This window comes from Comamonas sp. CAH-2 (genome assembly GCF_009668305.1).
GTDB lineage: Bacteria > Pseudomonadota > Gammaproteobacteria > Burkholderiales > Burkholderiaceae_C > Comamonas > Comamonas aquatica.
Genome location: NZ_VSWF01000018.1, coordinates 1 through 55561 on the forward strand (window position 1 = coordinate 1; position 55561 = coordinate 55561).

Annotated in this window: 56 protein-coding genes and 2 tRNA genes (1 of these 58 cut by a window edge); 22 read left to right on the forward strand and 36 right to left on the reverse strand. The window is 65.7% G+C overall.

Annotation, left to right across the window (positions count from 1 at the left end; all coding sequences use genetic code 11):
• The coding region (locus tag FYM52_RS11195; RefSeq protein WP_154164157.1) for a DUF3108 domain-containing protein at positions 1-754 on the forward strand (754 nt) is incomplete at its 5' end.
• Between the two features lie 98 nt (positions 755-852).
• Here the strand turns inward: FYM52_RS11195 and FYM52_RS11200 are convergent.
• Complete coding sequence (locus tag FYM52_RS11200) at positions 853-1875, reverse strand: fumarylacetoacetate hydrolase family protein (protein WP_154164158.1); 1023 nt, start codon at positions 1873-1875, stop codon at positions 853-855.
• Positions 1876-2045: 170 nt separating this feature from the next.
• On the opposite strand from FYM52_RS11200, the gene FYM52_RS11205 reads away from it, so the two are divergent.
• Together FYM52_RS11205 and FYM52_RS11210 are read left to right on the forward strand one after the other, a co-directional pair.
• On the forward strand, positions 2046-2864 hold the full coding sequence (locus FYM52_RS11205) for a DUF3108 domain-containing protein (RefSeq protein WP_154164159.1): 819 nt from the start codon (positions 2046-2048) through the stop codon (positions 2862-2864).
• A 164-nt stretch (positions 2865-3028) separates the two neighbouring features.
• The gene (locus FYM52_RS11210; RefSeq protein ID WP_154164160.1) at positions 3029-3325 is read left to right on the forward strand and encodes a DUF3567 domain-containing protein; all 297 of its coding nucleotides are present in this window, start codon (positions 3029-3031) and stop codon (positions 3323-3325) included.
• Positions 3326-3379: 54 nt separating this feature from the next.
• Here FYM52_RS11210 and FYM52_RS11215 read toward each other — a convergent pair whose 3' ends face one another.
• Positions 3380-5725, reverse strand: coding sequence for a bifunctional diguanylate cyclase/phosphodiesterase (locus FYM52_RS11215; RefSeq protein WP_154164161.1), 2346 nt, complete (start codon positions 5723-5725; stop codon positions 3380-3382).
• A gap of 54 nt (positions 5726-5779) precedes the next feature.
• Between FYM52_RS11215 and purU the strand changes: the two genes are divergently transcribed.
• From purU to FYM52_RS11260, 9 genes are all read left to right on the forward strand, one after another.
• Positions 5780-6628 carry a formyltetrahydrofolate deformylase gene (gene purU / locus FYM52_RS11220; RefSeq protein ID WP_042418682.1) on the forward strand — a complete coding sequence of 283 codons (849 nt, stop codon included), beginning with the start codon at positions 5780-5782 and terminating at the stop codon, positions 6626-6628.
• 115 nt (positions 6629-6743) lie between these two features.
• The gene (locus FYM52_RS11225) at positions 6744-7667 is read left to right on the forward strand and encodes a LysR substrate-binding domain-containing protein (protein ID WP_154164162.1); all 924 of its coding nucleotides are present in this window, start codon (positions 6744-6746) and stop codon (positions 7665-7667) included.
• Positions 7668-7831: 164 nt separating this feature from the next.
• Complete coding sequence (locus FYM52_RS11230; protein WP_154164163.1) at positions 7832-9316, forward strand: FAD-linked oxidase C-terminal domain-containing protein; 1485 nt, start codon at positions 7832-7834, stop codon at positions 9314-9316.
• A 334-nt stretch (positions 9317-9650) separates the two neighbouring features.
• Complete coding sequence (locus FYM52_RS11235) at positions 9651-10001, forward strand: ankyrin repeat domain-containing protein (RefSeq protein WP_238826183.1); 351 nt, start codon at positions 9651-9653, stop codon at positions 9999-10001.
• A gap of 306 nt (positions 10002-10307) precedes the next feature.
• Complete coding sequence (locus tag FYM52_RS11240) at positions 10308-11762, forward strand: efflux transporter outer membrane subunit (RefSeq protein ID WP_154164164.1); 1455 nt, start codon at positions 10308-10310, stop codon at positions 11760-11762.
• Positions 11763-11780: 18 nt separating this feature from the next.
• Complete coding sequence (locus FYM52_RS11245; RefSeq protein ID WP_154164165.1) at positions 11781-12860, forward strand: HlyD family secretion protein; 1080 nt, start codon at positions 11781-11783, stop codon at positions 12858-12860.
• A 6-nt stretch (positions 12861-12866) separates the two neighbouring features.
• Entirely contained in the window at positions 12867-15674 is a 2808-nt protein-coding gene (gene rbbA, locus FYM52_RS11250; RefSeq protein ID WP_154164166.1) for a ribosome-associated ATPase/putative transporter RbbA, read from the forward strand.
• Positions 15675-16070: 396 nt separating this feature from the next.
• The gene (locus FYM52_RS11255) at positions 16071-17198 is read left to right on the forward strand and encodes an ABC transporter permease (RefSeq protein WP_154164167.1); all 1128 of its coding nucleotides are present in this window, start codon (positions 16071-16073) and stop codon (positions 17196-17198) included.
• A 96-nt stretch (positions 17199-17294) separates the two neighbouring features.
• Complete coding sequence (locus FYM52_RS11260) at positions 17295-17717, forward strand: hypothetical protein (RefSeq protein WP_154164168.1); 423 nt, start codon at positions 17295-17297, stop codon at positions 17715-17717.
• A 120-nt stretch (positions 17718-17837) separates the two neighbouring features.
• Here the strand turns inward: FYM52_RS11260 and FYM52_RS11265 are convergent, their stop codons facing one another.
• Positions 17838-18785 carry a siderophore ABC transporter substrate-binding protein gene (locus FYM52_RS11265; RefSeq protein WP_238826184.1) on the reverse strand — a complete coding sequence of 316 codons (948 nt, stop codon included), beginning with the start codon at positions 18783-18785 and terminating at the stop codon, positions 17838-17840.
• Positions 18786-18946: 161 nt separating this feature from the next.
• Here FYM52_RS11265 and FYM52_RS11270 point away from each other — a divergent pair, with 161 nt between their 5' ends.
• Positions 18947-21154, forward strand: coding sequence for a FepA family TonB-dependent siderophore receptor (locus FYM52_RS11270; protein ID WP_154164169.1), 2208 nt, complete (start codon positions 18947-18949; stop codon positions 21152-21154).
• Positions 21155-21209: 55 nt separating this feature from the next.
• Positions 21210-22574: a methyltransferase regulatory domain-containing protein gene (locus FYM52_RS11275; protein WP_154164170.1), complete on the forward strand. Its 1365-nt coding sequence runs from the start codon at positions 21210-21212 to the stop codon at positions 22572-22574.
• Positions 22575-22597: 23 nt separating this feature from the next.
• Here the strand turns inward: FYM52_RS11275 and FYM52_RS11280 are convergent, their stop codons facing one another.
• On the reverse strand, positions 22598-23872 hold the full coding sequence (locus FYM52_RS11280; protein WP_154164171.1) for a DUF445 domain-containing protein: 1275 nt from the start codon (positions 23870-23872) through the stop codon (positions 22598-22600).
• 231 nt (positions 23873-24103) lie between these two features.
• On the opposite strand from FYM52_RS11280, the gene FYM52_RS11285 reads away from it, so the two are divergent.
• On the forward strand, positions 24104-26386 hold the full coding sequence (locus FYM52_RS11285; RefSeq protein ID WP_238826185.1) for a TonB-dependent receptor domain-containing protein: 2283 nt from the start codon (positions 24104-24106) through the stop codon (positions 26384-26386).
• A gap of 165 nt (positions 26387-26551) precedes the next feature.
• Here FYM52_RS11285 and FYM52_RS11290 read toward each other — a convergent pair whose 3' ends face one another.
• The 3 genes from FYM52_RS11290 to FYM52_RS11300 all read right to left on the reverse strand — a co-directional run bounded on the left by FYM52_RS11290 (position 26552) and on the right by FYM52_RS11300 (position 29023).
• Positions 26552-26956: an FKBP-type peptidyl-prolyl cis-trans isomerase gene (locus FYM52_RS11290; RefSeq protein ID WP_154164172.1), complete on the reverse strand. Its 405-nt coding sequence runs from the start codon at positions 26954-26956 to the stop codon at positions 26552-26554.
• A gap of 25 nt (positions 26957-26981) precedes the next feature.
• On the reverse strand, positions 26982-28133 hold the full coding sequence (locus FYM52_RS11295; protein WP_154164173.1) for an aminotransferase class V-fold PLP-dependent enzyme: 1152 nt from the start codon (positions 28131-28133) through the stop codon (positions 26982-26984).
• 170 nt (positions 28134-28303) lie between these two features.
• Positions 28304-29023 (reverse strand): YggS family pyridoxal phosphate-dependent enzyme, encoded by a 720-nt coding sequence (locus FYM52_RS11300; RefSeq protein WP_154164174.1) that lies wholly within the window; start codon positions 29021-29023, stop codon positions 28304-28306.
• Between the two features lie 89 nt (positions 29024-29112).
• Between FYM52_RS11300 and FYM52_RS11305 the strand changes: the two genes are divergently transcribed.
• Both FYM52_RS11305 and FYM52_RS11310 read left to right on the forward strand, forming a co-directional pair.
• Positions 29113-30156, forward strand: coding sequence for a type IV pilus twitching motility protein PilT (locus FYM52_RS11305; protein WP_043383872.1), 1044 nt, complete (start codon positions 29113-29115; stop codon positions 30154-30156).
• Positions 30157-30180: 24 nt separating this feature from the next.
• The gene (locus FYM52_RS11310; protein ID WP_154164176.1) at positions 30181-31317 is read left to right on the forward strand and encodes a PilT/PilU family type 4a pilus ATPase; all 1137 of its coding nucleotides are present in this window, start codon (positions 30181-30183) and stop codon (positions 31315-31317) included.
• 63 nt (positions 31318-31380) lie between these two features.
• Here FYM52_RS11310 and FYM52_RS11315 read toward each other — a convergent pair whose 3' ends face one another.
• The 3 genes from FYM52_RS11315 to FYM52_RS11325 all read right to left on the reverse strand — a co-directional run bounded on the left by FYM52_RS11315 (position 31381) and on the right by FYM52_RS11325 (position 33149).
• Positions 31381-32040, reverse strand: a complete 660-nt coding sequence (locus FYM52_RS11315; RefSeq protein WP_042417405.1) for a BON domain-containing protein — start codon at positions 32038-32040, stop codon at positions 31381-31383.
• Positions 32040-32636 (reverse strand): SIS domain-containing protein, encoded by a 597-nt coding sequence (locus FYM52_RS11320; RefSeq protein WP_154164177.1) that lies wholly within the window; start codon positions 32634-32636, stop codon positions 32040-32042. Before FYM52_RS11320 ends, FYM52_RS11315 begins: the two co-directional genes overlap by 1 nt.
• A gap of 114 nt (positions 32637-32750) precedes the next feature.
• On the reverse strand, positions 32751-33149 hold the full coding sequence (locus FYM52_RS11325) for a YraN family protein (RefSeq protein WP_042417409.1): 399 nt from the start codon (positions 33147-33149) through the stop codon (positions 32751-32753).
• On the opposite strand from FYM52_RS11325, the gene rsmI reads away from it, so the two are divergent.
• Positions 33149-34072, forward strand: coding sequence for a 16S rRNA (cytidine(1402)-2'-O)-methyltransferase (gene rsmI, locus FYM52_RS11330; RefSeq protein WP_154164178.1), 924 nt, complete (start codon positions 33149-33151; stop codon positions 34070-34072). The genes FYM52_RS11325 and rsmI overlap by 1 nt on opposite strands.
• Before the next feature lie 109 nt (positions 34073-34181).
• On the opposite strand, the gene FYM52_RS11335 is transcribed toward rsmI, so the two are convergent.
• The 21 genes from FYM52_RS11335 to FYM52_RS11435 form a co-directional block, all read right to left on the reverse strand.
• Positions 34182-35432 (reverse strand): Hsp70 family protein, encoded by a 1251-nt coding sequence (locus FYM52_RS11335; RefSeq protein ID WP_154164179.1) that lies wholly within the window; start codon positions 35430-35432, stop codon positions 34182-34184.
• A gap of 452 nt (positions 35433-35884) precedes the next feature.
• A tRNA-Met gene (locus tag FYM52_RS11340) sits at positions 35885-35961 on the reverse strand.
• 158 nt (positions 35962-36119) lie between these two features.
• Positions 36120-36196 (reverse strand) — tRNA-Met (locus FYM52_RS11345).
• A 24-nt stretch (positions 36197-36220) separates the two neighbouring features.
• Positions 36221-36601 carry a 50S ribosomal protein L17 gene (gene rplQ, locus FYM52_RS11350; protein WP_043383862.1) on the reverse strand — a complete coding sequence of 127 codons (381 nt, stop codon included), beginning with the start codon at positions 36599-36601 and terminating at the stop codon, positions 36221-36223.
• Positions 36602-36727: 126 nt separating this feature from the next.
• Entirely contained in the window at positions 36728-37726 is a 999-nt protein-coding gene (gene rpoA / locus FYM52_RS11355) for a DNA-directed RNA polymerase subunit alpha (protein WP_043383860.1), read from the reverse strand.
• Between the two features lie 117 nt (positions 37727-37843).
• Complete coding sequence (rpsD, locus tag FYM52_RS11360) at positions 37844-38467, reverse strand: 30S ribosomal protein S4 (RefSeq protein ID WP_042417422.1); 624 nt, start codon at positions 38465-38467, stop codon at positions 37844-37846.
• Between the two features lie 91 nt (positions 38468-38558).
• The gene (rpsK, locus tag FYM52_RS11365) at positions 38559-38960 is read right to left on the reverse strand and encodes a 30S ribosomal protein S11 (protein WP_042417426.1); all 402 of its coding nucleotides are present in this window, start codon (positions 38958-38960) and stop codon (positions 38559-38561) included.
• Between the two features lie 17 nt (positions 38961-38977).
• The gene (rpsM, locus tag FYM52_RS11370) at positions 38978-39343 is read right to left on the reverse strand and encodes a 30S ribosomal protein S13 (protein WP_042417430.1); all 366 of its coding nucleotides are present in this window, start codon (positions 39341-39343) and stop codon (positions 38978-38980) included.
• A 22-nt stretch (positions 39344-39365) separates the two neighbouring features.
• The gene (rpmJ, locus tag FYM52_RS11375; protein WP_003050535.1) at positions 39366-39479 is read right to left on the reverse strand and encodes a 50S ribosomal protein L36; all 114 of its coding nucleotides are present in this window, start codon (positions 39477-39479) and stop codon (positions 39366-39368) included.
• Between the two features lie 138 nt (positions 39480-39617).
• Positions 39618-40931, reverse strand: a complete 1314-nt coding sequence (secY, locus tag FYM52_RS11380; protein WP_042417440.1) for a preprotein translocase subunit SecY — start codon at positions 40929-40931, stop codon at positions 39618-39620.
• Positions 40932-40953: 22 nt separating this feature from the next.
• Entirely contained in the window at positions 40954-41385 is a 432-nt protein-coding gene (rplO, locus tag FYM52_RS11385; protein WP_042417579.1) for a 50S ribosomal protein L15, read from the reverse strand.
• 11 nt (positions 41386-41396) lie between these two features.
• Positions 41397-41579 carry a 50S ribosomal protein L30 gene (gene rpmD, locus FYM52_RS11390; RefSeq protein ID WP_042417443.1) on the reverse strand — a complete coding sequence of 61 codons (183 nt, stop codon included), beginning with the start codon at positions 41577-41579 and terminating at the stop codon, positions 41397-41399.
• 13 nt (positions 41580-41592) lie between these two features.
• Positions 41593-42111: a 30S ribosomal protein S5 gene (gene rpsE, locus FYM52_RS11395; RefSeq protein WP_042417446.1), complete on the reverse strand. Its 519-nt coding sequence runs from the start codon at positions 42109-42111 to the stop codon at positions 41593-41595.
• Positions 42112-42126: 15 nt separating this feature from the next.
• Positions 42127-42492, reverse strand: coding sequence for a 50S ribosomal protein L18 (gene rplR / locus FYM52_RS11400; protein WP_042417449.1), 366 nt, complete (start codon positions 42490-42492; stop codon positions 42127-42129).
• Positions 42493-42503: 11 nt separating this feature from the next.
• Positions 42504-43037 carry a 50S ribosomal protein L6 gene (gene rplF, locus FYM52_RS11405; protein WP_042417452.1) on the reverse strand — a complete coding sequence of 178 codons (534 nt, stop codon included), beginning with the start codon at positions 43035-43037 and terminating at the stop codon, positions 42504-42506.
• Between the two features lie 24 nt (positions 43038-43061).
• Entirely contained in the window at positions 43062-43457 is a 396-nt protein-coding gene (gene rpsH, locus FYM52_RS11410; protein ID WP_042417456.1) for a 30S ribosomal protein S8, read from the reverse strand.
• A gap of 20 nt (positions 43458-43477) precedes the next feature.
• Positions 43478-43783 (reverse strand): 30S ribosomal protein S14, encoded by a 306-nt coding sequence (gene rpsN / locus FYM52_RS11415; RefSeq protein WP_042417459.1) that lies wholly within the window; start codon positions 43781-43783, stop codon positions 43478-43480.
• 8 nt (positions 43784-43791) lie between these two features.
• Positions 43792-44331: a 50S ribosomal protein L5 gene (rplE, locus tag FYM52_RS11420; protein WP_042417462.1), complete on the reverse strand. Its 540-nt coding sequence runs from the start codon at positions 44329-44331 to the stop codon at positions 43792-43794.
• A gap of 10 nt (positions 44332-44341) precedes the next feature.
• Positions 44342-44659 (reverse strand): 50S ribosomal protein L24, encoded by a 318-nt coding sequence (gene rplX, locus FYM52_RS11425; RefSeq protein WP_042417467.1) that lies wholly within the window; start codon positions 44657-44659, stop codon positions 44342-44344.
• A 9-nt stretch (positions 44660-44668) separates the two neighbouring features.
• Positions 44669-45037: a 50S ribosomal protein L14 gene (gene rplN / locus FYM52_RS11430; RefSeq protein WP_042417471.1), complete on the reverse strand. Its 369-nt coding sequence runs from the start codon at positions 45035-45037 to the stop codon at positions 44669-44671.
• A gap of 392 nt (positions 45038-45429) precedes the next feature.
• Complete coding sequence (locus tag FYM52_RS11435; protein ID WP_154164181.1) at positions 45430-47025, reverse strand: glycerol-3-phosphate dehydrogenase/oxidase; 1596 nt, start codon at positions 47023-47025, stop codon at positions 45430-45432.
• Between the two features lie 212 nt (positions 47026-47237).
• Between FYM52_RS11435 and FYM52_RS11440 the strand changes: the two genes are divergently transcribed.
• From FYM52_RS11440 to proC, 4 genes are all read left to right on the forward strand, one after another.
• Complete coding sequence (locus FYM52_RS11440; protein ID WP_162858921.1) at positions 47238-48008, forward strand: DeoR/GlpR family DNA-binding transcription regulator; 771 nt, start codon at positions 47238-47240, stop codon at positions 48006-48008.
• Positions 48005-48469 (forward strand): GNAT family N-acetyltransferase, encoded by a 465-nt coding sequence (locus tag FYM52_RS11445; protein ID WP_154164183.1) that lies wholly within the window; start codon positions 48005-48007, stop codon positions 48467-48469. The genes FYM52_RS11440 and FYM52_RS11445 overlap by 4 nt, the downstream gene beginning before the upstream one ends.
• 15 nt (positions 48470-48484) lie before the next feature.
• Positions 48485-49981: a glycerol kinase GlpK gene (gene glpK / locus FYM52_RS11450; protein ID WP_154164184.1), complete on the forward strand. Its 1497-nt coding sequence runs from the start codon at positions 48485-48487 to the stop codon at positions 49979-49981.
• 132 nt (positions 49982-50113) lie between these two features.
• Entirely contained in the window at positions 50114-50938 is an 825-nt protein-coding gene (gene proC / locus FYM52_RS11455) for a pyrroline-5-carboxylate reductase (RefSeq protein WP_154164185.1), read from the forward strand.
• Between the two features lie 107 nt (positions 50939-51045).
• On the opposite strand, the gene ygiD is transcribed toward proC, so the two are convergent.
• The 5 genes from ygiD to recG all read right to left on the reverse strand — a co-directional run.
• Positions 51046-51915, reverse strand: a complete 870-nt coding sequence (gene ygiD / locus FYM52_RS11460; protein WP_154164204.1) for a 4,5-DOPA dioxygenase extradiol — start codon at positions 51913-51915, stop codon at positions 51046-51048.
• A gap of 190 nt (positions 51916-52105) precedes the next feature.
• Positions 52106-52999, reverse strand: a complete 894-nt coding sequence (gene ubiA / locus FYM52_RS11465) for a 4-hydroxybenzoate octaprenyltransferase (RefSeq protein WP_154164186.1) — start codon at positions 52997-52999, stop codon at positions 52106-52108.
• 85 nt (positions 53000-53084) lie between these two features.
• Complete coding sequence (locus FYM52_RS11470; protein ID WP_225890607.1) at positions 53085-53516, reverse strand: Dps family protein; 432 nt, start codon at positions 53514-53516, stop codon at positions 53085-53087.
• Between the two features lie 248 nt (positions 53517-53764).
• Positions 53765-54727: a LysR substrate-binding domain-containing protein gene (locus FYM52_RS11475; RefSeq protein WP_042417489.1), complete on the reverse strand. Its 963-nt coding sequence runs from the start codon at positions 54725-54727 to the stop codon at positions 53765-53767.
• 129 nt (positions 54728-54856) lie between these two features.
• Positions 54857-55561, reverse strand: partial view of an ATP-dependent DNA helicase RecG gene (gene recG / locus FYM52_RS11480; RefSeq protein WP_154164187.1) — the final stretch only. Its footprint extends 1419 nt past the window's final position; only the last 705 of its 2124 coding nucleotides appear in the window; the start codon falls outside the window, past its right edge — the gene reads right to left on this strand; the stop codon is at positions 54857-54859.

Below are 55561 nucleotides of genomic sequence, written 5' to 3' on the forward strand. Positions count from 1 at the left end.
CACCGAAGCCGCCCCCGCACAGGACCGCCGCCCTGCAGACACGCCCCCCGGCGCCCCGCACTGGCAGGTGCGCGGCGCCGACGGCCAGCCGCTGGCAGCGGCACTGCCCGCTGCCGCGACGGACACGCCCCAACACCAGGCCCTGCGCTACCGCGTGCACGGCTGGATCAAGGGGCTGGAATACCACGCCCAGGCCGAGCTGAGTTGGCACACCGAGGACGGCCGCTACCAGGCGCGCCAGTCCATCAGCGCCTTCCTGCTGGGTTCGCTGGAGCAGACCAGCCGCGGCCGCATCGGTGCAGAGGGCTTCCAGCCCGAGCGCTTTGACGACCGCCGGCTGACCCGGCTGCGCAGTGCCACGCTGGACTGGGAGGCCCAGCTGGCCCGCTTCGAGCCCGAGCGCCCACCGGCCGCCATCGGCCCCGGCACCCAGGACCGCCTGAGCGTGTTCCTGCAGCTGTCCGCCCTGCTGGAGCACCTGCCCGCGCTGCGCGCGCCCGGCACCCTGGTGGAGATCCCCACCCTGGGATCCCGCAGCCTGCAGAGGTGGCAGTTCCGCGTGCAGGACACCGACACCCTGGAGCTGCCCAGCGGCCCGCTGGCCACGCTGCGCCTGCAGCGCGCCCCCCAGTCCGGCGACCGCGAGCAGGCCCTGCTGTGGCTGGCGCCCGCGCTGGGCTACGCGCCGGTGCGCATCCAGATGCAGGAGTCCAACGGCGACCACCTGACGCTGACGCTGCGCGAGCTGCCCTGAGAAACACAAAAAAATAGCATCTGACGCTGATCCAGACTGCGTCAGATGCCAATTCGGTCATGCACTCGTGCCACGCGCCGTGGCCAGCCGGGCGGCCCTCAGCTGTCGCTGCCGTCCCCCTGCGGCGAGACCAGGGTCTGGTCGATGGCGCCAAACAGGCTCTGGCCATCCTTGCCCTTCATCTCGATGCGCACCGTGTCGCCAAACTGCAGAAAGCCGGTCGTGGCCTGCTCCTGCTGCTGCAGCTCCATGGCGCGCTTTTCCGCGATGCTGTGAAAGCCCTTGGACCATTCCGTGCGCCGTGCCGCGCCCCGGCCGCTGGTCACACCCTGGTTGCTGACCACGCCACAGCCCACCACCGTGCCGGCGCGCAGGCTGCGCGTCTTGCAGGCCTGGGCCAGCAGCTGGCCGAAGTGGAAGACCATGTCCTCGCCGGCCTCGCACATGCCCACCTTGCGCCCGTTCCAGCTGCTGTGCAGCGGCAGGTGCACACGGCCACCACGCCAGGCCTCGCCCAGCTCGTCCAGCGTCACCGCCACCGGGCTGCAGCCCAGGGACGGCCAAGCGTGCACCGGCCCCCAGCCCACCTCCGGCGGCGTGGGCATCAACTGGCGCAGGTTCCAGCTGTTGCACAGCATCAGCAGGCGGATGCCGAACAGCGCCTGCTCGGGCGTGCTGCCCATCGGCACATCGCCGGTGATCGCAGCCAGGCCGGCGCCAAAATCCACGCCCAGGGCTGCGCTGGGCACCACCACCTCCTCGCAGGCGCCGGACAGGCTGTCACCCGCGCCCTGGCGCAGCACGGGTTCGGTGCCGGGCAGCGCCCAGTCCGGCTGGGTCAGTGCCAGGTGCGAGGGGTAGGCCCCACCCTCCAGCCACTGGTAGGTGCGCGGCAGCGGTGCCATGCACTGCATCGGGTCAAAGGCAAAGGCATGCGGCGCGCGGCCGGTGTTCAGCTGGTGGTACAAGTCCTGCAGCTGGGGCGCCATGAAGCCCCAGTCGTCCAGCACCTGCTGCAGGCGCGAGGCAATGCCGGTGGCGTAATGGGCCAGCCGCAGGTCGCGCGAGACGACGACCAGTTGCCCGTCGCGGGAGCCGTCTTTGTAAGTGGCAAGTTTCATGTGCAATGCGGTGTAGACCGGAAGGCCATACAGCAGCACACGGCGTGGGCTGCTGCAAGAATGGAAGGGTGCGAGTGAGCCAACGCCCGTGGCGCCAGCCGCCCGGATGCGGCCCGCCACCGGCGGCTGCAGGCTCACACTGCGTAAGCTGCAAATTCTAAGGTTCGCCCATGCCACTGCACCCTTGCTTCCGTGCCGCGCCTGTCTGGCGCCTGGGTCTGCTGACCCTGCTGTCCACCGCCGCTGCCCTGGCCGGCACGGCCAGCCATGCCCAGCCGGCCTCCGCGCCGATCGAAGTGCGCAACGCCCAGGGCATGCTGCGCCCCGAGGCCAGCCTGGCCTGGCGTGCGCCGGCGGCGGCGCGCCTGCAGTTCACGGTGCAGGGCAAGTTCAAGGGCCTGCCCTACCAGACCCGGGCCCAGCTGGACTGGCTGCCCCAGGGCCAGCGCTACGAAGCCGCGCAGGAGGTGCAGATCCCCGTGCTGGGCAGCCGGCGCCAGTCCAGCGTCGGCAGCATCGGCCCCCAGGGCCTGCAACCCGAGATTTTCCTGGACCGCAGCCGCAAGGAGTACAGCACCACCTTCGATGCCGCCGCGGGCCAGATCCGTTTCAGCCGGGGCAGCGATCCGGCACCCTGGCAGCGTGGCACCCAGGACCGCATGAGCGTGTTCTTCCAGGTGGCCGGCATGCTGGCCGCCGCGCCGCAGCGCTACCCCGTGGGCACGCAGATCACGGTGCAGGCCGCCAGCAGCAGCCGGGTGGCGCCCTGGACCTTCACGGTGCGCGGCACCGAAGAACTGCAGCTGCCCGCCGGCCGCATGAGCGCCATCAAGCTGGAGCACAGCTCGGACAGCGGCGCGGCCGACGGCCTGCAGTCGGCGCTGTGGCTGGCGCCCGGCCTGCAGTACCTGCCGGTGCGCATCCGCATGCTTGAGGACGGCGGCCGCGACGAGCTGGACCTGAAGCTGCAGTCCCACAGCAAGCCCTGACCTGCGCCGACCGGGCCCGCCGTTGCGACCCGGCCATTCGTGGAATACTGGAGTTGCCCGGTCGCCGCCGGGCACCTTGAAACTGACCGTCTCGCCCGCAACTGGCTGGCAGGGCCACCGCCCACCCGGCATGGCCCGCGAAACGGCAAGAGAGGAGGACCACCATGCAAATGCTTTACGACTCCGACACTTTTGTGGTGCTCCACTTGCAACCCGATCTCGGGCTGCCCGCAGAAATCCTGCTGACCGATGGCCAGACCAGCGCCCCCGGCCTGCCCCGCCACGGCTTCGAGATCGTGGACAAGCGCTCGGGCAAGGAGGTCTACCTGGACGGGTCCTGGGCCGAGCTGTTCCAGCAGCAGATCCAGCAGTGGCAGCGCGAATCGCCCAGCGAGGAAGAGGTCGAGGACACGCTGGAGCGCTACGCCCAGCTGGCACAGAACCCCGTCGTGATGCACTGAGGGCCGTGCTTCGGGCGCACCGACCGCCCGGAGGGGGCGGCTCGGCGCCCGGGCCTAGATGCCCAGACCCAGGCTGTTGAGGCTTTCCTGGCGGCGGCGCTGGGCTTCGCCTTCCAGCAGCACGGTGAATTCGCCCACCGGCAGGGGGCGGCTGCAGAAATAGCCCTGGTAGAAATGGCAGCCGTGCTGGCGCAGGAACTCCAACTGCGCCGCGGTTTCCACGCCCTCGGCCAGCACTTCCATGCCCATGCTCTTGCCCATGGCGATCACCGCATGACTGATGGCCATGTCGTCGGCGCTTTGCGGGATGTCGCGGATGAAGCTCTGGTCGATCTTGAGCAGGTCAATGGGAAAGCGCTTGAGGTGGGCCAGCGACGAATAGCCGGTGCCGAAGTCGTCGATCGCCAGGCGCAGGCCCAGGTCCTTGAGCCCGCGCAGCACCGTGAGCGCCTCGTCGGGGCGCGCGGCGAGCGCACTTTCGGTGATTTCCAGCTCCAGGCGCCCGGCGGGCAGCCCCGAGCGCGCCAGCGCCTGGCGCGTGCAGCCAACGATGTCGGTCAGCAAGAACTGGTGCAGCGACAGGTTCACCGCGATCGAGATGTCGGGCAGCCCTTGACCGCTCCAGGCCTGGGCCTGGCGGCAGGCCTCGCCCAGCACCCACTCGCCCAGGGGGCCGATCAGCCCGGTGCTTTCCGCGACCGGGATGAAGCGTGCCGGGGAAATCATGCCGTCCACCGGGTCGAACCAGCGCACCAGGGCCTCGCAGCCGATCAGGCCCCCGGTGGCGATATCGATCTGCGGCTGGTAGAACAGTTGCAGGTGCCCCTGGGCCACGGCATTGCGCAGCCGCGACTCCAGCGCAATGCGCTCGCGCGCGGCCTGGGTCATGTCCTCGTTGAAGAAGCACCACTGGTTGCTGCCGCCCTTGCCATCCTTGGCGCCGTACACCGCGGCGTGAGCGCCCTGCACCAGCAGGGCCGCATCCTGGGCGTGCTCGGGGTAGCAGCAGATGCCGGCACTGCCGCTGACCACCACGGCAAAGCCATCAGGGGATTTCCAGGGCTGGGCGGCCGCGTGGATCAGGCGCTCGGCAATGTCCGAGGCCTCCTTGCGGTGCTTGAGGTGGCGCGTCAGCACCACGATCTCGTCGCCCGCCATGCGCGCGATCAGGTCCCCGGGTCGCAGCGCCGACTGCACCTGGCGCGCGATGTGGCGCAGCACCTCGTCGCCCACGGCGTGGCCGTAGCTGTCGTTCACGTCCTTGAAACGGTCCAGGTTCAGCAGGATGACCGCCATGCGCTCGCGCGTTTCGACCGCGTGGTGCACGCAGCGCGTCAGCTCCTGCACGAACCAGTTGCGGTTGGCCAGGCCGGTCAGGGCGTCGCGGTGGGCCAGGTGCTCCAGCTGCCGCTCACGCTGCTTCTCCTCGGAGATATCGGTGAACATGCACACGTAGTGCGAGACATGGCCTTGCGGGTCGCGCACCGCGTTCAGCGACATGCGCTCCGGGAAGATCTCGCCGTTCTTGCGCTTGTTCCAGATTTCCCCGCGCCAGTGGCCGCTGCGGTGCAGGCTGCTCCACATGTCGTCATAGAAGGCCTTGTCGTGCAGGCCGGACTTGAAGGTCGAGGGGCGCTTGCCGATCAGCTCCGCCGCCTCGTAGCCCAGCAGGCGCGAGAAGGCCGGGTTGACCGACAGAATGTGGCTGTTGGCATCGGTCACCACGATGCCTTCGGCGGTGTTTTCCACCACGCTGGCCGCCAGCCGCAGGCGGTCTTCCTCGGCGCGCTGCTGGGTCTTGTCGGTGATGATGCCGGAGAAGCGCACGGGCTGGCCGCGGTCGTCCAGGTGGCGGGTGCCGCGGGCCTCGAACCAGCGGTAGGCCCCGTCAAAGCACAGCACGCGGGCCGTCACCACAAACGGCACGCCCTGCTCCAGCGTGGCCTGGGCCGCCTGGCCCACCATGGCGCGGTCGTCCGGGTGGATGCGCGGCTTGAAGCGAAACTCCTCCGAAAAGTTGCAGCCCTCGTAGCGCATCAGCTTGGCCACGCCCTGCGAGAAGGTGTGGCGCCGCTGGGCCATGTCCCAGTCCCACATGCCGCTGCCGCTGCCATCCAGCGCCAGGCGCAGCTTTTCCTCGCTGGCCTCCAGGGCCTGGCGGTCGGCGCTGCGCCGTGCCTCGGCGCGCATGGTCCGCAGCACCAGCCAGGCCGCGTAGCAGCCCGACAACAGCACGAACACATAGTCCTGCCCTTGCTGCAGCAGCAGGTATAGCGCACGGTCCTGCACCAGCTGCGGCATGATCGCGTCCCCTGCGCCAAACCACAGCAGGCCGACCACCAGATACAGCACCAGCGCCCGCCAGGGTGCCAGATGCGGGACTGCGTCCTCGTGTTGCATGTATTCCCTCAATCCCCTCTTGACCCCGGCCATGCTGCGACAATTGCCCCCGCTATGACCCAAGCCTACATCCTTACTCTGTCCTGCCCCGACCGCCGTGGTCTGGTGCATGCCGTCTCCGGCTTCCTGCTGGAGCAAGGCGCCAACATCGAAGAAGCTTCCCAATTCAACGACAGCGCCACCGGTCTGTTCTTCATGCGCGTGCAGTTTGCCTGCGAGCACACCGACCTGGCCGGCCTGAAGGCGGCCACCGCCGTCATGGCCGACACCTACGAGATGAAGTGGAGCCTGCACGCCGAATCGGAGCGCATGAAGACCGTGCTGATGGTCAGCCGCCAGGGCCACTGCCTGAACGACCTGCTGTTCCGCTGGAAATCCGGCCTGCTGCCCATCGACATCAAGGCCATCATCAGCAACCACCGCGACTTCTACCAGTTGGCCGCCAGCTACAACATCCCGTTCCACCACATCCCGGTGACTGCCGCCACCAAAGCCCAGGCCGAAGCCAAGCAGTTCGAGATTATCGAGGCGGAAGGGGCCGAGCTGGTCGTTCTGGCCCGTTATATGCAGGTCCTGTCTAATGACTTGTGTCAAAAACTGTCCGGACGTGCGATCAACATCCACCACAGTTTCCTGCCCAGCTTCAAGGGTGCCAAGCCCTACTACCAGGCGCACGACCGTGGCGTGAAACTGATCGGCGCTACCGCCCACTACGTGACCGCGGATCTGGACGAAGGCCCGATCATCGAGCAGGACGTGGCCCGTGCCGACCACACCGACACTGTGGAAGACCTGACCGCCCGCGGCCAGGACACCGAAAGCCAGGTACTGGCGCGTGCCGTGAAGTGGCACAGCGAACACCGCGTGCTGGTCAACGGCCACAAGACCGTGGTGTTCCGCTGAGCGCAGCACATCGCAGCAGGTAGCGCTTGCCGTTGCTGGGTTCCCGGTTGTCGACCTGGAAACCCGCAACCGCAAGCGCTTCTTGCTTTTCCAACCGCAGCCACCACCCCGCGCCATGTCCACACCCCGCAGCAACGGCCAACGCCCCAGCCGCTTCTTTGACAGCCGCTCGGCCCGGCGCATCCCGCCCATCCAGTGCCTGCTGACTTTTGAAGCCCTGGCACGCCTGCGCAGCGTGACGCTGACGGCCGAGGAGCTCAGCGTCACGCCCAGCGCGGTCAGCCACCGCGTGCGTCAGCTGGAGCAGGTGCTGGGCACGCAGCTGTTCGGGCGCACGGACTTTTCGCTGACCACCGACGGCCAGAACTACCTGCAGCAGGTGCGCGAAGGCCTGGGGGCGCTGCAGTGCTTCCCCAACCACCCGGTAGCCAGCGGCCGCGCACGGCTGAAGATCGCGGTCACGCCCACCTTTGCGCGCTGCATGCTGATCCCGCGCCTGGCGCAGTTCACCGAGGCCTACCCCGAGATCGACCTGACGCTGCAGGTCGCCATCCCGCTGCTGGACGTGGTGGCCGAGGATGCCGACCTGATGGTGCGCTACGGCGTTGGCCATTACGCGGACGTGGAACACCTGGAGATTGCCCGCGACGTCTACACGCCCGTGGCCTCGCCCAGTTTTTTGCGCCAGCACGGCCCCATCACCAAGCCCGAGGACCTGCAGGAGCTGCCGCTGTTGCGCAGCCCGCTGGAGTCTTGGCGCCCCTGGTTCCAGGCCGCCGGCCTGGACTGGGCCGAGCCCAGCGAGGGCTCGCAGTTCAACGACGTGGGCCTGCTGTGCGACGCTGCCGCAGCCGGCATGGGCGTGGCGCCGGTGCGCCTCAAGCTCGGTGCCCCCTGGCTGGACCACGGCACCCTGGTGCGGCTGTTCGACCTGGACGTGGCCAGCCCCCATGCCCACTACCTGTGCTGGCGCACCGGCACCATGGACCGCTGGGAATGCCAGGCCTTCGCCGAGTGGCTGGCCAAGACCGTGGGCTGATGCTTTTTTGAGCCAAATTGGCACTTAACGCAAGCAAGACGAGCGTCAGCAGCTCCTGCTTTTGAAGCACCTGGACGCCCCCGGCGTCGTGCCGGTGGCGCTTTCACAGCCGCTTGCCAAAAAAATCACAGCACCGCGCCACGGCTTGCCCTACAGTCGGCGCCATGACCAGCCCCAGCCTTTCCGAACGCGCCACCCGCCAGGCCGAAGTCGTGGCCGCCCTGCGCCAGCATGTGCCCGAGCACGCCCTGCTGTGGAATGCCGAAGACACCACGCCGTACGAGTGCGACGGCCTGACCGCCTACCGCCAGCGCCCGTTGGTGGTCTGCCTGCCCGAGACCTATGACCAGGTCCAGGCGGTGCTCAAGGCCTGCCACGCCATCAACGTACCCGTGGTGGCGCGCGGCGCGGGCACCGGCCTGTCCGGCGGTGCCATGCCCCACGCACTGGGCGTGACGCTGTCGCTGGCCAAGTTCAACCAGATCCTGAAGGTCGATGCCTACAGCCGCACGGCCGTGGTGCAGTGCGGCGTGCGCAACCTGGCCATCAGCGAGGCCGCCGCGCCCTACGCCCTGTACTACGCCCCCGACCCCAGCAGCCAGATCGCCTGCACCATCGGCGGCAACGTGGCCGAGAACTCCGGCGGCGTGCACTGCCTGAAATACGGGCTGACGGTGCACAACGTGCTGAAGGTGAAGGGCTTCACCATCGAGGGCGAGCCGGTCGAGTTCGGCTCCGACGCGCTGGACGCGCCCGGCTATGACCTGCTGGCCGCCATGATCGGCAGCGAGGGCATGCTGGCCGTGGTGACCGAGGTGACCGTCAAACTCATCCCCAAACCCCAGCTGGCGCGCTGCATCATGGCCAGCTTCGACGATGTGCGCAAAGCCGGCGATGCCGTGGCCGCCGTGATCGCGGCCGGCATCATCCCTGCTGGACTGGAGATGATGGACAAACCCATGACCGCCGCCGTCGAGGACTTTGTGCGAGCCGGCTACGACCTGAGTGCCGAGGCCATCCTGCTGTGCGAATCCGATGGCACGCCCGAGGAGGTGGAGGAAGAGATCGCCCGCATGAGCGAGGTGCTGCGCGCCGCCGGCGCCACGGCCATCAGCGTGAGCCAGAGCGAGGAGGAACGCCTGCGCTTTTGGAGCGGGCGCAAGAACGCCTTCCCCGCCAGCGGCCGCATCAGCCCCGACTACATGTGCATGGACTCGACCATCCCGCGCAAGCGCCTGGCCGACATCCTGCTGGCCATCCAGGAGATGGAAAAGAAGTACCAGTTGCGCTGCGCCAACGTGTTCCATGCCGGCGACGGCAATCTGCACCCGCTGATCCTGTTCGATGCCAACGACGCCGACGAACTGCACCGCTGCGAGCTGTTCGGCGCCGACATCCTGGAGACCAGCGTGGCCATGGGCGGCACGGTGACCGGCGAGCACGGTGTGGGCGTGGAAAAGCTCAACAGCATGTGCACCCAGTTCACCACCGAGGAGAACCAGCAGATGTTCGCCCTGAAGGCCGCCTTCGACCCGGCCGGCCTGCTGAACCCCGGCAAGGTCATCCCCACGCACAACCGCTGCGCGGAGTACGGCAAGATGCTGGTGCGCGGCGGCCAGATCAGCCACCCGGACCTGCCCAGGTTCTGAGCGGCCCAGCGCCCGCCTGCCACATCGTTTTCAGCCCCGGGCGGCCTCTGCGTGCAGATGCGCTCGGCGGCGGGCGCTGCCCGACCACCACCACGGGGCCATCCCCGCGCCACGGGGACCCGATACGCCGCCCTGACCACGGCGGCGCCGGGCACAGGGCGGATGCGCCCAGGGCCCGTGGCACCTGGGGCCTGCAAAGCGCTTTTCACCACCGCAGCCCCACGCAACCACGCGCTCCCTGACCCTCTTCCCGCGCCAACTGCGCGAAATCCCGCTGTGCGAACCCCGGCCTTTGCTCTACAAGGGCGGGAGGACGGACCAACGAGGAGGTGCCATGGCCAGTGGAGGCGGTGATTGGAAAGACATGTACAACGCGGCCGAGCGCGGCGATGCGGCCTGCGTGCGCTACCACCTGAGTGCCGGGGTGGACGTCGACTACCAGCACCCCGAGGTGATGCAGACGGCCCTGGTCGCCAGCCTGCTGCAGGGCCATGCCGAGGTCGCACGTCTGCTGCTGGAGCATGGCGCCGACCCCAACCTGCCCGCGGAACTGGGCAACCTGAGCCCGCTGCAGGCCGCGCAGTCCCGCGGCGACGCCGCGCTGCTGCCGCTGCTGCAGGCCCACGGGGCCATCGCCCGCCCGGCCCCGGCACCCGTCTGGTGGCAGCGCTGGCTGCCGCTGTGAACGCAGGCCCCACGCTGCGGCCAACCCGACAGTATGGCCGCAGCGCGCAACTTTTGGAAACATCCCCCGGGGGCTAACCCTAGTGGCACCGCAGGCCTTTGCCCACACCGCGCGGCAAGGCTGCAACACTAGACCGGTGAACCCCGCCAACCCGCACCGGGCGGCCTTGCAGCCCGGCGCTGCCACCGCTTCCTGCACCGACTGCAGACCTTGTACAGCCCGCCACCGCCCTGCGGTGGCGCCGCAGGCTGGTGGGACCTTGTTGTGCCCCCGCGGCCAGCGGCCCGTTTCACTTCCGTGCTTGCCATGAACACCTCCGTTTGCCTGCCCCCTGCCGTTCCCGTCCGCCTGGCGGTGACGCTGGCGTGCGCCCTGCTGCTGGGTGGCTGCGCCCCTGGCGCACCGTCCCTGGCGCAACCCGACCCCGGCGTGCTGCCCGGCCAGTGGCCCTCCGACAGCCATGCCACCCCGGTGGCCGCCGCCTTGCCCGACTGGCAGCAGTGGGTGCAGGACCCCACGCTGGCCCAGTTGCAGACCCAGGCCCTGGCCCACAACCGCGACCTGCGCCTGGCGCTGCTGCGGGTCGAAGAGGCGCGCGCCGTGCACGGCCTGCAGCGCGCCGACCGGTTTCCGACGGTGGCCGTGGGTAGCAGCCATGCCCGGGCCCGCGTACCCGGCGATCTGAACGTCAGCGGCCGCCCGGTCACCGGCAGCGACCATGAAGTCTTCGTCGGCCTCAACAGCTGGGAGCTGGACCTGTGGGGCCGCGTGCGCAGCCTGGACGAGGCCGCCCTGCAGCAGTACCTGGCGAGCGCCGCCGGGGCCCGTGCCGCCCAGTTGACGCTGCTGGGCCAGGTGGCCCGCAGCTACCTGGCGCTGCGCGAGACCGACGAGCGCCTGCACCTGGCGCGCAGCACGCTGGACACCCGGGCCGAGACCCAGCGCATCTTCACGCGCCGCCACGAAGTCGGCAGCACCTCCAAATACGCGTTGACCCAGGTGCAAAGCCTGTACAACCAGGCCCATGCCCTGGTGGTGCAGCTGCAGCAGGCGCGTGCGCAGTTGGTCCATGCCCTGGGCCAGCTCACGGGCCAGGCGATCGCCCCGCTGCCCGCCCTGCCACCGGGGGCGGCCATCCTGGGCGAGGTCCCGGCCGGCCTGCCCTCCCAATTGCTGCAGGCGCGGCCCGACATCGTCGCCGCCGAGCACCAGCTGCAGGCCGCCCATGCCCAGGTGGCCGCCGCGCGCGCCGCCTTCTTCCCGCGCATTGCGCTGACCGGCAGCTTCGGTACGGCCAGCGCCCAGCTGGACGGTCTGTTCGACAGCGGCAGCAAGGCCTGGACCTTTGCCCCCAGCATCTCCCTGCCCATCCTGGACGGGGGCCGCCGCCGCGCCAACCTGGACCTGGCCACGGTGCGCCAGCACAGCGCCGTGGCCAGCTACGAGCGCAGTGTGCAGACCGCCTTCCGCGAGGTGGCCGATGCCCTGTCGGCGCGCCACTTCCTGGCGCAGCAGCTGCGCGTGCAGCAGGACAACCTGCAGGTGCTGCAGGAGCGCAACCGCCTGGCCCAGCTGCGCTATGACAACGGCGCCTCGCCCTACCTGGACGTGCTGGATGCCCAGCGCGAGCTGCTGGGTGCCGCGCAGCAGGCGGTGCAGGTGGCCTACGCCCTGCAGGCCGCCCAGGTCAGCCTGTACACCGCCCTGGGGGGCGCCCCCGCCGGCACCGACCGCCAGCGCCCCTCCGCCGTCACCCCCTAACCGACCGCATTGCCCACCATGCCCATCGCACCCACCACCCGCAAGACCCTCACCACCGTCGCGATTGCCGCGGCCCTGCTGCTGGCCGCTGGCTACGCCTGGAAGCAATGGCAGGCCAGCCAGGTCGATGCCGGCCTGGCCAGCGGCAACGGCCGCATCGAAGCCACGGAGATCGACGTCGCCACCAAGCTCGGCGGCCGGGTCGAAGAGATCCTGGTCACCGAAGGCGCCTTCGTGAAAGCCGGCGAGCCGCTGGCGCGCATGCAGATCCACACCCTACAGGCCCAGCATGCCGAGGCCGTGGCCGGCAAGGACCGGGCCGAGCACAACGTGGCCGCCGCCCGCGCCCAGGTGGCGCTGCGCGAAAGCGACCACGCCGCCGCCCTGGCCCTGGTGACCCAGCGCGAGGCCGAGCTGGACGCCGCCCAGCGCCGCCTGGCGCGCTCCGAAACCCTGGCCAAGGAAGGCGCCAGCGCCGTGCAGGAACTGGACGACGACCGCGCCCGCATGCGCAGCGCCCAGGCCGCACTGAAGGCCACACAGGCCCAGGCGGCGGCCGCCAAGGCGGCCATCGAGGCGGCCAAGGCCCAGGTCACCGGCTCGGTCTCGGCCGTGACCGCCGCCGCGGCCACCGTGCAGCGCATCGATGCCGAACTCGACGACAGCACGCTGACCGCCCCGCGCGACGGGCGGGTGCAATTCCGCCTGGCCCAGCCCGGCGAGGTGCTGGGGGCCGGCGGCAAGCTGCTGAACCTGGTGGACCTGTCGGACGTGTACATGGGCTTCTTCCTGCCCGAGACCGTGGCCGGCCGCGTGGCCCTGGGCGCCGAGGTGCGCATCGTGCTGGACGCTGCCCCGCAGTGGGTGATTCCCGCCAAGGTCAGCTTCGTCGCCAGCACCGCCCAGTTCACGCCCAAGACCGTGGAGACCGCCAGCGAGCGCCAGAAGCTGATGTTCCGCGTCAAGGCGCAGATCGACCCGCAACTGCTGCAAAAGCACCTGAGCCAGGTGAAGACCGGCCTGCCCGGCCAGGCCTGGGTGCTGGCCGAGCCTGGCGCCCAGTGGCCCGCCCACCTGCAAGTGAAGCTGCCGGAGTAAGCGCGCATGACGGTGGCGCCCCCCCCTTCCCGCCCCGCGGTGGCCCGGCTGCAGGACGTGCGCCTGCGCTATGGCCGCACCGAGGCACTGCGCGGCATCACGCTGGAGATTCCCGCCGGCGGCATGGTCGGCCTGATCGGACCCGACGGCGTGGGCAAGTCCAGCCTGCTGTCGCTGCTGGCCGGTGCCCGCGCGGTGCAGGACGGCCAGGTCTGGGCCCTGGGCGGCGACATGCGCAGCCAGGCGCACCGCGAGGCCGTGTGCCCGCGCATCGCCTACATGCCCCAGGGGCTGGGCAAGAACCTCTATCCCACGCTGTCGGTCGAGGAGAACCTGCAGTTCTTCGCCCGCCTGTTCGGCCATGACGCGGCCGAGCGCCGTGCCCGCATCGACGACCTGACGCAGAGCACCGGGCTGAAGAAATTCCTGGCCCGCCCCGCCGGCAAGCTGTCGGGCGGCATGAAGCAGAAGCTGGGCCTGTGCTGCGCGCTGATCCACGACCCCGACCTGCTGATCCTGGACGAGCCCACCACCGGGGTGGACCCGCTGGCGCGTGCCCAGTTCTGGGACCTGATCCGCCGCATCCGCAGCACCCGCCCGCACATGAGCGTGCTGGTGGCCACAGCCTACATGGACGAGGCCCAGCGCTTCGACTGGCTGGTGGCCATGGACGACGGCCAGGTGCTGGACACCGGCACCCCGGCCGAGCTGCTGGCGCGCACCGCCACACAGTCGCTGGAGGCGGCCTTCATCGCCCTGCTGCCCGAGGCCAAGAAGCGCGGCCATGCCGAGGTGGTGATTCCGCCGCTGCAGGCCGACGACCAGGACATCGCCATCGAGGCCCAGGACCTGACCATGCGCTTTGGCGACTTTGTCGCCGTGGACCATGTGAACTTCCGCATCCGCCGTGGCGAGATCTTCGGCTTCCTCGGCTCCAACGGCTGCGGCAAGTCCACCACCATGAAGATGCTGACCGGGCTGATGCCCGCCAGCGCAGGCCAGGCCTGGCTGTTCGGCAACGCGGTGAATCCCCACGACATCGCCACGCGCCGGCGCGTGGGCTATATGTCGCAGGCATTCTCGCTGTACGGCGAGCTGACTGTGGAGCAGAACCTGGTGCTGCACGCCCAGCTGTTCCACGTGCCCGAGGCCGAGGTGCCGGCGCGCGTGCAGGAGATGCTGGAGCGCTTTGGCCTGACCGCCGAGCGCCGCGAGTTGCCCGAGCGCCTGCCGCTGGGCCTGCGCCAGCGCCTGTCGCTGGCCGTGGCCATGGTGCACCGGCCCGAGCTGCTGATCCTGGACGAGCCCACCTCGGGCGTGGACCCGGTGGCGCGCGACCAGTTCTGGCGCCTGCTGGTAGAGCTGTCGCGCCGCGACCAGGTGACCATCTTCATCTCCACCCACTTCATGAACGAGGCCGAGCGCTGCGACCGCATGTCGATGATGCACGCCGGCAAGGTGCTGGACAGCGACACGCCCGCCGCCCTGGTCGCCAAGCGCGGCGCGGCCACGCTGGAGGAAGCCTTCATCGGCTACCTGGTCGAAGCATCGGGCGAGGCCGCACCGGACCTGGACGCAAAACCCGAAGCAGCCAGCGCAAGCTCTGCAACGACTTCAGACGGAAAACCATCTGAAAGCCTTGCCCAATCAGCGGCAACCGCTCCTGCTTCTGAAGCTGCACGCCCCGCCCGCTTCAGCCTGCAGCGGCTGTGGAGCTATCTGTGGCGCGAAACCCTGGAGCTGCAGCGCGACCCGGTGCGCGCCACCATGGCGCTGGCCGGCTCGCTGGTGCTGATGGTGGTGATCGGCTTCGGCATCAGCATGGACGTGGAAGACCTGCGCTTTGCCGTGCTGGACCGCGACCAGAGCACGCTGAGCCAGAGCTACACGCAGAGCCTGTCGGGCTCGCGCTACTTCGTCGAGCAGCCGCCGCTGCACAGCTACGAAGAGCTGGACCGGCGCATGAAAAGCGGCGAGCTGTCGCTGGCCATCGAGATCCCGCCCGGCTTTGGCCGCGACGTGCTGCGCGGCCGCCCGGTGGCCGTGGGCGCCTGGTTCGACGGCGCCATGCCCCAGCGCGGCGAGACCGTGAAGGGCTATGTGCAAGGCATCCACCAGTACTGGCTGGTGCAGCAGGTGCGCGAGCGCACCGGCCTGCGCATGGGCAGCCAGGTGGCGATCGAGACGCGCTTTCGCTACAACCCCGATGTGAAGAGCCTGCCCGCCATGGTGCCCGCCGTCATCCCCATGCTGCTGCTGATGTTCCCGGCCATGCTGACGGCCCTGGCCGTGGTGCGCGAGAAGGAGCTGGGCTCCATCGTCAACCTCTACGTCACGCCGGTCACGCGGCTGGAGTTCCTGCTGGGCAAGCAGCTGCCCTATGTGGCCCTGGCACTGCTCAACTACCTGCTGATGTGCGCCATGGCGGTGTTCGCCTTCGGCGTGCCCATGACCGGCAGCTTCATGGCGCTGACGCTGGCGGCCCTGCTGTTTGCCGTCATCGCCACCGGCATGGGCCTGCTGGCCTCGGCCGTCACGCGCAGCCAGATCGCGGCGCTGTTCTTCGCCATGCTGGGCACGCTGATCCCGGCCACGCAGTTCTCGGGCCTGACCGACCCGGTCAGCTCGCTGGAAGGCGCGGGCCGCTGGATTGGCGAGATCTACCCCGCCACCCACATGTTCGCCATCAGCCGCGGCGTGTTCAGCAAGGCCCTGGGCCTGCACGAGCTGACCAGCGCCTACCTGCCGCTGCTGCTGGCCATTCCCGTGATCATGGGCATCGCCATCTGGGCTTTGCCCAAGCAAGAGAAATGACGAATCTCCCCCTGAGTCGCTTCGCGCCTTCCCCCTCTCTGGCTTCGCCGGAGGGGGACGACACCCGCGCGGCGGGGCGGCCCTTGCGCGGTGTCCCTGGCGCAAGGGGTCTCGGTATGCGGCATGCCTGCACTGCATGGCGGCAGCTTCTGCGCAATGCCTCTGGCATGTGGAATGCCTGCCGGAGCGCGCCCGCGCAGCGCAGCGGGGCTCCGGTCGCGCGCCACAACGCCCAGACAGCGCTGCAGGCGCGGCGTGGGCCCGCAGACAGTACTGGGGGATGGCCAGGGCCCGCAACCAAGCCTGCAGCGCTGTCTGGGCGCCCCCGCACGAATCACTTACCAAGGCCACCACAAAACGGCGCTTCGGCCCCTGTGAAGTATTGGAAAAACTGCCATGCTGCATAGCTTGAAAAACATCTGGCGCCTGGGCGTGAAGGAACTGTGGAGCCTGTGGCGCGACCCGGTGATGCTGGTGCTCATCGTCTACACCTTCACCGCCTCGGTCTACACCGCCGCCTCGGCCATGCCCGAGACGCTGCACCACGCGCCCATCGCCATCGTCGACCAGGACCAGTCGCCGCTGTCGGCGCGCATTGCCTCGGCCTTCTACCCGCCGCAGTTCATGCCGCCGCAGATGCTGGACTGGCAGCAGGTGGACCCCGGCATGGACGCCGGCACCTTCACCTTCGCGCTGACCATTCCGCCCGGCTTCCAGCGCGACGTGCTGGCCGGCAGAAAGGCCGAGCTGCAGCTGAACGTGGACGCCACGCGCATGAGCCAGGCGTTCTCGGGCAGCGGCTACATCCAGCAGATCGTGCTGGCCGAGATCAACGAATTCACCCAGCGCCACCGCAGCGCCAGCACGCTGCCGGTGGAGCTGGAGCTGCGCGCGCGCTTCAACCCGTCGCTGAACAAGATCTGGTTCGGCGGGCTGATGCAGATCATCAACAACGTGACCCTGCTGTCCATCATCCTGACCGGCGCGGCGCTGATCCGCGAGCGCGAGCACGGCACCATCGAGCACCTGCTGGTGATGCCCGTCACGCCCACCGAGATCATGCTGGCCAAGGTCTGGTCCATGGGCGCCGTGGTGCTGGTGGCGGCCGGGGTGTCGCTGAACCTGGTGGTGCGCGGCTTTCTGCAGGTGCCGATCGAGGGCAGCATCCCGCTGTTCATGGCCGGCGCGGCGCTGTGCCTGTTCGCCACCACGGCCATGGGCATCTTCATGGCCACGGTGGCACGCTCCATGCCGCAGTTCGGCCTGCTGATGGTGCTGACGCTGCTGCCGCTGCAGCTGCTGTCGGGCGGCATGACACCGCGCGAATCCATGCCCCAGCTGGTGCAGGACATCATGCTGCTGGCGCCGACCACGCACTTCGTCGAGCTGGGCCAGGCCATCCTCTACCGCGGTGCCGGGCTGGAGGTGGTGTGGAAGCCCTTCCTGGCGCTGGCCGCCATCGGCAGCGTGCTGTTTGCGCTGTCGCTGGCGCGCTTTCGCAAGACCATCAGCCAGATGGCCTGAGCGCTGCGGTGCCCGGCGGCAGAAGCCGGGTGCCGCACGCGCCTACCCGCATCGCGCCACAATGCGGGCTTTGACGCAGACCGCCGTGCCGCACCCATGACTGAAGCAAGCTTTGAAGAACACCTGCAATCCGGCAACGCCCTGGTCGCCCGGGCCCAGCAGGCCGCGACCGTCGACTTCCAGCAGGCCCGCGCCCTGTGGCAGCAGGCCGGCCAGCACTTCTTCCACGCCCACAAGGCCGATCCCGACCATGCCGAAGCGGCCTTCCGCCTGGCCCAGGCCTGGATGGCCGAGGCCCTGGCGCTGCAAAAGGAAGGCTCGGCCAACGCCCTGGTGATGTGGTCCAACGCCGCCGCGCAGTGCGAGCAGGCCTTCGACCTGGACCCGGAAAACGGCCGCGTCGCCATGACGGCCGCCAGCTGCCACCACTTTGCCGGCGAGCACGACGCGGCCAAGGCCTGGAAGCAGATCGGCGAGCACCTGCTGCAAACCCAGGCGCCCGACGCAGACGCCGCCTGACGCCCTGCGCCGCATAAAAAAAGAGCACCCCGCGCAGGGTGCTCTTTGCTTTTAGGCATCAAATACCGTTAAAGGCTTGAAAGATGGGCGCCAGACGCTCTCATTTTCTAAGCCTGCCGGTCAACGCAGGCCTGCGGCACGGTAGACCTGCTGCAGCTGTGCCAGATTGCCCAGCAAGGCGGTCGGGCCGGCACTGCCCAGCAGGTACCAGCCCTTGGGGTCCAGAAACACCACCTGGCCCTTGCGGCCGGCCTGCGTGCCGCGCACCTGGGCGTTGTCGAACACCTGCTGCGACGGGATCAGGGCGCCGCCGCCGGGCGCCGAGCCGGTGGCAGCGTTGCGGTCGATCACATAGATCCACGCCGGGTCGAGCCGGGCCACCGCGTCAAAGTCGTACACCGTGCCGCGCGCCGGCAGGTCCTGGGCGCGCAGCGCCGAGCGGGCCCCCAGCACATCGAACAGGAAACCGAAGCGCGAGCCCGGGGCGTTCGGCAGGATGCGCTCGTTCACCGCCATCAGCAGCAGGCCCGGCTCGGCCTGGGCCGCCAGGTGGCGCACCACGCCCACCTCGCGCTCCAGGCGCGCCAGCAAGGCCTGGCCCTGGGCCGGCTGGCCAGACAGCTGGGCCAGCTGCGTGATGTTGCGCGCCATGTCCTGCAGCAGGTGATCGCCGCGCACGCTGAAATCCAGCGTCGGCGCGATCTTGCCCAGCGCCTCGTACTTGGCCGCGGAACGGCCGCCGACGATGATCAGATCGGGGCGGATCTGGCTCAGCGCGGCGTAATCGGGCTCAAACAGCGAGCCCGCCACGGTATAGCGCGCATCGGCATAGCCCGCCAGATAGGACGGCAGCTGGGCCTGGGGCACGCCGCGCACCGCCATCCCCAGCGCCTGCATCGTGTCCAGCGTGGCCAGGTCGTAGACCACCACGCGCTGAGGCCGCTGCGGCACCGCCGTGGCGCCCTGCGCATGCTGCACCAGCACCGTGGACGGCGCCGCCCAGCCCAGCGGGGCCGACAGCCCTGCCACCATGGCCGCCACCCAGGTACGACGTTGTAGAACCCGCATTTCAACTCCTTGTTCACAGGCCCGCCGACCCGCCCTGGCGCCGTCACAGTCTGTGACAAATACACAACAAATCGGCAATGGCCGCAGGGGGACTCGGGAGATACCCTGATCGTTAAATAGAATAGTAATGAGAATTGATCTCAATACATATTTTACAAACCATGCCATCTTCCTCCCAAAAAATGCGCCGTTTCGCGCTGTCGGCCGTGGCCCTGGCCGCGCACAGCCTGGTCTTTGCCCAAGGCACCACCGCCCCGGACACCGCCGCCACGCTGTCCGAAGTCCGGGTGCTCGGCACCGCCGAAGACGAGGCGCGCCAGGCCCTGGGCACGTCCATCATCACGGCCGAGGACATCGCCCGCAGCCCGGTCAGCAACGACCTGTCGGAAATCATCCGCACCATGCCCGGCGTCAACCTGACCGGCGCCGGCTCCAGCGGTGCCTATGGCAACCAGCGCCAGATCGACCTGCGCGGCATGGGCCCCGAGAACACCATGATCCTGATCGACGGCAAACCCGTGATGTCGCGCGAGGCCGCACAGATGCGCCGCACCGGCGAGCGCGACACGCGCGGCGATACCAACTGGGTGCCAGCCGAGCAGATCGAGCGCATCGAAGTGATCCGCGGCCCGGCCGCTGCACGCTATGGCTCGGGCGCAGCCGGGGGGGTCGTCAACATCATCACCAAGAAGCCGCAAAAGCAGCTGTCGGGCTCCGTCACGGCCTACTATCTGCAGCCCGAGGACAGCCAGGAAGGCGGCTCCAGCCGCCTGGGCTTCAACCTGAGCGGCCCCATCGGCGAGGCCCTGTCTTTCCGCCTGTACGGCAACGTCGCCAAGACCGAGGGCGATGACATCGGCATCAACGGTCTGGACGCCAATGGCCTGCCGCTGGCCGCCGGCCGCGAAGGCAACCGCAACCGCGATCTGAACGCCCTGCTGCGCTGGGACCTGACGCCCGATCAGGTGCTGGAGTTCGAGGCCGGCTTCAGCCGCCAGGGCAACATCTACGTGGGCGAAGTCCCGCAGAGCACCAACGCCACAAACACCGCCCTCATCAAGGAGCTGGCAGAAAACGGGGCTGAACTGCGCCGCACCTACCGCCAGACGGCCTCGGTCACGCACCGCGCCAACCTGGGAGAGCTGGGCAAGTCGCGCGTCATCTTCCAGTACGAGAACACGCGCAACAGCAACTGCAAGAAGAATGCCGCTGGCGGCCCCGAAGGCAGCTGCACCGGACCGCTGGAGTTCGTGGAATCCGAACAGCAGAACTACTTCCTCAGCGGCGAGCTGAACACCCCGCTGCAACTGGGCGGCCTCAACCAGATGCTGACCAGCGGCCTGGAAGTGCGCCACCAGAGCCTGGACGACCCCAACGCCATCCAGCAGAACGGCCCCAGCGGCCCCATCACCGCCTCGTCCCAAAGCCAGGCCAAGTCCCTGGCCCTGTACCTCGAAGACAACATCGAGATCAGCCCTTCCTTCATCCTGACCCCAGGCCTGCGCTTCGACCACCACCAGGACTTCGGCAACAACTGGAGTCCCAGCCTGAACGCCAGCTATGAGCTGTCGTCCGACTGGACGGTCAAGGGCGGCATCGCACGCGTGTTCAAGACCCCCAACCTGTACCAGTCCAACGCCAACTACTGGTACACCACCATGGGCAACGGCTGCCCCACGGGCGTGACCGGCCCCTGCTACATCCAGGGCAACCCCAACCTGGATGCGGAAATCAGCGTCAACAAGGAACTGGGGGTGGCCTGGAACAACCACCAGGGCTGGGAGGCCAGCCTGACCTATTTCCGCAACGACTACCGCAACAAGATCGTGGCGGACATGGACGCGGGCGCCGTGGTTGACCAGGGCACCTACCGTTACTTCCAGTGGAACAACGCCGGCAAGGCCGTGGTCGAAGGCCTGGAAGGCAATCTGAACATCCCGCTGCTGGGCAGCTCGGGCAGCACGCTGAAGCTGATCAACAACTTCACCTGGATGGACAAGAACCACAGCAAGGACACCGGCCAGCCGCTGTCCGTGATTCCCAAGTTCACCATCAACAGCACCCTGGACTGGCATGTCAACCAGGCCTGGTCGGCGCAGTTCAAGGCCACGGTCTACGGCCGCCAGAAGCCCCGCACCCAGATGGCCAACGGCACACCGGTGAGCAGCGTGGAGGAAATCGGCACCCACACCATCTTCGGCCTGGGCGTGAATTACGACGTCAGCAAGAACCTGCGTGTCGGCGCCGGCATCAACAACCTGCTCGACAAGCAATTCCTGCGCAAGGGCAAGCAAGGCAGCTCGGCCGGTGCCTACACCTACAACCAGCCTGGCCGCGCCTACTACCTGACGGCCACCGCGTCCTTCTAACCCGCCTCCTGTGGTGCCGCCCGCCGCCGGGCGGTGCGGCGCCACAGCCAGCCCCATGCACCACCCCGCTGACCGCACCGACGCGGCCTACGTTCACGACGTTCCCTATCCGGCCCACTTCCACCGCGAGACCATGCCGGCCTGGCTGTGCGCCACGCTGACTGCGATGGGCCTCAAAAGCCCCGACCTGGCGCGCCCCTACACCTACCTGGACCTGGGTTGCGGCAGCGGCCTCAGCACCCTGATCGCAGCCGCCACCAACCCCCTGGGCCAGTTCCTCGGTATCGACATCCACCCCGGCGCGATCGCCCAGGCGCGTGCCCGGGCCCAGGCGCTGGGCGTGCACAACCTGCGCTACGAATGCCTGGACTTTGCGGCGGCCACACAATCCCCGGCCGCCCTGCCGGCCTGCGACTTCATGGTCTGCCACGGCGTCTATTCCTGGATTGCGCCCCCTCAGCGCCAGGCCCTGCAGCAGCTGGTGCAGCAACGGCTGCTGCCCGGTGGGGTGCTTTACCTGGCCTACATGAGCCAGCCAGGCTCCAGTGCCATGGCGGCCACCCAGAAATTGCTGCACCTGGCCACACAACCCCTGCCCGGCAGCTCGGCAGACAAGGCCCGTGCCGGTGTCGCCTGGCTGCAGCACCTGACCCAGCAAGGGCTGGGGCATTTTGGCGAGCAGCCGCGCCTGGTCCAGGAGATCGATCGGCTGGCCGCGCTGGATGCGGACTATCTGGCGCATGAACTGCTCAATCCGCACTGGGACTCGCTGCACGTGGCCGATGTGATGGCCGACCTGGAAGCCGTGGACTGCCGCTACGCCGCCAGCGCCACGCCGCTTGAGAACCTGGATGCCGTCTCCCTCCCAGGGCAGTCGCTGCCCGCCTTCCAGGCCCTGCAGCGCCAGGGGGCCAGCGCCGCGCTGCTGGAAACCTTCAAGGACGTGGCACGCAACCAGAACCAGCGCCGCGACCTCTACCTGCGCCAGCACCCGGCCGGCCTGGCCCTGCGCAGCGAGGAGCACCGCCAGGCACTGCTGCGCCAGCGCATCGGCCTGCTGCCGGCAGCCCCGCGGGATTTGCCGCCGACACAGGGCGAACTGGTGCTGGACACCCGCATTGGCCCCGTGCACCTGCCAGTGGCCCAGGTGGCCCCGCTGATCACCGCGCTGCGCCACAGCGCCGCGAGCTATGCCGAACTGGCGCACTTGCCCGCGTATGCGCACCAGCCCGGCCTGATCAGCCAGCTGCTGCAGGTCCTGGCCTGGGCCGGCTGGCTGCATGTGCTGCTGCCGGCGGGCACGGGGCCGGTGGCCACGGCCCTGGGGCCGCTGAACACCTACCTGCGCACGGTGACCGTGGGCCAGCCGCCCACCGCCCTGCAGGCCCTGGAGGCCATCGGCAGCGCCGTGCCCGCCTGAAGCGGGGCGGAGGCGGCACCGGCTCAGGGCGCCAGCCAGAGACCGCTGAGGAACAGCAGCAAGCCAACCGCTCCGCCGACCAGGGTGCCGTTGATGCGGATGAACTGCAGGTCCTTGCCGATGTGCTGCTCCACCAGCGCGGACAGCTCCTGCGCATCCCAGCGCTGCACCGTGTCCTGGATGTGGCGCGCGATGAACTGCGAGACATCTGGCGTCAGGGCCTGCGCCCAGCGCTCCAGCCGCGCATTCATCGACGCGCGCAGCGCCGCATCCTGGGCCAGGGACTGGCCCAGCCACTGGCCCATGCCGGCCAGCTTGCGCACCGTCCAGGACTGCTCGCTCGCCAGGTCGGCCTGCAGCTTGGCGCGGGTGCGGCTCCACAAGGCCTGCAGGTAGCGGGCCAGGTTCTCATCGTGCAGCAGGTAGTCCCGCAGCTCGGTGGCCCGCGCCTGGTAGGCCGCATCGCTGCGCAGCCGCAGGATGAAGTGCGCCAGACTGCGGTCGAACGCCTGCCGCATCTGGTGCTGGGGGTCCTGGGCCACCTCGGCCAATACGCTGTCCAGGGCCTCGGCCAGCACATCGGCCCCCTTGTCACCCAGCCAGTCGCTGGGCAGCACCTTCTCCTTCAGCGGGTGTTCGCGCTTGAGCCACTGCACAATCGTCTGCGCCATGAACAGGCGCGTCGGCTCCCGGCGCAGCAGGGACGACAGGCGCTGCAGCACATCGTCCAGCACCACCTGGTGGCGGCCTTCGTGCGTCAGGGCCGCCAGCAGTGTGGCCAGCGACTGGCCCATGTCCACCTGCGCCAACACGCTGCGCAGCGTGCGGGTCAGCCAGCGCTCGACCTGCCGATCCTGCACCATCTCCAGCACCCCGGCCAGCACCCGGCCCAGCTGCTGCCCCAGCAACTGGCGGTGCGCCGGCGCAGCCAGCCAATGCGCCAGTTGCTGCGCGGGGTCATGCTGGCGCACCAGGGCCAGCAGCGAGGGCGTGTCCAGGAACTTGTCGCGCACAAAGACCGCCAGATTCTCGCCAATCCGGTCCTTATTGCGCGCAATGATGGCGGTATGGCGCCCCAGCCAGGGCAAGGGAATGCGCCGGAACAAGGCCGTCACCGCAAACCAGTCGGCCAGGGCCCCCACCATGGCGGCCTCGGCCACGGCCTTCACCCCGCGCACGCTCAGCGTGGCCGGCAACCAGTGGGTCGCCACAAACACGGCAGTGACCAGCAGCAGCAAGCCCGTCGCCTGCCACTTGGCGCGGCGCAGATCGTTGGTGAGATTCCAGTCCCCAGGCATGCCGTCCCCCTCCTTGCTGCAGCCAGCCTACGGCAGACCGCCGCGCCAGCCCTGGCGCCAGTCCAGCAATTGCAGGTAGGCGCAGAGCTGATGCCCCCCGGGTGGTGCAGCGTCCCAGCGTCGGTTTCACGCGACAGAAAAACAAAAAAGCATTTACCACTGAGAACCATTAGCATTCAACAAGTCATAATCGACACCCTACACCGTCCCTATAACAATTCATAACAGGACATGGCCGCACCGATTCCACCGGTGCCGCGCCGCACTGCACTCCCTTCAACCGTTTCCATGCCGGCACTGCTGGCAGGCCTCGCCATGTCTAAAAAATCGTCCGCACTGTTTCTCCAACCCACCCTGCTGGCCCTGGCGGCGGCAGCCTGCGCCTCGGCTGTGGCACAGGAATCGACCCAGTCCCTGTCCGAAGTCGTGGTCTCGGCCTCGGGCTTCGAGCAGGAACTCAAGCAAGCCCCGGCCTCCATTTCCGTGGTGACCCGCGAAGAGCTGGAGAAAAAAAGCTACCGCGATTTGGCAGATGCGCTACAGGGGGTAGAAGGCATTGACGTTCGCGGCAGTACCGGAAAAACCGGGGGATTTGACATCAGCATGCGCGGCATGCCCAGCGAATACACGCTGGTGTTGATTGACGGCCGACGCCCCAACCCCGCGGGTGATACCACGCCCAACGGCTTTGGTGCAGCACTGACTTCGCTCATCCCTCCAATGTCGGCAATTGAGCGCATTGAAGTCATCCGTGGCCCGATGTCCACGTTGTACGGTTCTGACGCCATGGGTGGCGTGATCAACATCATCACCCGCAAGGTCGCGAAAGAATGGGGGGGCAGCGTACAGGTTGAAGGCTCTTTGCCTGAAAACAACGACCAAGGCGCCGTGCAGAAGACCAGCTTCTACCTGAATGGCCCCATCCAGCATGACAAACTGGGCTTGGCCATCCGCGGTAGCTACTTCAACCGCGATGGATCGAGTCTGCAGCCTTCGTCCGGTGCTGGCACGATCAGCTCCCGGGGGCCTTCGCCTGCAAAGAGCGATCAGCATTCCATCGGTGCTCGCCTGACATTTACACCTTCCGCCGGCCACGAAGTCTGGCTGGATGCCGACAGTGCACGCTCCGCCTACGACAACCGCCGATGCGAGCTGGGCACATTGGACTTCACCAATTGCACCACCGGTGCCACCACGACCACCGCATCTGGGTACACCGATGAACTGCAGTTCAACCGCGACCAGTACGCGATTGGCTACAAAGGGAAATTGGCGATTGGCATGCTGGAAAGCAGCTTGAGCTATAGCCAAAACGAGACCAAAGGACGCACGATTCCGAATGCGGCCGCCAACGATGCAGGACGCCCAGATCTGATCGGCAAACCACGCACACTGGAGTCAACCAGCACCACCTGGGACGCCAAACTGGTCAGCCCGATTGGTGAACGCCATCTGCTGTCGGTGGGCACGCAGTACAGCCATACCAAGGCGACAGAAGGTTTGGCATTGATCAGCGGCGCCTCGGCTTTCAAACAAAACACTTGGGCGCTGTTTGCCGAAGATGAATGGAGCCTGACCGAAAGCCTGACGGCCACCGGCGGGCTGCGCTACGACCACCACGACAAGTTTGGCGGCCACTGGAGTCCACGCGCTTACCTGGTATGGAATGCCACACAAATGTTGACCCTCAAAGGCGGGGTGAGCCAAGGTTTCCGCGCTCCTAAGGTCAATCAGCTGGTCAATGGCCTGGCCGGCTATTCTGGGCAAGGAGCCACCATGACAATCGGCAACCCGGCCCTCAAACCGGAAGAAAGCACCAGCACCGAACTGGGCCTGCTGTTTGACAACCAGCGAGGTTGGACCGCAGGAGCTACCGCGTTTCACAACAAGATCAAAAACAAAATCGTCAGTGATGCCTGCAGCAGCAGCTACCGCATTTCTGGTTGCGCAGGTTTACCCAACAACACCACGTTCAGCCACAACCAAGACGAAGGCAAAACCTGGGGCATGGAGCTGAGCAGCAAGTATGTGTTTTCGCCAGCCTGGAATGTGGCAGCCAGCTACACCTGGACCGACAGCGAGTTGATTGAGCAAGGTCAAGTAGTTGGCAAGCTCAGCGATGTGGCCAAGCATGTGGCCAGCGCCACCTTGAACTGGAACATCAACAACCAGTGGTCTACTTGGCTGCAGGCGGAATACCGTGGCAAGAGCCGTCGCTTCAACAACGCACCGGAGAACTTCACGGTCGACGAGCGCTTGGAATATGACGCGGTGGGTGACATCAAGGGTTACGCGCTCTTCAATCTGGGCGCGCAGTACCGTATTAACAAGAACGTAACCATCTCTGGCACGATTTACAACCTGTTCGATAAGGACTTCCTGAGCTTCACGCGCTGGACCAACAATGCCGGCACCACCCAGTGGGCCAATCCCTACGTGAAATCCGCCCAGTCGACCAAGGGCAGCATTCCAGATGGCCGTACCCTCTGGATTCGCGCCAACGTGCAGTTCTGATCCGCCGCACACCGCAACAAAAAAATGGAGGCTTGGCCTCCCTTTTTTGCGTGCATTCATGCATAAAAAATAGCTGCTTGCGCAAGCCAATCAAACACTTCAGCTGGTTTAGATACTGAAACTATTGTTTAGCAGGCGCTAGCAGCTATTGATTTTGCAGGGCGCTTATTTGCCCTTCACGCCCAGCAGTTCCACCTCGAAGTGCAGCGTGGCATTCGGCGGGATCGCACCACCGGCGCCGCGGCTGCCGTAGGCGATGGACGGCGGGCACACCAGCTTGGCCTTGCCACCCACCTTCATCTTCTGCACGCCCTCAGTCCAGCAGGGGATGACGCGGTTCAGCGGAAATTCCGCCGGCTGCCCGCGGGCGATGGAGCTGTCGAACTCCTTGCCCGTTTCCGGGAACCAGCCACGGTAGTGCACGCGCACGGTGTCGGTGGGCGCGGGCTGGGCGCCCGTGCCTACGGTGATGGCTTCATAGACCAGGCCGCTGGCCGTGGTTTCCGCCGCGGCATGCGCGCTGCCCAGCGCCAGCAGGCTGGCCGCAGCCACACAGATCCAATGTTTCATGGCATTCCTTTGCATCAAAACGCCATCATGCCTGCGCCGCAGGCACGCCGATGGCATCCAGCGCCGTGCTCAGGTGGGCCACGGTGCGGTCCACGTGGTGCCACTTCTCCAGGCCGAACAGGCCGATGCGGAAGGTCTGGAAATCCGCACCTTCATCGCACTGCAGGGGCACGCCAGACGCGGTCTGCAACCCCACGGCCAGGAATTTCTTGCCGCTCTGGATGCCGGGATCGGTGGTGTAGCTGACGACCACGCCCGGGGCCTTGAAGCCTTCGGCGGCCACGCTGGGAAAGCCGCGCGACTCCAGCAGGGCGCGCACCTGGGCGCCCAGCTCGATCTGCTCCTGGCGCACCTTGTCGAACCCATAGGCACGGGTCTCCAGCATCACGTCGCGCAGGCGCACCAGCGCATCGGTCGGCATGGTGGTGTGGTAGGCGTGCTGCCCCTTCTCGTAGCCCTCGGCAATCTGCATCCACTTCTTCAGGTCGCAAGAGAAGCTGGAGCTTTGCGTGCCGTCGATGGCCTGGCGGGCGCGCTCGGACAGCATCACCATGGCGCAGCAGGGCGAGCTGCTCCAGCCCTTTTGCGGCGCGCTGATCAGCACGTCCACGCCGGTCTTGACCATGTCCACCCACATCGCGCCGGAGGCCACGCAGTCCAGCACCATCAGGGCGCCCACCTCGTGCGCCGCATCGCTGATGGTGCGGATGTAGTCGTCGGGCAGCAGGATGCCGCTGGCGGTTTCAACGTGCGGGGCAAACACCACCTTGGGCTTTTCGGCGCGGATGGTCGCGGCCACGTCTTGCGCGGCGCATGGCACCCAGGGGTCCTGGCTGCCGGCCCCCTGCTTGCGCGCCTTGCAGACCACGGCGCCACCGCCCAGGCCGAAGTTGCCGACCTCGAAAATCTGCGTCCAGCGGTAGCTGAACCAGCCGTTGCGCACGATCAGCACCTTCTGCCCGTTGGCAAACTGGCGCGCCACGGCCTCCATGCCAAAGGTGCCGCTGCCCGGCACCAGCACAGCAGTGTGGGCGTGGTAGACCTCCTTGAGCGTGCCCAGGATGTCCTGCATCACGCCGGCAAAGCGCTGGGACATGTGGTTCAAGGCGCGGTCGGTGTAGACCACCGAGAATTCCAGCAGGCCGTCTGGATCGATTTCAGGCAAAAGTCCGGGCATGTTTTCTCCGAATTGTGGTTAGGCGCACATGCCGGCCAGACCGCCACCGATTCGCGCGGCACCCCGTGCACGCGCACAGCCGATCCAGCTTAGCACGCAGGTCGGCGGGCGGCGAGCGGGTTCACACAAACTGTATACACGTTATACGGCCGCGCACCGGCCGGGTCGTGTCAGGCCTGCGTGCGGTAGTCGCGCGCGCCGAAGATGCCGCTGCCCACGCGCACCAGGGTGCTGCCCGCCGCAATCGCGGTGTGCATGTCCGCCGTCATGCCCAGGCTGATGGTGTCCCACTGCACCAGGCCCGGCACGCTGTCCCGGATGCGCGCAAACACGGCCACCACCTGCCGGTGCACGGCCAGCATGGCGGCGTCGTCGGCCTGGGGGTCGGGAATGCTCATCACCCCGCGCAGGCACAAGCGGGGCATTCCGGCAATCACCCGGGCCAGGGCCACCGCTTCGTCGGGGCTACAGCCGGACTTGCTGGTGCCGCCATCGACATTCACCTGGATGCAGACCTGCAGCGGCGCCAGCCCGTCGGGGCGCTGGTCGTTCAGGCGCTGGGCGATCTTGTCGCGGTCCACGGTGTGGGCCCAGTCGAAGTGCTCGGCCACCAGCCGGGTCTTGTTGCTCTGGATGGGGCCGATGCAGTGCCATTGCAGCGCGGGCACATCGGCCATGGCGCGCACGGCCGCCATCTTGTCCACGGCCTCCTGGATGTAGTTTTCGCCAAACGCCCGCTGGCCCGCCAGCGCGGCTTCGCGCACGGCCTCGGCCGGAAACGTTTTGGAGACGGCGAGCAACGCCACCTCTGTGGGCTGTCTGCCGCACTTTTGGCAGGCGTCGCTAATCTGTGCGTATACGCTTTGAAGCTTGCTGGCAATCGTGGTCATAATCTTTGCGAGCGTACCAAACCATACAAGCCGTAACCCGGATCCGGGACATCCGCCACCGGATGCGGCTTGCGAGAGGGAGAACTTCCGTGGACATCACCACCCTGCTGGCTTTCAGCGTGAAGAACAAGGCATCGGACCTGCACCTGTCCGCCGGGTTGCCGCCCATGATCCGCGTGCACGGCGACGTGCGCCGCATCAATGTCGAGCCGCTGGACCACAAGCAGGTGCACGCCATGGTCTATGACATCATGAACGATGGCCAGCGCAAGGCCTACGAAGAAAACCTGGAGGTGGACTTCTCGTTCGAGATCGCCGGGCTGGCGCGTTTCCGTGTCAACGCCTTCAACCAGTACCGCGGTGCGGCCGCCGTGTTCCGCACGATTCCCAGCAAGGTGCTGACGCTGGAAGAACTGAACGCCCCCAAGATTTTGGCCGACCTGGCGCTCAAGCCGCGCGGGCTGGTGCTGGTCACCGGCCCCACCGGCTCGGGCAAGTCGACCACGCTGGCGGCCATGGTCGACCACCTCAACAACAGCGAGCACGGCCACATCCTGACGGTGGAAGACCCCATCGAATTCGTGCACAACTCCAAGAAATGCCTGGTCAACCAGCGCGAAGTCGGTCCGATGACGCACTCCTTTGCCGCGGCCCTGCGTTCGGCGCTGCGCGAAGACCCAGACTGCATCCTGGTCGGTGAAATGCGCGACCTGGAAACCATCCGCCTGGCGATGACGGCCGCCGAAACCGGCCACCTGGTGTTCGGCACCCTGCACACCTCCAGCGCCGCCAAGACCATCGACCGTATCATCGACGTGTTTCCGGCCGAGGAAAAGGAAATGGTGCGCGCCATGCTGTCCGAGTCCCTGCAGGCGGTGATCTCGCAGACGCTGTGCAAGACCAAGGACGGCAACGGCCGGGTGGCGGCGCACGAAATCATGCTGGGCACCAGCGCCATCCGCAACCTGATCCGCGAAGCCAAGGTGGCCCAGATGTACTCCGCCATCCAGACCGGCAGCAATGTCGGCATGCAGACCCTGGACCAGAACCTGACCGAGCTGGTGCGCCGCAACGTCATCAGCGCCGCCGAGGCGCGCGGCAAGGCCAAATCGCCGGACAACTTCCCCGGCTAAACGCTGTACATCAGAAAGAGCGACATGGAACGCGATCAGGCCAGCAAATTCATCAATGACCTCCTCAAGCTGATGGTGGCGCGCAAGGGCAGCGACCTGTTCATCACCGCCGAATTTCCGCCCGCCATCAAGGTCGACGGCAAGGTCACACGGCTGATGGACCAGCCGCTGGTGCCCACGCACACCCTGATGCTGGCACGCTCCATCATGAGCGACAAGCAGGTGGCGGAGTTCGAGCGCACCAAGGAGTGCAACTTCGCCATCTCGCCCGCCGGCATCGGGCGTTTTCGCGTCAACGCCTTCATCCAGCAGGGCCGCGTGGGCATGGTGCTGCGGACCATTCCGGCCGACATCCCCACCATCGACGGCATGGGACTGCCCCAGGTGCTGAAGGAGGTGGCCATGACCAAGCGCGGCCTGTGCATCTTCGTGGGAGCCACCGGGTCGGGCAAGTCGACCTCGCTGGCGGCCATGGTGGACTGGCGCAACGAACACTCCGAGGGGCACATCGTCACGGTGGAAGACCCCATCGAATTCGTGCACCCACACAAGAACTGCATCATCACCCAGCGCGAGGTGGGGCTGGACACCGACAGCTGGGAGGCGGCGCTCAAGAACTCGCTGCGCCAGGCGCCCGACGTAATCCTGATGGGCGAAATCCGCGATCGCGAAACCATGGAGCACGCCATCGTGTTCTCCGAAACCGGCCACCTGTGCCTGGCCACGCTGCACGCCAACAGTGCCAACCAGGCGCTGGACCGCATCGTCAACTTCTTCCCGGAAGAGCGCCGCGAGCAACTGCTGATGGACCTGTCGCTGAACCTGCGCGCCATGATCTCGCAGCGCCTGCTGCCCAAAGAAGGCGGCCAGGGCCGTGTGGCCGCGCTGGAGGTGATGCTCAACACCCCGCTGATCTCGGACCTGATCGCCAAGGGCGACGTGGTGGAAATCAAGGAAATCATGAAGAAAAGTCGCGAGCTGGGCATGCAGACCTTCGACCAGTCGCTGTTCGACCTCTACGAAAGCGGCGCCGTCATGTACGAGGATGCGCTGCGCAACGCCGACTCGGTGAACGACCTGCGCCTGCAGATCAAGCTGCACAGCAAACGTGCCCACAACACCGACCTGGCGGCGGGTACCGAGCACTTCCGCATCCTGTGATCCCTGGCGCTCCACAAAAAAGCCCGGCAGTGCCGGGCTTTTTTATGAGGTCAGGCCACGCGCTCACTTCGCGGCGGGGTCCTGCACCACCGGTGCCGGCTGCTGGCGCGTGTTGTAGCTGGCCAGCTCTTGCTCCGAAATGTTCTCGAACACGCGCACCACCTTGCGCACATTGTTCACGCCACGGGCGATCTCGGCGGCACGCTGGGCCTCGCGGGGGGTGACGATGCCCATCAGGTAGACCACGTTCATTTCCGTCACCACCTTGATGGTGTTGGCCTGCAGATCCTTGGCATCGATGAGGCTGGCCTTCACCTGGCTGGTCAGGAGCGTGTCGCGGCTGCGCTGGCCGATGGAGGAAATGAAGGGCACCACCTCGACCTCGTTGACCACGTTGCGCACGTTTTCCACGCTGGCCACGGTGCGGCCGACCTCGGCCTTTTCTGCCTCGGAGCGCACCTCGCCCGTCACCAGCGCCAGGCGGTTGAAGCTGGTCACGCTGGCGCGTGTCCCTTCCTTCAGCGTTTCACGCAGCTTGGCCGCAGCGCTTTGCTCGATCCGCTCGTCCTCCAGGTACATGCCCGAGGTGCGGCGATCCGACGCCACCAGGGCCGTCGTCACCGCGCCGCCGCCCAGCAGCAGCGGGACGCAGGCGGTCAAGCTGCCAGCCAGCACGCCGGCAGCTACCAAGGTCAAGCCTGTACGGCACCATCCTCGTTTCATCACATCTCCTGTTCGCCCAGCAATTGGGTATCCACCCCGTCGCACAGGCAGTTCAGCACCAGATCGTGCGTTTCCCGCACACGTGCGGGGCGTTCATGGGGCACACAGATCAGCACATCGGTCTCGCGCATGCGCGCGGCCAGTGCACCACCGGTGTGGCCCGTCAACACCACCACTATCATGTCGCGCTCGTGCGCGGCCTCCACGGCTTCCAGCAGGCTGTGGTCGTTGCCGGTGATGGAAATGGCCAGCAGCACATCGCTGGCCTGCCCCAGGGCCCGCACCTGGCGCGCCAGGTAGTGGGTGGACAGACCCGCTGCGCCGGACACCGAGGCCAGGAGGCCGCTGTCGGCCGACAGGGCCACGGCCGCCAGCTCGGGACGGTCGCGCTCAAAGCCGCTGACGCACAGGCTGGCAAACATCTGGGCCTGGCTGGCCGACACGCCAGCGCCACAGGCCAGGATTTTTCCACCGCCGGTGATGCAGGCCAGCAAGGCCTGGACGGCCGCCGAAATGGGCGCACTCAAGGACTGCGCGGACTGGTACTTCAGGTCGGCGCTGTCAATGAAATGCTGTTGGATTCGTTGCTCAAGCATGGGATACGGATGATACCTGCGTGCTTTGTCGAATTTTGTAGCGTTCGGTTAACACGGAGTCGGATTGCCAACCGTTTTCTGAAGTTCCCGCCGCCGGTCGGCCCGCCCGGGCCACTAGCCCGCATCAAACGCGGCCTGCAGCCATTGCAACTGCTCACCCTCGATCAGCACCACATCGAAGCGGCAGGGGCACGCGGCCCCGTGCCGCTGCAACCAATGCTGGGCAGTCGCCACCACGCGCTGGCGCTTGGCCGCACCGATGCTGCCACCGGCCCCGCCAAAGTCCGCACGGCTGCGACTGCGCACTTCGACGAAGACCACAGTCCCCTGCGGATCCTGCAGGATCAGGTCGATCTCGCCCCCTGCGCGCCCAGGCGCTTGATAATTGCGCACCAGCAAGCGCAGGCCCCGTGCCTGCAAATGCGCCAGGGCCCGGTCCTCGCCCGCCCGGCCACGCAACTGTGCGGCCGTGGCCGGCGCAGCGGTCTGTGGCTTTTTCCCAAGGAAGAACATTGAGTGCCTCTTTCGCTTCGGCATTGACAGCAGCGCATGATGCGGCTGCCTCCCAAAATTATCCCCAGGCTTGCCTGTACGTGGTGGCCACGCCCATCGGCAATCTGGCCGACATCTCGCTGCGCTCCCTGCATGTGCTGCAACGGGTGGACGCGATCGCCTGCGAAGACACGCGCCACACCCAGGGCCTGCTGCGCTCCTACGGCCTGGAGCGCCCCGGCCACCAGTTGCTGGCCGTGCACCAGCACAACGAGGCCGAGGCGGCCGCCGGCATCATCGCCCGCCTGCAGCAGGGCCAGCGGATTGCATATGTCAGTGATGCCGGCACCCCCGGCGTGAGCGACCCGGGCGCCCGCCTGTGCGCGGCCGTGGCCGCCGCCGGCCTGCGCGCCATGCCCCTGCCCGGGGCCAGCAGCATCACCAGTGCCCTCAGCGTGGCCGGTTGCGTGCCGCCCGGTCAGACCGAAGGCGGCTTTGTGTTTGCCGGCTTTCTGCCCACCAAGAGCGCCGAGCGCCAGGTGGCCGTGCACAAGCTGGCGGCCGAGCCGCGCTGCACCGTGCTGCTGGAGGCGCCCCACCGCATCCAGGACCTGGCCAAGGCCCTGGCCGTGCTGGGCCCGCGCCCGGTGACGCTGGCGCGCGAGATCACCAAACAGTTCGAGCAGATCAGCACCCATGCGGCCCACGACGTGGCCGCGTGGCTGGACGCCGACGCCACCCGCAGCAAGGGCGAGTTTGTGGTGGTGCTGCACCCTGTGGCGGTGCAGCAGGACGGCGGGGACGCCGAGCGCGTGCTGCGATTGCTGCTGGCGGAGCTGCCCACCAAGACCGCGGTCAAGCTCACGGCAGAGATCACGGGCGGCAACCGCAATACGCTGTACGACCGCGCGCTGGAGATCAAGCGCGAAGCCGACAAGGCCTGACCGCCTCCTTGGGCTGCGCCCGGCGAGGCTGGGCGCACACAGCACGGGGATGGGCCGGTCCTGGGCACCGCCCACCCGTCAGCCTGCGCGGCAGCGCTTGTATCTGGGCTCAGGCGTAGGCCAGGCCCGAAGCCACGCCCCCAAACAGGTCGCCAGCGACCTGCGGTGTGGCCGGAAACGCCACCGCCAGCGCATCCCGCAGCGTCTGCAAGGCCGAGGAACCACCGGTCAGGTACAAGGCCGTGATCTGGTCGGTCCGCAGCCCCGCCTGGGCCACGCAGGCCTCGGCGCAGCGCACCACATCGGCCAGCTGCAGTTGCAGATGCGTGGCCAGGCTGGCAGGGCTGATGGCGGCGGTCAGGTCTTCTTCGACCCAGCCCAGGTCCAGCGGCGCCGTGGCCGCGGTGCTGGAAGCCGTGATCTTGCCCTGCTCCACGGCATCGGCCAGACGGTGGCCCGCCTGCTCCTGCAGCACCCGCATCAGGCGGGCATGCAGCCGGCGATCGCTGTAGTCGGTGCGCAGCGCTTCCGCCTCGCGCAAGGCCTTGGCGGTGTACAGCCACTGGATCAGGTGCCAGGTCGACAGGTCGTAGAACACCCGGCTGGGCACCTCGCGCCCCGTGGGTCCGTGGTGCCCCAGGCCCAGCAGCGGCTGCACCTCGGCCACGTTGAGCTTGTGGTCGAAATCGGTGCCGCCGATGTGCACCCCCGTGGTGGCCAGGATGTCCTGGCTGCGGTCACTCTTGCGGGCATGCTGCGGCCCCAGGCGCACCACCGTGAAGTCTGACGTGCCCCCGCCAATGTCGACCACCAGGATGCAGGCCTCCGAGCTCAGGCGCTGCTCGTAGTCCAGCGCTGCGGCAATCGGCTCCAGCTGGAACGCCACCTCCTGGAATCCCGCCGCACGCGCCGCGGCCTCCAGCGAAGACTGGGCCATCGCATCGCGCTCGGGATTGCCGTCCACAAAGTGCACGGGCCGCCCCAGCACCACGCGCTCCGGCATGCCGCCCAGGTGGGCCTGCGCCTGGGCGGCGAGGTGCCGCAGGAAGATGGCGATGATGTCCTGGTAGCTCGCCAACTGGCCATGCACCGCCGTCTTGTCCTGCAGCAGGCTGCTGCCCAGCAGGCTTTTGAGCGAGCGCATCAGCCGCCCCTCCTCGCCCGCCAGATACTGCTGCATGGCATCGCGCCCGTAGTGCGTGCTGTGGTCCTCGTAGTGGAAGAACAGCGCCGTCGGCATCGCGGCGGCACGCCCTTCCAGCGGCACCAGCTGTGCCGTCTGTCCGGCGCTGCGCCACGCCATGGCGGAATTGGAAGTGCCGAAATCGATACCGAGCGTGGTCTGGGGAAGCAAGCGCATGCGAAGCAAATTCAAACAGGCAGACTGCAAAAACCAGAGCTGCCAGCGCTTGCCCAACAAGGCTTTCAGAGAGAAAAACACCTGAACACCTTGTTGTGCGAGCGCAAGAAGCTATGGTTTTGTGCATTCTGCGGTCAACAAAGGGGCGCCATTGTGGCAGCCTGCGCCCAGATCTGCAGGCCCGTCAGGAACCACCCCAGGCATGGAGGCGGTCTTTGCCCCAGCGTCTGGTGGAGCACACGCTGCCCAGCGTTTGACTACGCCGAGGCTTATCGCAAAGCACAAAGCAGAGAGCCCCCAGCACTAGCCACGCCCGGTACTTTGCTTTCGCCATGGCGCCGGCGCCTTCTGTGCTGAACCGGCAGCTCTGCCACACCCTGCTCTGCAGCGTGTGCCATCCCCAGCCAGACAACAAAAAACCCTGCTGAATGACTTCAGCAGGGTTTTTAATTTGGTTGCGAGGGCCGGATTTGAACCAACGACCTTTGGGTTATGAGCCCAACGAGCTACCAGACTGCTCCACCTCGCGATATGCATCCATTGTAGCGCATAACCGCAATTCGCCTGCCGTCATCAGGGCTTTCCCTGCATACCAGGCCGTATCCCTACCAAACTGCCGTCGCAGGCGGATGAAACCAATCACGCAACAAAAAACCCTGCTGAATTGCTTCAGCAGGGTTTTTGATTTGGTTGCGAGGGCCGGATTTGAACCAACGACCTTTGGGTTATGAGCCCAACGAGCTACCAGACTGCTCCACCTCGCGATATGTCCAAATTATAGCACAGAATTATTCTGCGGCTTGGGTTTCAGCGGCTTGCTCCACCAATTCCACGTAAGCCATGGGGGCGTTGTCGCCCACACGGAAGCCCATCTTCAGGATGCGTGTGTAGCCACCGGGACGCTGTGCGTTGCGGGGACCCAGCACGTTGAACAGTTTGGTCACGCTGTCGCGGTCGCGCAGGCGGTCAAACGCCAGACGACGGTTGGCGACGGTGTCGACCTTGGCCAGAGTGATCATGGGCTCGATCACGCGGCGCAGTTCCTTGGCCTTGGGCACGGTGGTCTTGATCGCTTCGTGTTCGATCAAGGAGTTCATCATGTTCTGCAGCATCGCCTTGCGGTGAGCAGAAGTACGGTTCAGTTTACGGAGGCCGTTGCCGTGACGCATGGTGCTTTCCTTTTCAGATAGTTTGGTCGGATGGCCGTATCAGGTACCGCCCGGTGCACGTGGTAAAAATAACTGGCTCTTCACCCTCTCAGGCAAAGAGCCAGCGATTATAGCCGGACTCGCGAATTAACGCTTTTCCAGGCCTGCTGGTGGCCAGTTCTCGAGCTTCATGCCGAGTGTCAGGCCACGGGAAGCCAGGACTTCCTTGATTTCGTTGAGCGACTTGCGCCCCAGGTTAGGCGTCTTCAGCAACTCGTTCTCGGTGCGCTGAATCAGGTCACCGATGTAGTAGATGTTCTCTGCCTTGAGGCAGTTGGCGGAACGCACGGTCAGTTCCAGCTCGTCCACAGGACGCAGCAGGATAGGATCGAACGTCTGTGCGCTGGAGCGGCTGCCGCCAGCTTGCAGGATGCCGCCTTCGCCGAACTCGCCGTCCAGCTGTGCGAACACCGCCAGCTGTTCCACCAGGATCTTGGCTGAAGCGCGCACGGCGTCTTCCGCGTTGATGGCGCCGTTGGTTTCGATTTCCACCACCAGCTTGTCCAGGTCGGTACGCTGTTCCACACGCGCGGATTCCACGGTGTAGCTCACGCGGCGCACGGGCGAGAACGAGGCATCCAGCACGATACGGCCGATCGACTTCGTCGACTCGTCACCGTAGCGGCGCACGTTGCCGGGCACATAGCCACGGCCCTGTTCCACCTTGATCTGCATGTCCAGCTTGCCGCCTTGCGACAGGTGGGCGATCACGTGGTCAGGATTGATGATCTCAACGTCATGGGGAGTCTGGATGTCGCGCGCGGTCACCACGCCTTCACCATCCTTGCGCAGACTCAGGGTCACTTCGTCACGGTTGTGCAGTTTGAACACCACGCCCTTCAGGTTCAGGAGGATGTTGGTCACATCTTCTTGCACGCCATCGATGGACGAGTACTCGTGCAGCACGCCAGCAATCGTGACTTCCGTCGCTGCATAACCCACCATCGACGACAGCAGCACGCGGCGCAGGGCGTTGCCCAGCGTATGGCCATAGCCACGCTCGAACGGCTCCAGAGTCACCTTGGCACGGTTGTGACCCAGCTGCTCAACATTGATCGTCTTGGGTTTCAGCAGATTTGTTTGCATGCAGAACTTCCTCTCAATACCCCCGGCTCGTTACACCGGTAAGGCTGGTGAAGCACCTAAACCGCGATGCCTCGCGGTTTAGGAACGGGATGGTTGATTGCTCAACCGAAACTACGATTAACGCGAGTACAACTCAACGATCAGGGATTCGTTGATGTCTGCACCGAATTGGTCGCGGTCAGGCACTTGCTTGAAGGTACCTTCTGCCTTGTCCAGGCTCACTTCCACCCAAGCGGGGAAGCCCACTTGCTGAGCCAGTTGCAGGGCTTCAACAATACGGGCTTGCTTCTTGGACTTTTCGCGAACTGCCACCACGTCACCAGCCTTCACCAGGTAGGAAGGGATGTTCACGGATTGGCCGTTCACAGTGATGGCCTTGTGGGACACCAGCTGGCGTGCTTCAGCGCGTGTCGAGCCGAAGCCCATACGGTACACGACGTTGTCCAGACGAGTTTCCAGCAGACCCAGCAGGTTGGCACCGGTGTTGCCCTTCTTCTGGTCAGCAGCTTCGAAGTAGCGGCGGAATTGCTTTTCCAGCACGCCGTACATGCGCTTGACCTTCTGCTTCTCGCGCAGTTGCAGACCATAGTCAGAAGTGCGCTGACCCGAAGTGCGGCCATGCTGGCCAGGCTTGCTGTCAAACTTCGCCTTGTCAGCGATCGAGCGACGAGCAGACTTCAGGAACAGGTCGGTGCCTTCACGGCGGGAGAGTTTGGCCTTGGGGCCGAGATAACGTGCCACTTGAGCTTCCTTTATGTCATCTACCGTGCTTACACACGGGAGCCACCCGGGATGTTATGACACACCCCGGGTGGCGGTGGGCTTACAAAAATTAGATACGACGACGCTTTTGAGGGCGGCAGCCGTTGTGAGGCACCGGTGTCACGTCCGAGATGGAAGTGATACGGATACCCAGGGCACCCAGGGCGCGCACCGAGGATTCACGGCCAGGACCGGGACCCTTGATTTCGACGTCCAGGTTCTTGATGCCCTGTTCGATAGCAGCACGACCAGCCACTTCGGAAGCAACCTGAGCGGCGAAAGGTGTCGACTTGCGCGAACCCTTGAAGCCCTGGCCACCCGACGAAGCCCACGACAGAGCGTTGCCCTGACGGTCGGTGATGGTGATGATCGTGTTGTTGAACGAAGCGTGCACGTGCGCGATACCGTCGGAAATGTTCTTGCGAACTTTCTTGCGAACGCGTGCTGCAGCGTTGTTTTGTGCCTTAGCCATAGTGATCTCTCAATCCCTTATTTCTTCAGTGCAGCTGCACCCTTGCGCGGACCCTTGCGGGTGCGGGCATTGGTACGCGTACGTTGACCGCGCATAGGCAGACCACGACGGTGACGGAAGCCGCGGTAGCAACCGATGTCCATCAAACGCTTGATGTTCATCGTGGTTTCGCGACGCAGGTCACCTTCCAGAGTCATGCCAGCCAACTGGTCACGGATCTTTTCCAGATCAGCGTCCGTCAACTCCTTGATCTTCTTGGAGTACTCGATGCCGCAAGCTTCGCAGATCTTGCGAGCAGTCGTACGACCGATGCCGTAAATGGCGGTCAGGCCGATTTCAGCATGCTTGTGGGGCGGGATGTTAATACCAGCAATACGTGCCATATTAGTCCTCTAATACTTTCAATCAGCCCTGGCGCTGCTTATGACGCTGGTCTGTGCAGATCACGCGCACCACACCCTTGCGGCGGATGATCTTGCAGTTGCGGCAGATTTTCTTGACCGAAGCCGAAACTCTCATTTCATTCTCCTAAAACTTTGCATCCGTTCCACTCTTTCCACCTGGACACTGCCTGTGACCGTGAAAGAGCGCAGAGCACTCATACTTGCCAGTTGTTGGATTCCTCCCGACCGGGGCCGGGGGGATGGCCTTCATATCTCAGTGACCTGATGCCTTGAAGTTGGCCTTCTTCAGAAGGGACTCATACTGCTGCGACATCATGTAGTTCTGCACTTGCGCCATGAAGTCCATGGTCACCACCACAATAATCAGCAGCGATGTACCACCGAAGTAGAACGGAACGTTGTACTTCAGGATCAAGAACTCGGGCAACAGACACACAAACGTGATGTAGACGGCGCCAGCCAATGTCAGACGCACCAGAATTTTGTCAATGTAGCGTGCTGTCTGGTCTCCGGGACGAATTCCAGGGATGAAAGCACCACTCTTCTTCAGATTATCGGCGGTCTCGCGGCTATTGAACACGAGCGCCGTATAGAAGAAGCAGAAGAAAATGATGGCGGCTGCGTAGAGCATCACATAAATCGGCTGACCAGGGGTCAACGTCGATGCAATGTCCTTCAACCAGCGCATGGATTCCCCTGCACTGAACCAATTCACCACGGTTGCTGGCAGCAAGATGATCGAGGAAGCGAAGATGGGAGGAATGACCCCGGCCATGTTCAACTTCAGTGGCAAGTGCGAAGACTGACCACCGTACACCTTGTTGCCGACTTGGCGGCGTGCGTAATTCACCAGGATCTTGCGCTGACCGCGCTCGACAAACACGACGAAGTACGTCACGGCTGCCACTACGAGGACAATGAAGATCGCGGCCAGGATGCTCATGGCACCAGTGCGCACCAGCTCCAACAGACCACCGATCGAGCTGGGCAAGCCTGCGGCAATACCAGCAAAAATCAGGATCGAGATGCCGTTGCCCAGACCACGTTCCGTGATCTGTTCACCGAGCCACATCAGGAACAGGGTGCCGGCAGTCAGGCTGACCACCGCCGTGAGGCGGAAGCCAAAGCCTGGATCCAGCACCAGACCTGGAGAGCTTTCCAGAGCCACAGCAATACCCAACGACTGAAAAATTGCCAGAGCCAAAGTGCCATAGCGGGTGTACTGGGTAATCTTGCGACGACCCGCTTCACCTTCTTTTTTCAGCTGCTCAAATGTGGGGACGACATAGGTCATCAGCTGCATGATGATCGATGCCGAAATGTACGGCATGATCCCCAGTGCGAACACTGTGAAGCGCGAGAGCGCTCCACCCGAGAACATGTTGAACAGGTTGAGAATGCCCTGCTGGCCATTGAACAGCTGCTGCAGCTGCGCTGGATCGATGCCCGGCACGGGGATATGTGCCCCGATGCGGTACACGACCAGCGCAAGCAGCAGAAAAACCAGTCGACGACGCAAGTCGCCAAACTTGCCGGTTTTTGCAATTTGAGCTGCGCTAGTAGCCACGGATGTCTCTTTCAGAACTTAATCAGGCGATGCTGCCACCAGCAGCTTCGATGGCGGCCTTGGCGCCAGCTGTAGCGGCAACGCCGTTCAGCTTGACAGCCTTGGACAGCTCACCGCTCTTGATGACCTTCACCACTTGGGCGTTGGCAGCCACCAGACCAGCTTGCTTCAGAACCGCCACGTCGACTTCCGCCAGACCCAGTTGCTCCAGAGCAGTCAGTGTCACTTCGGCGTTGAACTTCAGTGTCATCGACTTGAAGCCACGCTTGGGCAGACGGCGCTGCAAAGGCATCTGACCGCCTTCGAAGCCCACCTTGTGGTAGCCACCCGAACGCGACTTCTGACCCTTGTGACCACGACCGGCAGTCTTACCCAGACCGGAACCGATACCGCGGCCCACGCGACGCTTGGCGTGCTTGGCGCCTTCTGCAGGCTTGATGCTATTGAGTTCCATCATCAATCCTTTCAGAGAACCTTCACCAAGTAGGCGATCTTGTTAATCATGCCGCGCACGGCAGGGGTGTCCTGCAGTTCGCTGACGCTGTTCAGCTTGCGCAGACCCAGGCCACGCACGGTAGCGCGGTGGTCTTCCTTGGTACCGATGGGGCTACGGACCAGCTGAACCTTGATGGTTTGTTGTGTAGACATGTGCTGACTCCGATCAGACGAACAGGTCTTCGACCGACTTGCCACGCTTAGCTGCCACTTCCGAAGGGGTTGTGGAGTTCTTCAGCGCGTCAAAAGTGGCGCGAACCATGTTGTAGGGGTTCGAAGAACCATGGCTCTTGGCCACGATGTCGGTGATACCGACCACTTCGAACACAGCGCGCATAGGGCCGCCAGCGATGATGCCGGTACCCTTGGGGGCGGGGTGCAGTTCCACACGAGCCGCGCCATGGTGACCCACCACGGAGTGGTGGATGGTGCCGCTCTTGAGCGACACCTTCATCATGTTGCGACGGGACTCTTCCATGCCCTTTTGCACAGCTGCAGGCACTTCCTTGGACTTGCCCTTACCCATGCCAACGCGGCCATCACCGTCGCCAACCACGGTCAGTGCAGCGAAGCCGAGGATACGACCGCCCTTCACAACCTTGGTGACGCGGTTCACCGCGATCATTTTTTCGCGCAGACCGTCGTCACGACCTTCGTCTTGCACCTTGGGGGAAAACTTTGCCATTTTTGTCCGCTCCGCTTAGAACTGCAGGCCCGCTTCACGGGCGGCTTCTGCCAAAGCCTTCACGCGGCCGTGGTATGCGAAACCAGCGCGATCGAAAGCCACTTTCTCAACGCCGGCAGCCTTAGCACGCTCGGCAATCAGCTTGCCGATTTGTGTGGCGGCAGCCACGTTGCCACCCTTGCCAGCGGCGCCCAGTTGTGCGCGCACGGAGGCTTCGGCAGTCGAAGCTGTGGCCAACACCTTGGTGCCGTCTTCGGAGAAGACGCTGGCGTAGATGTGGAGGTTCGTGCGGTTCACGCTCAGACGCGCCACGCCTTGCTGTGCAATGCGGATACGTGTTTGGCGTGCACGACGCAGACGCTGCTCTTTCTTGGTCAACATATTGCAGCTCCTTACTTCTTCTTGGTCTCTTTGATCACGACCTTCTCATCCGCATAACGGATGCCCTTGCCCTTGTAAGGCTCGGGAGGACGAACGGCGCGGATCTCAGCAGCCAGCTGACCCACCGCCTGGCGGTCAGCACCCTTGACCACCACTTCCGTGGGGGTGGGGGTAGTGATAGTGATGCCGGCAGGCATTTCGAAGTTCACTGGGTGCGAGTAACCCACAGCCAGGTTCAGCTTGGTGCCCTGCACGGCGGCCTTGTAGCCCACACCGATCAGAGTCAGCTTCTTTTCGAAGCCTTCGGTCACGCCCTTGACCATGTTGTTGACCAGCTGGCGGAAAGTACCGGCCAGTGCGTCAGCATCACGGGAGTCGTTGGCGGGAACGAAAGACAGCTTGCCTTCGTTGTTGCTGATCACCACTTGGGGGTTCAGTGCCAGGGACAGCTCGCCGCCCTTGCCCTTGACCTTGATGGTCTCAGCAGTCATCGACACATCCACGCCTGCGGGGATGGTCACGTTTGCTTTTGCTACGCGAGACATTTCAGTATTTCTCCTTAATGTCCGTTAGGCCACATAGCACAGCACTTCACCACCGACACCGGTAGCACGCGCCTTGCGATCGGTCATCACGCCCTTGGGGGTGGTGACGATGGCCACGCCCAAGCCGTTCATGACTTGGGGAATTGCGTCACGGCCCTTGTACACGCGCAGGCCAGGACGGCTCACACGTTCGATACGCTCGATCACAGGGCGACCGGCGTAGTACTTCAGGGTAATAACGAGTTCAGACTTGCCGTCTTCGGTCTTGACTTCAAAACCGTCAACATAGCCCTCGTCCTTCAGCACTTGTGCGATGGCAACCTTCACCTTGGAGGAAGGAACCGACACAGTGGCCTTGGACACCATTTGGGCGTTGCGAATACGGGTCAGCAAGTCGGCGATAGGATCACTCATGCTCATCTTGTATCTCTCCTGCTTGCTTACCAGCTGGCCTTGGTGACACCGGGGATGTCGCCAGCAAAGGCCAGTTCACGGATCTTGGCGCGACCCAGACCGAATTGACGGAATGTGCCACGTGGACGACCGGTGATTTCGCAACGGTTACGTTGGCGAGTAGGGTTGGCGTTGCGGGGCAGCTTCTGCAGACCCAGACGGGCTGCATCACGCTCTTCGTCGGAACGCTTGGCGTCGCCGGCGATTGCCTTCAGTTCTGCGTACTTGGCAGCGTACTTAGCTGCCAGCTTTTCGCGCTTCAGTTCGCGCTCGATCAAAGCTTTCTTAGCCATGCGCCACCTCAGTTCTTGAAGGGGAATTTGAACGCTGCGAGCAGTGCCTTGCACTCGTCGTCAGTCTTCGCGGTCGTCGTGATGCTGATATTCAGACCACGCAGAGCATCCACTTTGTCGTATTCGATCTCAGGGAAGATGATCTGTTCTTTGACGCCGACGTTGTAGTTGCCGCGACCGTCGAACGAACGACCCGAGATACCACGGAAGTCGCGCACGCGGGGCAGAGCCACGGTCACGAAACGGTCCAGGAATTCGTACATTTGAACGCCACGCAGTGTCACCATGCAGCCAATCGCTTGGCCTTCACGGATCTTGAAACCAGCGATAGCCTTCTTGGCCTTGGTCACCACGGGCTTTTGACCAGCAATCTTGGTCAGGTCAGCCACGGCGTTGTCCATCACCTTCTTGTCGGCCACGGCTTCGCTCACACCCATGTTCAGGGTGATCTTGGTCAGACGGGGCACTTCCATGGAGGAGGTGTAACCGAACTTTTCCTTCAGTTCGGCCGCGATCTTTTCGCGATAGAGTTTTTGCAAACGTGCCATGTGTTACTCCTTAGGCGGCGATTTCAGCGCCATTGGACTTGAACACGCGAACACGTGCGCCATCGGCGTTCACCTTGATGCCCACGCGATCGGCCTTGCCAGTCGCTGCATTGAAGATAGCCACGTTGGATTGGTGGATAGGCATGGCCTTTTCCACGATACCGCCGGTGGTGCCCTTCATGGGGTTTGGCTTGACGTGCTTCTTGACCAGGTTCACGCCTTCGATCAACAGATGCGAATCGTCAACGCGCTGAGTCACCACGCCTTGCTTACCCTTGTCACGGCCGGTCAGCACGATGACTTTGTCGCCCTTGCGAATCTTGTTCATGGTGCTTCCTTAGAGAACTTCAGGTGCCAGGGACACGATCTTCATGAACTTTTCGGTACGCAGTTCACGGGTCACGGGGCCAAAAATACGAGTGCCGATAGGCTCCAGCTTGGCGTTCAGCAGAACGGCAGCGTTGCCATCGAACTTCACCAAAGAACCGTCGCCACGGCGGATGCCCTTGGCAGTACGGACGACCACAGCACTGTAGACCTCGCCTTTTTTGACGCGGCCACGGGGAGCGGCTTCTTTGATGCTCACTTTGATGATGTCGCCAACACTTGCGTAACGACGATGAGAACCGCCCAGCACCTTAATGCACTGAACAGACTTCGCGCCCGTGTTATCGGCAACCTCTAACCGAGATTCTGTTTGGATCATTTCAATATTCCCAACTTGCTCCAGCAGACCCGGACAGCCCCAGAGAACTTCTCAAGGGCCGAACGAGCAGCCGGTCAGTCTTGGGCCCGTCGTCCACCTTCTGGACCATTCCAAAAGGCTTCCCGCTGGGCAGAACTTTCACGCTTTTACACATGAAGCATAGGAGTATCGCAGGAAAATCCTTGCGTGTCAACTGCTTAGCACGCCAAAACCAGCTGGCCTGCGGGGCAGACGGCCTGCCACGCAACAGTTATAAAAAGCATAGCTGCTTGCGCTTATCCAGCGGCAGTTTCAAAGGACTTCAAAGACAGAACCAGCCATAAAAAAGCGCCGACCGCTCCTGATTCAGAAGCAATCGGCGCCACAGCCCTGGCAATCGGGAGTTAGGGAGATCAGGCCGCCAGGCGGTACTGCTGGCACAAGACCAGGAAGTCGGCCAGCTTGACGTCAACGCCGGGCAGCTCCTGCTGCAGGATCTCGGCCACGCGCGGCGCCACCTGAGCGGCCAGGCGGGCGTCCAGGAACAGCAGGCGGCTGCGGCGGGCCAGGACGTCCTCAACGGTGCGCGCGTACTCGTAGCGCGCCGCGAAGCGCACCATGGCCTCGCTCAGGCCTTCGGCCAGGCGCTGGTCGGCGCCGGGCAGGCTGTGCACGGCGGCGGCTTCGGTGCCGTAGATGTGCTCGCCCTGGGCCGCATTCATGCGGTGCTTGACCTGCTCGGGCTTGGGGGCGCCGACCAGCGGCAGCTTGACGGTCACGCCGCCAGCGCGGCCCGGCAGGAGCTTTTGCTCGAAGCATTCCTGCAGCACATCCTCGGCCATGGCGCGGTAGGTGGTCCATTTGCCGCCGGTCACGGTCACCAGACCGGACTTGCTGGTCATCACCGTGTGCTCGCGGCTGATCTTCTTGGTGTTCTCGCCATCGTCGTCCTGGGGCTTGACCAGGGGACGCATACCCACCCAGATGCTGCGCACATCGGCGCGCGAGGGGCGGCGGCACAGGTAGTTGCCGGCTTCCTTGAGGATGAATTCAATCTCTTCCTCGAAGGCCTGGGGCTCGCGCGCCAGGTCGTGGCGCGGCGTGTCGGTGGTACCCAGGATGACCTTGCCCAGCCAGGGCACGGCAAACAGCACGCGGCCGTCGGCGGTCTTGGGCACCAGCAGGGCATGGTCGGAGGGCAGGAATTCGCGGTCCACGACCACATGCACGCCCTGGCTGGGCGCGACCATCGGCTTGACGGGCTTGCCCAGCAACTCGGCATCCTGCTGGCGCAGCGCATCCACCCAGGGGCCGGTGGCATTGACCACGCACTTGGCGCGCACGGTGTAGCGGCTGCCGGTCTCGGCGTCCTCGCAGACCGCGCCCACCACCTTGCCGCCTTCGTGCAGCAGTTCCTTGGCGGGGCAGTAGTTCACCAGCAGCGCACCCTTGGCTGCGGCCGTGCGGGCCAGCGCCAGCGCCAGGCGCGCATCGTCGAACTGGCCGTCCCAGTACTTCACCCCGCCCTTGAGGTGGTCGGTGCGCACCGTGGGCAGCAGGCGCAGGGTCTTGTCCTTGCTGAGGAATTCGGTGCGGCCCAGGCCGTCCTTGCCGGCCAGCGCGTCGTACATCTTCAGACCGGCGCCGTAGAACGGCGTATCCAGCAGGCGGTAGGACGGCATCACAAACGGCAGCGGCTGGGCCAGGTGCGGCGCGTTGTTCAGCAGGGTGCTGCGCTCGTGCAGGGCTTCGCGCACCAGGGACACATTGCCCTGGGCCAGGTAGCGCACGCCGCCGTGCACCAGCTTGGTGGCGCGCGAGGAGGTGCCCTTGGCGAAGTCGTGCGACTCCACCAGCGCCACCTTGAAGCCGCGGGCCGCCGCATCCACGGCCGTGCCCAGGCCCGTGGCTCCACCGCCGATAATCAGCAGATCGTAGGTTTCCGGTTGGGCCAAGCGGGCCAATAATTCGGCACGATCGGTGGTCAGGGGCGTGGTGGCAATCGTCATGGCGCTTCAGGACTGAGCAGGTGTCTGAGGGTAATCAATCAGCAGGAGCGGTGGCGTCAGTGCATGCCGATCCTGCGCGCCGCCCCAGCGGGTCCAGCGCATAGCACATATTGTCATGCTTTTTGCGCGTTTGTGATTGGTTTCTTTCGATTTTCATTATTTTGCTTTCGGTTTTAGGATACTCCAGCCCCAAGCATGAACCCCACAGCAACGTGATCAGCAACAACAACCCCCGCCAGCTGCAATTGCTGGAAGAAGTGCGCAACCAGCAATCGGCCACCGTGGAGCAGCTGGCCGAGACCCTGGGCGTGACCTTGCAAACCGTGCGCCGCGATGTGCAGAAACTGGCAGGCGCCGGCCTGCTGGTGCGCTTTCACGGCGGTGTGCGCGTGCCCAGCGCCACCGTGGAGAACCTGGCCCACACGCGGCGCGAAACGCTGCACGCCGACGGCAAGGCGCGGATTGCCAAGGCCGTGGCCGAGGCGGTTCCCAACGGCTGCTCGCTGATCCTGAACATCGGCACCACCACCGAGGCCGTGGCCAAGGCCCTGCTGCACCACCGTGGCCTGCGCGTGATCACCAACAACCTGAACGTCGCCGCCATCCTGAGCAGCAACGCCGAGTGCGAAGTCATCGTCGCCGGGGGCGTGGTGCGCACGCGCGACCGCGGCATCATCGGCGAGGCGGCCGTGGACTTCATGCGCCAGTTCAAGGTGGACATCGCCCTGATCGGCATCTCCGCCATCGAGGCCGACGGCACGCTGCGCGACTACGACCTGCGCGAGGTGAAGGTGGCGCAAACCATCATCCAGCAGTCGCGCGAAGTCTGGCTGGCCGCCGACCACAGCAAATTCCACCGCCAGGCCATGGTGGAGCTGGCCAGCCTGCGCCAGATCGACCGCCTGTTCACCGACGCACCGCCGCCCAGCCCCTTCGACCGCCTGCTGGCCGACGCCGAGGTGCAGTGCGTGGTGGCGCAATGAGCGCCACCTGCACCCTGCGCGCGGCCCAGCCGGGCGATGCCCCGGCGCTGGCCACCCTGCTGCAGGGCATTGGCTGGTTCGACCGCTTTGCCACCGGCCATCCCGACGCGCACGCGGCCCAGCTGGCGCCCCTGCTGGCCCCCAGCGCACACCAGCTGCAACTGGTGGCCTGTGACGCCCGGGGCCAGCTGATCGGCTACTGCGCCGTGCACTGGCTGCCCATCGCCATCCTGCAAGGCTGGGAGGGCTATGTGAGCGAACTTTTCATCGCTGACAGCGCCCGGGGATCGGGCGTTGGAAGCCAATTGCTGGACCAGGTCACCGCTGCGGCACGCAGCCGTGGCTGCCGCCGCCTGTGGCTGGTCAACAACCGCCAGCGCGACTCGTACCACCGGGGCTTTTACGCCCGACAGGGCTGGCAGGAGCAGGCCCAGGCCGCCCGCTTTGTCCTCGACCTCTGATTTGCACCACCGCCCATGACCACCTACCTGCTCGCCTTGGACCAAGGCACCTCCAGCTCCCGCGCCATCGTGTTCGACACGCAAGGCAGCATCGTCGCCTCCGCCCAGCAGGAGCTGCCCCAGATCTACCCCCGCCCCGGCTGGGTGGAGCACGACCCGCGCGAAATCTGGCGCACCCAGCTGGGCACAGCGCGCGACGCCCTGGCCAAGGCCGGGCTCAAGGCCAGCGACATCCGCTCGGTCGGCATCACCAACCAGCGTGAGACCACCATCGTCTGGAACCGCAAAACCGGCCAGCCCATCCACCACGGCATCGTCTGGCAGGACCGACGTGCCGAGCCCACCTGCCAGCAGCTGCGCGAAGCCGGCCACAGCGACACCATCCTGCAGAAAACCGGCCTGCGCATCGATGCCTACTTCTCGGGCACCAAGCTGCAGTGGCTGCTGGACCACGTGCCCGGCGCGCGCGACGCCGCCGAGCGCGGTGAGCTGGCCTTTGGCACCGTGGACAGCTGGCTGATCTGGCAGTTGACCGGCGGCCAGCGCCACGTCACCGACGTCAGCAACGCCAGCCGCACCATGCTGTTCAACGTGCACACCAACCAGTGGGATGCGGATTTGCTGGCCCTGCTGCACATCCCCGCCAGCCTGATGCCCGAGGTCCTGCCATCGGCTGCCGACTTTGGCAGCACGGCAGAGGACGTGCTGGGCGGCCCCATCCCCATCGGTGGCGTGGCCGGCGACCAGCAAAGCGCCCTCTTCGGCCAGGCCTGCTTCCAGGCGGGCATGGCCAAGAACACCTATGGCACGGGCTGCTTCATGCTGATGCACACGGGCAGCCAGTTCCAGACCTCGGCCAACGGCCTGCTGACCACCAGCGCCGCCCAGCCCAGCGCCACGCCCCAGTTTGCGCTGGAAGGCAGCGTGTTCGTCGGTGGCGCCGTGGTGCAGTGGCTGCGCGACGGCCTGCAGGCGATTGAGCACAGCGGCCAGGTGCAGCAGCTGGCCGAAAGCGTGCCCGACAGTGGCGGCGTGATGCTGGTGCCGGCCTTCACCGGCCTGGGCGCCCCCTATTGGGAGCCCGATGCACGCGGGTCGATTACCGGCCTGACGCGCGGCACCACCCTGGCCCACATCGCCCGCGCCGCGCTGGAGTCCATCGCCTACCAGAGCGCCGCCCTGCTGCTGGCCATGAGCCGCGATGCGGTGGCCAACGGCGGCGCGGCCGTGAGCGAGCTGCGCGTGGATGGCGGTGCCTGCGTCAACAACCTGCTGATGCAGTTCCAGGCCGACCTGCTGGGCATCCCCGTGGTGCGCCCGGCCTGCGTGGAGACCACCGCGCTGGGGGCGGCCTACCTGGCCGGCTTGTCCAGCGGCGTTTACCAAAGCACGCAAGAACTGTCGTCGCTGTGGAAGGCCGAGCGCCGCTTCGTCCCCACCATGGACAAGTCCCGCGCCGACGAGCTGATGGCGCGCTGGGAACGCGCGGTGCGCCAGACCACTGCTGCCTGATCTGCAGCAACGCACAAAAAGAGAGCTGATCACGCTGATCCACGTTTGATTTCAAATAGAAAACACACTGAAACGATTGACCAAACTGCGCATTCAGCTCTGATTTCTTCACACCTTCGGAAAGCCTTGTTTATGAGCCAGACACCCTCCACCCGCATCGCCTTCATCGGCGGCGGCAACATGGCCAGTGCCATCATCGGCGGCCTGATCGCCAACGGTCTGCCCGCCAGCCAGATCACCGTGGTCGAACCCTTTGAGGCGGCGCGCGATGCGCTGAAAGCCAAGTTCGGCATCGACGCCCTGCCCGCAGCCAGCGCGGCCCTGGCCGCGGCCGACCTGGTGGTCTGGGCCGTCAAGCCCCAGACCTTCAAGGACGCCGCCGCTGCCGCCGCCCCCCACACCGCCCAGGTCCTGCACCTGAGCGTGGCGGCCGGCATCACCACCGACAGCATCGCGCAGTGGCTGGGCACGGGCCGCATCGTGCGCGCCATGCCCAACACCCCGGCCCTGGTCAGCAAGGGCATGACCGGCCTGTTCGCCCGCCCCGAGGTGGACGCCGAGGGCCAGGCCCTGATCGAGCGCGTGATCGGCACCACCGGCCAGCTGGTGTGGGTGGATGCCGAAGCCAAGCTGAACGCCGTGACGGCCCTGTCCGGCTCCGGCCCGGCATATGTGTTCCTGCTGCTGGAAGCCATGACGCAGGCCGGCGTGGACATGGGCTTGACCGCCGAGCAGGCCTACCAGATGGCCGTGGCCACCTTCCAGGGGGCGTCGGAACTGGCGGCCCGCTCCGACGAGCCCGCCAGCGTGCTGCGCGAGCGCGTGACCAGCAAGGGCGGCACCACCTACGCCGCCATCACCCACATGCAGCAGGCCGGCTTGCCCCAGACCTTCATCGCGGCGCTGCGCAAGGCCGAAGCCCGCGCCCAGGAACTGGCGCAGGAGTTCGGCCGCTGATTCAGCACCAAAACCGCCTTCCGCGCACAGCCAGCCAGCGCTAAAAGCTCACAAAAAAGGAATGCCTTGGCACGCCTGGGAGTCCACCGCAGCGCCCGGCCAGCACCCTAGACGCCCCACACCATGGAGCGCATGGAAATGGCGGCCATCTGGAAGTCGGCGTTGAAGAACTGGGCCACTTCGCCCGGGTGCACGGCCCCGGCCGCATACAACAGCGGCAGGTAGTGGTCGTAGGTCGGGTGGGCCATCTGCGCCACCGTGCCCAGCTGCTGGAAGTCGCCCAGCCGCGCCAGATCCCCCCGCTCCACCAGCCCGGTCACCATCTGGTCGAACTCGATCGCCCAGTCATAGGCCTGCAGGGGCGACTGCGTGCGCTGCAGGGCGCGCAGGTTGTGCACCACATTGCCGCTGCCCACGATCAGCACGCCGCGCTCCCGCAGGGCCTGCAGCTGCTGCCCCAGGGCGAAATGCTCGGCCGACGGGCGGCGGTAGTCGATGCTCAGCTGCACCACGGGGATGTCGGCGGCCGGGAACATGGGCTTGAGCACGCTCCAGGTGCCGTGGTCCAGGCCCCAGCCGTCCGCATCCACCCCCAGCGCCTGCTGGCTGTGCGGCATGTGCAGCTGGCTGGCCAACTGCTGCGCCACCACCGGTGCGCCCGGCGCAGGGTATTGCTGGGCAAACAGCTCATCGGGGAAGCCGCCAAAGTCATGGATGGTCCGGGGCTGGGCCATGCCCGTCAGCCAGCTGCCCTGGCCCTGCGTGATCCAGTGGGCGGAGATGCACAGCACCAGCTGCGGGCGCTCGGCCCGGGCCAGCAACTGCTGGCCCAGTTGCTGCCAGCTGCGGCGGTAAGCGTTGTCCTCGATCGCATTCATGGGGCTGCCATGGCCGACGAACAGCACCGGCATGCGTGCCGAGGGCCGCAGCGCGGTGATGCCGGCCTGCGCCGCGGCGCCATCCAGCGTGTGGCTCATGCTCATAGGGACTCCTGTGGCGGCCAGGGCCGCCGCGCCTGCGGCGACGCCCAGCCAATGTCTGCGTTGCATCTTCCCACTTTCTGCGCGATGCCCGCGGGCTGCGGGCATGAAACAAGGGGCGCCTGGCCCCTCGCAAGCACTGGGCAGACAGCGTGCCCCGGCACGGCGAAGTTCCGCCCGCAGCGGCCTAACGCAGCGCGAAGCCCAGGGCAATTCCCGCAAACAGGCTCATGCCGATGTAATGGCTCTTGCTGAAGGCCACAAAGCAGCCTTCGCGCGTGCGGTCCTTGATCAGCGTGTAATGCCACAGCACCTGCGCCGCGGCCACACCCAGGCCCAGCCAGAACGGCCAGCCCAGGCCCTGGGGCAGCACCGCCCAGACGGTCAGGCCCAGGCACAGCATAAAAAAGCCCATGATGGCCGGCACGTCGCAGCGCCCCAGGGTGATGGCCGAGGTCTTCATGCCGATCTTCAGATCGTCGTCGCGGTCCACCATGGCGTATTCGGTGTCGTAGGCCAGCACCAGGAACATGTTGGCCAGCCACAGGGTCCAGGCGGTCCAGCCCACCTCGCCCGTGACCGCCGCAAAGGCGATCACGATGCCGAAGTTGAAGGCAATGCCCAGGAAGGCTTGGGGCATGGCAAAGAAGCGCTTGGTGAAGGGGTAGAGGATGGTGAACAGCACGGCGGGCACGGACCAGGCCACGGCCTCCCAGCGCGTGGTCAGCACCAGGGCGAAGGCCACCAGGGTCAGCACCAGGCCCACCAGCGCCGCCTCTTTGACGCTGACCTGGCCGCTGGTGATGGGGCGCTGGGTGGTGCGCTTCACATGCCGGTCGAAATCGCGGTCGGCAATGTCGTTGATGGTGCAGCCCGCGCTGCGCATCAGCACCGTGCCGGCGACGAACACCAGCAGCAGGTGCCAGCCCGGGAAACCTTCGGCCGCCACCCACAGCGCGGCCAGCGTGGGCCAGACCAGCACCAGCCAGCCGGCCGGGCGGTTCCAGCGGATCAGGTCCAGGTACAGCGACAGTTTGGAGCGGGGTGCCACAGCGGCACCGGGAGAAGCAGGACGGGTCATGGGCAAATTGTCGCGCCAAATGCACAACGCCCGCTGGCAGCGGGCGTTGTGGCGGGGCGCGGCGCACGGGCGCCGGCGCGGGGTGTCACTCTTCCAGCATCGAGCGCAGCATCCAGGCGGTCTGCTCGTGCACGGTCAGGCGCTGGGTCAGCAGGTCGGCCGTGGGTTCGTCGCTGGCCTTGTCGGCCAGAGGGAACAGGCTGCGCGCGGTGCGCGCCACGGCCTCATTGCCCTCGACCAGGATGCGGATCATGTCCTTGGCCTTGGGCGGCGTGGCAGGCACGTCCGCCAGGCTGGTCAGCTTGCCGAACTGGGCGTAGGAACCGGGGGCGGGGTGGCCCAGCGAGCGGATGCGCTCGGCGATCGGGTCCACGGCGTTCCACAGCTCGGTGTACTGGTCCATGAACATGTTGTGCAGGGCATTGAACATGGGACCGGTCACGTTCCAGTGGAAGTTGTGCGTGGTCAGGTACAGGGTGTAGGTGTCGGCCAGCAGGCGCGACAGGCCCTGCGCCATCGCTGCACGGTCTTCGTCACTGATTCCGATATTGATTGCAACACCAGCAGCCACAGAAGCCTTCACAGGCTGCTTCTTGTTGGTCTTGGTCGATTCTTTCGCCATGGTATTTCTCCTCAAACACTGAACGGGGCGCCGTGTGCGCCACATGCGCAGGCACGGTCGGCCTTACGACTTTAGCGCATGCCGCAGAGCACGGCATGTCGGTTTCATGACTTGGGCCAATGGGACGGATAGCCCGCCGCCGCTCAGGTCAGCAGGCTGACGCCGGGCAGATCGCAGGCGTAGACGGCGTTGCGCAGCGCGGCAATCGCTTCATAGCGGGTGAAGCTGCGGCGCCACACCAGCACGACACGGCGGCTGGGCGGCGTATTGCCGTCGTCGCCACGGATGGGCAGGTAGCGGATGTGCGGATCGTCCGAGCTGCGGCGGCGCTGCGTGACCAGGGCCTCGTTGGGCACGGACAGGCGGGGCACCAGGGTCACACCCATACCGGCGGCCACCATGTGCTTGATGGTTTCCAGGGACGAGCCCTCGAAGGTGCGGCGGATGCCTTCGGCATTGCTGGCGTAGCGCGCGAACTCGGGACACACCTCCAGCACATGGTCGCGGAAGCAGTGGCCCGCGCCCAGCAGCAGCATGGTCTCGTTCTTCAGCTCGGTGGTGGTCACCGATTCCTGCTGCGCCAGCGGGTGGGCGCTGGGCACGGCGGCCATGAAGGGCTCGTCGTACAGCGGCGCCATCGCCAGGCCGGTGTCGGGGAAGGGTTCGGCCACGATGGCGCAATCGATCTCCCCGGTGCGCAGCATCTCCAGCAACTTGACCGTGAAGTTCTCCTGCAACATCAGCGGCATCTGCGGCGTCATCTTGATGGAGTTGCGCACCAGCTCCGGCAGCAGGTAGGGGCCAATGGTGTAGATCACCCCCAGCGTCAGCACGCCCGACAGCGGGTCCTTGCCGCGCTTGGCGATTTCCTTGATCTCCGCCGCCTGTTCCAACACACTTTGGGCCTGCCGCACGATGGACTCACCCAGGGGCGTGACCGAGACTTCGCCCGCGCTGCGCTCGAAAATCTTGACGTCCAGCTCCTCTTCCAGCTTCTTGATGGCCACCGACAAGGTGGGCTGCGACACATAGCACGCGTCTGCGGCGCGACCAAAATGCTTTTCTCGGGCTACGGCAACAATGTATTTCAGTTCAGTCAGTGTCATGGGCGGAACGTGCGCCTATCGCAGTTCGTGGGTTGAAAGTGCAAAGCGGGGATGTAATCGAATGTATAGCAGGCTAGCTTTCTCTGCACGGCCGCATGCCTGATTATTTCGCCCAAAGCCGCGCTTGTCCTACGCCTTGAGGAACTCGGACTTGGCGCCCAGCCAACGCTGGATGTGCAGGTCCGCCAGGTGCGGGTAGCGCTGCAGCATGGTGGGCGCCAGCTCGCGCGCCCATTCCAGCAGGGCCACGTCCCGCTCCAGGTCGGCAAACCGCAGCAAAGCATCCCCGGACTGGCGGGCGCCCAAAAACTCGCCAGGGCCGCGGATTTCCAGGTCGCGCCGCGCGATCTCGAAGCCGTCGTTGGTCTCGGCCATGGCGCGCAGCCGCTCCTTGCCGGTGTCCGACAGGCGGCCGTTGTCGTTGACCGAGTACAGCAGCACGCAGGCCGAGGCCGCAGCGCCCCGCCCCACCCGGCCGCGCAGCTGGTGCAGCTGCGAGAGGCCAAAGCGTTCGGCATGCTCGATCACCATCAGGCTGGCGTTGGGCACGTCCACCCCCACCTCGATCACCGTGGTCGACACCAGCACGCCCATGATGCCGGCGGTGAACAGCTCCATCACCGCCTTCTTCTCGGCCGTGGGCATGCGCGAGTGCAGCAGCCCCACCATCACGCCAGGCAGGGCCTCGCTCAGATCGGTGTGCGTGGCCGTGGCGTTCGACAGGTCCAGCGCCTCGCTTTCCTCGATCAGCGGGCACACCCAGTACACCTGCCGCCCGGCCGCCACCTGGGCCCCGATGCGGGCGATGACCTCGTCCTTGCGGCTGTCCGAGAT

What these genes read in the sequence shown, in the direction of transcription:
- rplR (WP_042417449.1), bottom strand. Translation starts at nt 42,492, where the DNA reads ATGTTGACCAAGAAAGAGCAGCGTCTGCGTCGTGCACGCCAAACACGT.
- FYM52_RS11285 (WP_238826185.1), top strand. Translation starts at nt 24,104, where the DNA reads ATGGCCGCACCGATTCCACCGGTGCCGCGCCGCACTGCACTCCCTTCA.
- FYM52_RS11310 (WP_154164176.1), top strand. Translation starts at nt 30,181, where the DNA reads ATGGAACGCGATCAGGCCAGCAAATTCATCAATGACCTCCTCAAGCTG.
- rbbA (WP_154164166.1), top strand. Translation starts at nt 12,867, where the DNA reads ATGACGGTGGCGCCCCCCCCTTCCCGCCCCGCGGTGGCCCGGCTGCAG.
- FYM52_RS11320 (WP_154164177.1), bottom strand. Translation starts at nt 32,636, where the DNA reads ATGCTTGAGCAACGAATCCAACAGCATTTCATTGACAGCGCCGACCTG.
- purU (WP_042418682.1), top strand. Translation starts at nt 5,780, where the DNA reads ATGACCCAAGCCTACATCCTTACTCTGTCCTGCCCCGACCGCCGTGGT.
- rplE (WP_042417462.1), bottom strand. Translation starts at nt 44,331, where the DNA reads ATGGCACGTTTGCAAAAACTCTATCGCGAAAAGATCGCGGCCGAACTG.
- FYM52_RS11295 (WP_154164173.1), bottom strand. Translation starts at nt 28,133, where the DNA reads ATGCCCGGACTTTTGCCTGAAATCGATCCAGACGGCCTGCTGGAATTC.
- FYM52_RS11445 (WP_154164183.1), top strand. Translation starts at nt 48,005, where the DNA reads ATGAGCGCCACCTGCACCCTGCGCGCGGCCCAGCCGGGCGATGCCCCG.
- FYM52_RS11200 (WP_154164158.1), bottom strand. Translation starts at nt 1,875, where the DNA reads ATGAAACTTGCCACTTACAAAGACGGCTCCCGCGACGGGCAACTGGTC.
- FYM52_RS11435 (WP_154164181.1), bottom strand. Translation starts at nt 47,025, where the DNA reads ATGACGATTGCCACCACGCCCCTGACCACCGATCGTGCCGAATTATTG.
- rplF (WP_042417452.1), bottom strand. Translation starts at nt 43,037, where the DNA reads ATGTCTCGCGTAGCAAAAGCAAACGTGACCATCCCCGCAGGCGTGGAT.
- FYM52_RS11255 (WP_154164167.1), top strand. Translation starts at nt 16,071, where the DNA reads ATGCTGCATAGCTTGAAAAACATCTGGCGCCTGGGCGTGAAGGAACTG.
- FYM52_RS11470 (WP_225890607.1), bottom strand. Translation starts at nt 53,516, where the DNA reads ATGGCGCAGGGCCTGTCGCGCCTGCTGGCCGACACCTACACCCTGTAC.
- FYM52_RS11290 (WP_154164172.1), bottom strand. Translation starts at nt 26,956, where the DNA reads ATGAAACATTGGATCTGTGTGGCTGCGGCCAGCCTGCTGGCGCTGGGC.
- rpsE (WP_042417446.1), bottom strand. Translation starts at nt 42,111, where the DNA reads ATGGCAAAGTTTTCCCCCAAGGTGCAAGACGAAGGTCGTGACGACGGT.
- FYM52_RS11265 (WP_238826184.1), bottom strand. Translation starts at nt 18,785, where the DNA reads ATGCGGGTTCTACAACGTCGTACCTGGGTGGCGGCCATGGTGGCAGGG.
- FYM52_RS11300 (WP_154164174.1), bottom strand. Translation starts at nt 29,023, where the DNA reads ATGACCACGATTGCCAGCAAGCTTCAAAGCGTATACGCACAGATTAGC.
- FYM52_RS11325 (WP_042417409.1), bottom strand. Translation starts at nt 33,149, where the DNA reads ATGTTCTTCCTTGGGAAAAAGCCACAGACCGCTGCGCCGGCCACGGCC.
- rplN (WP_042417471.1), bottom strand. Translation starts at nt 45,037, where the DNA reads ATGATCCAAACAGAATCTCGGTTAGAGGTTGCCGATAACACGGGCGCG.
- FYM52_RS11315 (WP_042417405.1), bottom strand. Translation starts at nt 32,040, where the DNA reads ATGAAACGAGGATGGTGCCGTACAGGCTTGACCTTGGTAGCTGCCGGC.
- FYM52_RS11240 (WP_154164164.1), top strand. Translation starts at nt 10,308, where the DNA reads ATGAACACCTCCGTTTGCCTGCCCCCTGCCGTTCCCGTCCGCCTGGCG.
- ubiA (WP_154164186.1), bottom strand. Translation starts at nt 52,999, where the DNA reads ATGACCCGTCCTGCTTCTCCCGGTGCCGCTGTGGCACCCCGCTCCAAA.
- rpoA (WP_043383860.1), bottom strand. Translation starts at nt 37,726, where the DNA reads ATGCAAACAAATCTGCTGAAACCCAAGACGATCAATGTTGAGCAGCTG.
- FYM52_RS11335 (WP_154164179.1), bottom strand. Translation starts at nt 35,432, where the DNA reads ATGCGCTTGCTTCCCCAGACCACGCTCGGTATCGATTTCGGCACTTCC.
- FYM52_RS11275 (WP_154164170.1), top strand. Translation starts at nt 21,210, where the DNA reads ATGCACCACCCCGCTGACCGCACCGACGCGGCCTACGTTCACGACGTT.
- glpK (WP_154164184.1), top strand. Translation starts at nt 48,485, where the DNA reads ATGACCACCTACCTGCTCGCCTTGGACCAAGGCACCTCCAGCTCCCGC.
- rpsH (WP_042417456.1), bottom strand. Translation starts at nt 43,457, where the DNA reads ATGAGCATGAGTGATCCTATCGCCGACTTGCTGACCCGTATTCGCAAC.
- FYM52_RS11205 (WP_154164159.1), top strand. Translation starts at nt 2,046, where the DNA reads ATGCCACTGCACCCTTGCTTCCGTGCCGCGCCTGTCTGGCGCCTGGGT.
- FYM52_RS11225 (WP_154164162.1), top strand. Translation starts at nt 6,744, where the DNA reads ATGTCCACACCCCGCAGCAACGGCCAACGCCCCAGCCGCTTCTTTGAC.
- rpmD (WP_042417443.1), bottom strand. Translation starts at nt 41,579, where the DNA reads ATGTCTACACAACAAACCATCAAGGTTCAGCTGGTCCGTAGCCCCATC.
- rpmJ (WP_003050535.1), bottom strand. Translation starts at nt 39,479, where the DNA reads ATGAGAGTTTCGGCTTCGGTCAAGAAAATCTGCCGCAACTGCAAGATC.
- proC (WP_154164185.1), top strand. Translation starts at nt 50,114, where the DNA reads ATGAGCCAGACACCCTCCACCCGCATCGCCTTCATCGGCGGCGGCAAC.
- FYM52_RS11235 (WP_238826183.1), top strand. Translation starts at nt 9,651, where the DNA reads ATGGCCAGTGGAGGCGGTGATTGGAAAGACATGTACAACGCGGCCGAG.
- rplQ (WP_043383862.1), bottom strand. Translation starts at nt 36,601, where the DNA reads ATGCGTCACGGCAACGGCCTCCGTAAACTGAACCGTACTTCTGCTCAC.
- rpsN (WP_042417459.1), bottom strand. Translation starts at nt 43,783, where the DNA reads ATGGCTAAGAAAGCTTTGATCGAGCGCGAACTGAAGCGCGAAAAGCTG.
- FYM52_RS11475 (WP_042417489.1), bottom strand. Translation starts at nt 54,727, where the DNA reads ATGACACTGACTGAACTGAAATACATTGTTGCCGTAGCCCGAGAAAAG.
- FYM52_RS11260 (WP_154164168.1), top strand. Translation starts at nt 17,295, where the DNA reads ATGACTGAAGCAAGCTTTGAAGAACACCTGCAATCCGGCAACGCCCTG.
- FYM52_RS11280 (WP_154164171.1), bottom strand. Translation starts at nt 23,872, where the DNA reads ATGCCTGGGGACTGGAATCTCACCAACGATCTGCGCCGCGCCAAGTGG.
- FYM52_RS11270 (WP_154164169.1), top strand. Translation starts at nt 18,947, where the DNA reads ATGCCATCTTCCTCCCAAAAAATGCGCCGTTTCGCGCTGTCGGCCGTG.
- rpsK (WP_042417426.1), bottom strand. Translation starts at nt 38,960, where the DNA reads ATGGCTAAGGCACAAAACAACGCTGCAGCACGCGTTCGCAAGAAAGTT.
- ygiD (WP_154164204.1), bottom strand. Translation starts at nt 51,915, where the DNA reads ATGAGCCACACGCTGGATGGCGCCGCGGCGCAGGCCGGCATCACCGCG.
- rplX (WP_042417467.1), bottom strand. Translation starts at nt 44,659, where the DNA reads ATGAACAAGATTCGCAAGGGCGACAAAGTCATCGTGCTGACCGGCCGT.
- rpsM (WP_042417430.1), bottom strand. Translation starts at nt 39,343, where the DNA reads ATGGCACGTATTGCTGGTATTAACATCCCGCCCCACAAGCATGCTGAA.
- rplO (WP_042417579.1), bottom strand. Translation starts at nt 41,385, where the DNA reads ATGGAACTCAATAGCATCAAGCCTGCAGAAGGCGCCAAGCACGCCAAG.
- FYM52_RS11245 (WP_154164165.1), top strand. Translation starts at nt 11,781, where the DNA reads ATGCCCATCGCACCCACCACCCGCAAGACCCTCACCACCGTCGCGATT.
- FYM52_RS11230 (WP_154164163.1), top strand. Translation starts at nt 7,832, where the DNA reads ATGACCAGCCCCAGCCTTTCCGAACGCGCCACCCGCCAGGCCGAAGTC.
- FYM52_RS11210 (WP_154164160.1), top strand. Translation starts at nt 3,029, where the DNA reads ATGCAAATGCTTTACGACTCCGACACTTTTGTGGTGCTCCACTTGCAA.
- FYM52_RS11215 (WP_154164161.1), bottom strand. Translation starts at nt 5,725, where the DNA reads ATGCAACACGAGGACGCAGTCCCGCATCTGGCACCCTGGCGGGCGCTG.